We start from the raw sequence: 56,281 nt of genomic DNA, 5'->3' as shown, positions 1-56,281 counted from the left end.
CTGGGGGGCGGAGCGCAAGTTCTGGCAATTGCCGCAAGGCATCCACGTCACGGCGGTGGGCTATGCCGGGGGCTACACCCCGAACCCGACCTACGAGGAGGTCTGCACCGGGCGCACCGGGCATAACGAGGTGGTGCTCGTTGCCTTCGATCCCGCCGTGCTGCCGCTGGAGGCCGTGCTCAAGACGTTCTTCGAGAGCCACGACCCGACGCAGGGCTATCGCCAGGGCAACGATGTCGGCACGCAGTACCGCTCCGGGATCTACACCACGAGCGAGGCCCAGGCGCAGACGGCAAGGGCCGTGCGCGACACCTATGCGCGGGCGCTCGACGCCAAGGGATACGGGCCGGTGACGACGGAGATCGTGCCACTCGAGACCTTCTTCTTCGCGGAAGAGTACCATCAGCAATACCTCGCCAAGAATCCCGGCGGCTATTGTGGGCTCGGCGGCACCGGCGTGTCATGCCCGGTCGGGGTCGGTGTCGCGGCGGAGTGAGGGCGGGCCCGAGCTTGACCGTCTTGCGGCTCCGCCGCCCCCGTGCCAAATCCCGGCCGCTTTCGGAGGACCGGGATTGATGACGAGGTTGGAACACGCCTTCGAGCGCTTTCTGTTCGCGTGCCGCTGGCTGCTGGCGCCGTTCTACGCGGCGCTGACGGTCGCCCTCGTCGTCCTGCTGGTCCGGCTGCTGCTGGAACTCGGGCACGTGGTCACGCACGCGCTGGAATCGACCGAGTCCCAGACCATCCTCGGCGTGCTCGCTCTGGTCGACCTGACCTTCACGGCCTCGCTGCTGATCATCGTGATCTTCTCGGGCTACGAAAACTTCGTCTCGAAGTTCGACCATACCGACCACAAGGACTGGCCCACCTGGATGGGCACCATCGACTTCAGCGGCCTCAAGCTGAAGCTGATCTCCTCCATCGTGGCGATCTCGGCGATCCAGCTGCTGAAGTCGTTCCTCGACGTGAAGAACTACAGCGACCGCGACCTCGGCTGGCTGGTGGGCATCCACATGGTCTTCGTGATCTCCGGCCTGCTGATGGCCCTGACCGACCGGCTTTCCGCCGGCCATCACGAGAAGTAACGGCCCCCGCCCCGAAAGCCGGCGGCCGGCTTTCGGGAACGGGCGATGACACCCCGGCGGCTAGCGCGCGTGCAGCACGGCCCGGCAGGCATCGGGCAATCCCGCCAGCGTCATCGGCGGGCGCGGCTTCGGCGGCTTCTTGGGCTTGGGCGGGTGCAGCACCGCATCGCTGAACCAGTAATCGAGCTCCGAGCCGCAGCCATCGCCGGGGGGCGGAGGCGCTTGGTCGTCGCAGGACCCCTCGCCGGCGGGGCAGGCGAGGCGGATATGGTAATGGTAATTGTGCCCGTACATCGGGCGCACCTTGGTGAGCCAGCCGCGATCCCCGCCCGCCTCGCGGCACAGGGCCTTCTTGATCGCCGCGTTGACGAAGATGCGCGCCACCTCCGGCTGCTTGGCCGTCAGGCGGATCAGGGCGGTGTGCTGGCGGGTCCAGACATCGGGGTCGATGTCGAGCCGGTCGGAGCGCACCATGTCGGTGGCGGAGGTCTCCTCGCGCTCCTGCCGGCTCATGCGGTGATCGGGCATCGGGGTCAGCCAGACATCCACGTCGAGGCCGAGCTGGTGCGAGGCGTGGCCGGTGAGCATCGGCCCGCCCCGGGGCTGGGACATGTCGCCGACGAGCAGCCCCGGCCATCCGGCCTGCGGTGCCCGCGCGGCCAGGCGCTCGATGAAATCCACGAGATGGGGCGTGCCCCACATCCGGTTGCGCGAGGGGCGCATCACCTGCCAGGTCGCGCCGTCGAGGGGCAGCGCCTCACCGCCGGAGAAGCAGCCCTTGGCATAGGAGCCGAAGGGGCGGGCCGGTCCGCTGGACGGCGCGGTGACGCGGCCGAACAACGCCTTGGCCGGGGTCGAGGGGTCGTTCGGGTTGGCGAGCGGGGGCAGCGGCTTCGGGTTGACGCTGCCACGGTCCTGCGCCGCGGCCGAGCCGAGCAGCGCTGGAAGGGCAAGCACGGCGCAGGAAGAGCAGAGGGTCAGGCGGGTCAGCGGCATGCGCGGCGGCTCGTCCGAGAGGAAAACGGGGTGACCGGAACGTGCCCGGCGGCGTGGGCGTTTTTTATGGCAAGCTGTAACAACGTTGCAGGGTGATCGCCATGGATCCCGTTTCTCCCGTTGCGGCAGCCGATGCCGCAGCCTCGCCCCGCAGCCTGATCGCCAGCGACCGTGTGATCGGCACGGAGGTGCGCCGGCCGGATGGCGACAAGGTCGGCCGCATCGAGCGGCTGATGCTCGACAAGCGCTCGGGCCGCGTCGCCTATGCGGTGATGAGCTTCGGCGGCTTCCTCGGCATGGGCGAGGAATACTACACGCTGCCCTGGGCCGTGCTGCGCTACGATACCGACCTCGACGCCTATGTCGTCGACATCACCGAGGAACAGCTGCGCGATGCCCCCGCCCGCTCGCCGGAGGGCGGCGACCCGGAGGACGATCGCGCCTGGGAGGAGCATGTCCACCGCTACTACAACGCGGCGCCATATTGGGGGATCTAGGGCGCTCTCCGCCGAAGTGGCCGCCGGTTCGGCGAAAGAGAGCGCGTCAAGGCAAGGGCTTAGAGCCGCGCCCGATGGCAACGTGATCGGGCACGGCTCCAAGCGCAGACATGCTGTGCGTCACGGCCGCGTCAAAAAGCCAATCGGCTCCCGCGGCGGCTGGCCGAGCCAGATCAGGAGGGCGCCCAGGCCGAGCCCGAACACGGCGGCCGGGACGAGGCCGAGCGGCATCAGCACCACCGTGTCGGCCCAGGGCGCCGTCTGGCGGATGGTCTTGGCCAGCGCCGAGAGCCGCTCCTGGGGCAGGGCCTGGATCAATTCGGCCAAGCTGGTGAAGCGAAAGCCGTTATTGGCGATGGAGCGGGCGCCGTCATAGCAGAGCTGGACGAAGCCCGCCGCCATCACCACGAGCCCGAGCGCCCGGCTGAAGAACGGCAGTCCGAGAAAACGGGAGACGGTTCGCAGCATGTTCGCCCTCGCGCGGGAGCGGATCACTCCGCCACCGCGACGCCTACTTGCTCCCCGTGACTAGGCCGTAGCCGGAAGCCAGGCAAGGCGGCCCCGGTCACGTCGCCCGCCCCCGGCCCGACGCGCGCGCGAGCAGCACGGCGCCGAACAGTCCCGAGAGCAGCGAACCGCCGAGAACGCCGAGCTTGGTCTCGGTGCCGTGCAGCCCGTCGGCGAAGGCGAGGGCGCCGATGAACAGGCTCATGGTGAAGCCGATGCCGCAGAGCAGGGCGACGCCGTAGATCTGGGGCCAGCTCGCCCCCGCCGGCCGCGCGGCGAAACCGGCGGCGACGGCGAGGCGGACGCTGAGGAAAATGCCGGCCTGCTTGCCGAGGAACAGGCCGAGCACCACGCCGAGGGTCACCGGATCGACGAGCGCGGAGGGCGGCAGGCCGACCAGCGTCACCCCCGCATTGGCGAAGCCGAAGACCGGCACGATCAGGAACGCCACCCAGGGGTGCAGCGCGTGTTCGAGCCGATGCAGCGGCGAGGTTTCATCCTCCGGTCGGCCCGGGCTCGGACGGATCGGCACGAACAGGGCGAGCAGCACACCGGCCACGGTGGCGTGGATGCCGGAGCGCAGCACGACAAACCAGAGGACGAGCCCGGCCAGAAGATACGGCATCAGCGCCCGCACGCCGAGGCGGTTGAGGGCGAAGAGCAGGGCGAGCAGGCCGGCGGCGGAGCCGAGCATCACCGCGTCGATCTGCCCGGCATAGAACAGCGCGATCACGACCACCGCGCCGAGATCGTCGACGATGGCCACCGCCGAGAGGAAGATCTTGAGCGAGACCGGCACCCGCGGGCCGAGAAGGGCCAGAACGCCGAGGGCGAAGGCGATGTCGGTGGCGGTGGGGATCGCCCAGCCTCTCGCGGTGACCTGCCCGGCATTGAAGGCGAGATAGACCAGGGCCGGCAGGGCCATGCCGGCTCCGGCGGCAAGGCCGGGCAGCACCCGCGCCGGCCATGTCCGCAACTGCCCGTCGAGGGCCTCGCGCTTGATCTCGAGGCCGACCAGCAAGAAGAACACCACCATCAGGCCGTCATTGACCCAATGCAGCAGGCTCATCGGCCCGATGGGAATGTGGAGCAGGTGGTCATAGGCCTCGGCCAGCGGCGAGTTCGCCACCGCGAGCGCGGCGGCGGCCGCCGCCATCAGCACGAGGCCGCCGGCGGATTCGCTGGCGATCAGGCCGCGGAACGCCGAGAGCGGGCGTCGCAGGACGGGACGGGGCGAGGCATCCATGGGCCAACCGACTGCCCCGCCGGCTTCACGGATGCAAGCCGACCCCGCAGGGTCAGGCGCCGTTGCTCAGAGCGGCGCGAATCAGCGTCTTGCCGTCCTCGCTCGACCACTCGGCCGGCCCCTTCATCACGCCCAGGGTGCAGCCCTTGCCGTCGATCAGCATCGTGGTGGGCAATCCGGTGGAGCCGACCGCGGATTGGACGGCCGGCAGCACCTTGCCCTCCGGATCGCCGTAATAGGCCAGATGCGCGATGCCGTTGGCCTTGAACCAGGCCGGCGGCTTGTCGAGATTGCGGGTCTCGACATTGATCGCCACCACCCGGAAGCCCTCGCCGCCGAGTTCCGCCTGCAGCCGGTCGAGGGCCGGCATCTCGGCCTTGCAGGGGGCGCACCACGTCGCCCACAGATTCACCAGCAGCAGTTTGCCGCCCATGGCCGCGAGATCGGTGGACGCCCCGTCCGGCCCCCGGAAGGTGACCGCCGGGGCCGGGCGCGGGGCCGCCGACGCGTCGAAAGCGGCGACATCGCCGTGGGCCAGGGGCGCGAGGCGAGCCGCCACGGGAGCGGCCTCGGCGCAGGGACCGGAGGCGACGAGGTTGCCGAGGTTCGGACCCGTCCCGTATAGGGCGAGGCCGCCGACGAGGATGGCGGCGAGGGCGCCGCAGGCGGCGATGGTTTTCGGGGTCGCCTTCACGGTCGAGCCTCGTTTCGCGGGCGGAAGGTGGAATCAGCCATGAGCAACCGGATGTGGGGCGGCCGCTTCGCGAGCGGGCCGGCGGAGATCATGGAGGAGATCAACGCCTCCATCGGGTTCGACAGGCGACTGGCGTCCCAGGACATTCGCGGCTCGCTGGCGCATGTCGCGATGCTGGGCGCGCAGGGCATCCTGCCGGCCGAGGATGTGGCCGCGATTCAAGCCGGGCTCAAGTCCGTCGAGGCCGAGATCGCGCGCGGCGAATTCGTCTTCCGGCGCGAGCTGGAGGACATCCACATGGCGGTGGAGAGCCGCCTGACCGAGATCGTCGGCCCTGCCGCCGGGCGGCTGCACACCGCCCGCTCGCGCAACGATCAGGTCGCCACCGACATGCGGCTGTGGGTGCGCGACACCCTCGACGCCCTCGACGCGCAGGTCGCCGACCTGCAGCGGGCCCTGGCCGAGACGGCCGTGCAGCACGCCGCCACGGTGATGCCGGGCTTCACCCACCTGCAATCGGCCCAGCCCGTCACCTTCGGCCATCATTGCCTCGCCTATGTCGAGATGCTGGCCCGCGACCGCGGCCGGTTCCGCGATGCCCGCGCGCGCCTCAACGAATGCCCCCTCGGCGCGGCGGCCTTGGCCGGCACCTCCTTCCCCATCGACCGGCACGCCACCGCAGCGGCGCTCGGTTTCGACCGGCCGACGGCGAATTCGCTCGATTCCGTCGCCGACCGAGACTTCGCCCTCGAATCGCTCGCCGCCGCCTCGATCTGCGCCGTCCATCTCTCGCGCTTCGCCGAGGAGCTGGTGGTGTGGACCTCGGCGCAGTTCGGCTTCGTGAAGCTCTCGGATCGCTTCACCACCGGCTCGTCGATCATGCCGCAGAAGCGCAATCCCGACGCCGCCGAACTGGTGCGCGCCAAGGCCGGACGCATCGTCGGGGCGCTGACCGGCCTGCTCATCGTCATGAAAGGCCTGCCGCTCGCCTATTCGAAGGACATGCAGGAGGACAAGGAAGGCACCTTCGACGCGCTGCAATCGCTCTCCCTCTGCCTCGCCGCCATGGCCGGCATGGTGCGCGACCTGGAGCCGGTGGCCGAGACGCTGAAGCGCGCGGCGGGCTCCGGCTACGCCACCGCCACCGATCTGGCGGATTGGCTGGTGCGCGAGCTGAACATGCCGTTCCGACAGGCGCACCACGTCACCGGGCGGGTCGTGGCCGCAGCGGCCGAGCGCGGCATCGGCCTCGAAGAGCTGTCGCTCGAGGCGATGCAGGCGATCGAGCCCGGCATCACCGAGGCCGTGTTCGCGGTTCTCGGCGTCGAGAACTCGGTGGCGAGCCGCACCAGCTACGGCGGTACCGCACCGGACAACGTGCGCCGGCAGGCACAGGCTTGGCTGGAAAAGCTCGGCCCTGTGGAGAAGTAGGGAGAGCCCTGCGGGAACGGGCACGGAAAATGCCGCGTTCAGGATTCAGCTAACTGAGCTTAGCTATCCGACTGCCCGAACCTGCGGAGTGCCGTCGATGAACGTTGAGAGTTGGATCACCGTCGAGGAAACGCCTGTTCTGGCGGCTGAAGCGACGGCGGCCATCAATGCCCGTCTCGCCCGGCTGACGCCGGCGCAGCGCGACGCGTTCTGGTCCTCGATCCGGAAGGCCTACAACACGCCCTACAACGATCCGGTGAAGCCGGCGAAGCCGCAGCCGGTGGAGCCGGCCCCCGGCACGGCTCCGGCGGCGGTCGAGATCCGCATGCCTGCCATCGACCTGCCTGCGGCGGCCCTCGCCTCCGCCTCGTTGGCCGCCGAGATCCGCGCGGCCTGAGACGACCTCTCCCGCATCGTTGCGAGGCGACCGCGTAGCCATCCAGCGCACGCCGTGTGAGCCCGTCGGATCGAGCGTTCCCGCGGGCTCGGTCGGGCTCCAGTTCCGACGCAAGGCAGGATCGCCGAACGGTGCGGCGCATTGCCGTTTTCGGTTAACGACACCGGCCGGGGCTTTCCTGTTCCGCTTGCGCCGGTCATCCTTGGCGCGCGCGAAGACGGCCGGATCGTCCCGGCCGTCCGTACACCCGAGTTGAGATGCAGCGTCCACGCCTCCCGATCCTTCGCCCGACCTCCCATTCCGGCCGCCTCCTCGCGGCCATCGTCCTGATCGCGGCAGGCGCTTCTGCCGTGCCCGGCCCGTCCGGGCGGGCCTTTGCCCAGGACGCCGTGCAGGGCGGCGAGACGGTCGTCGCCCAGGCGGATAAGGGGGCTGGCCGGAAGGCGCGTGGCCGGCGCGGGTCAAAGAGCTCGGCCAAGAGTTCGTCCTTGCCGCCCGGCATGCAGCAGGCGGTGCCGCTCGCCGTGTTCGGCGACTGGAACGTCTTCACCAACGGCGCCCAGGCGCGGGACAAACTCTGCTACGTCATCGCCCAGCCGGCGGCGCGCAGCCCCAAGACCCTCGCCCGCGACACCGGCTACCTGTTCGTCACCTTTCCCAAGGGCGGCGGACAGGGCGAGATCGCGGTGATGCTCGGCTTCAAGCCGAAGCCTGCGGCGGCCCAGGCGAAGCCCGGCGCCGGCGCCGCCCCGAGCGATCCCTATCTGACCGTTGGCAGCACCCGCTACGGCCTCGTGGTGAAGGACGAGAACGCCTGGATCCAGAACCAGGGCGACGAGCCGCGCATCGTGACCGAGATGAGCCGGGCGCAATCCGTGACGGTCCGCACCACGTCCCAGCGCGGCAACCCGACCCAGGACGATTACGCCCTCGGCGGCTTCGCCGAGGCGCTCAAGCGCGCCCGCGAGGAATGCAAGTAGCGGCGGCTTCGGCCAGCATCCGTCCGGCGGGCCTGCCTCTGGCGCTGCTCCTCCATCGAGCAGGCTTCGGAGACGGCACCGATAAAAAGCCGGCGGCTCCTTTCGGAGTCGCCGGCCGAACGGATCGGCGCCTGCTTCAGCGCGCCATCACACCGCACGCAGGCGCGGCTGACGATTTTTTTCCCGCGCCGCACGGGCGGCCTGCTCCACGTTGCGGAACAGGGTGCCGTCGAGGCCATCGAAGCGGCGCTCGGAGGAGAAGAAGCGGACACCGCCGTGCTCGGGCACAGCGATGCCGGCAGTGATCTCGCCAACCTCAATGACGCGGGCCGGCGGCTCGTTGCTGGCGAAGAGGCTGCGCGCGTGATCGTCGAAGGCGGTCTGGACACGGGTCATGATCGGGTGAACTCCTGCGGCCATCGTCGGCCGGTGATCGGCAAGGCGTTCGCGGGCGCTCCTAGCCCACGGATGTGACTGCTTGCCGACAACACCCCTCCACCCGACCGAAAAGGGCGCCGGGCCCTTTCGAAATCTTCCAAAGAAAAAGACCAACCAAGGCAAGTCCTCCTCTGTCGCGAGGACCACGGCGCAAGTGCGCCGTGATGCATTAGCGTTTGATAACGCGGCGCAAGCGTGCCACTACAAATCACCGCGGCGCGAAGACGTTCGCACTCCATTAAGATGAGCAGGCGACCCGCTTTCGTCAACGGAATGTTCTTTCGAAGATCGGCTTGACTGAGAAAGATCGCGCCGGGTTAAGCGGCAACCCCGGCGAGTCTCGTCTTCCGCCGCAAGAGCTTGGCGTCCTTCACGGATTTCACCCACCAACAACGCGCCGTCTCGCGGCCGGCTTCGCCCGCTTCGCGGGCTCGGCTCGGACGAAGCGGAGGACCGCCCGGCCGAGGATCTCAGATCGGGGATGCCGCGCTCCGAGGGAGTCCGCTCTCTGCGACAATCCGCCCGAGCTCCGCATGGGCGGAGAAGACCGTCGCGGCGCCGGCCGCGCGGAGATCCCGCCCGGACCGGTCGTGGCCCCAATGGCCGCCGCCGGTGAAGCCGACGACCCGCATCCCGGCCGCCCGGGCCGCCTCCACCCCCGGCACGCTGTCCTCGATCACCAGGCACTGCTCGGGCGCCGTTCCCATCCGCTCCGCCGCGAACAGGAAGAGATCGGGGAACGGCTTTCCCCGTGCCACCTGTGCGGAGGAGAAGACGTGGCCCTGGAACAGCGGCAGCAGCCCGGTGAGCCCGAGGGAATGGCGCAGCCGGACCGGATCGCTGCTCGACGCCACGCAGAATGGCAGGTGCAGGAGCCCCAGCGCCTCGGCGATGCCGGCCATGGCCTTCAGCTCGGCCGCGAAGGCGTCGAGCGTCTGCGCCTTCACCCGCTCGACGAAGCCCGCCGGGGCCTCGATGCCGTCCTCGCGGGCGACGCGCTCCATGATCGAGGTCATGGAGGTGCCGGCGAAGCGCGCGCGGACGGCCTCGAGGTCGATGGCGAGGCCGATTTCGTTGAGGCCGCGCGTCAGGGTCGCGAGGCTGATCGGCTCGCTGTCGATCAGCACGCCGTCGCAGTCGAAGATCACGAGGGCGAGGGGAGGGGTGGCGGGGAAGGCCGGTGCGTCCGTCATCGGAAGCCGGTGTGGCATGGGGCGGGAGAGCGCCGCAACGCGGTTCTCCGCCCGGGCTCAAGCCGGTTGTCGCATCCGCCCCCGGCGTGTAGCCCGGCTTCATGCGGTACTATCTCGGCCTCGCCACGACCTTCCACGATCCGGCGCTCGCCCTCGTCGGGCCGGACGGCACCGTGCTCTTCGCCGAGGCGGCCGAGCGCTACCTGCAATACAAGCGCGCGCCGAATTGCGAGCCCGATCCCGGCACCCGCATGGCGGGTCTGCTGCGGCGCCATGTGCCGGAGGGCGCGGAGCTCGTCGTCAGCTCCTCCTGGGGCGAGCAATTCTCGGACTTCCTGAAGGGGCAGGCGGCCTCCGGGGCCTTCGACCTGCCGGCGCTGGCGGCCCACCCCTCCACCCTCAACCGCTCCTTCGTGCCGGAACGGGCCGAGCGGGTCTTCATCGCCGACCTCCATGCCATGCAGGCGCGGGCCGGCAACGGCACGATCCTCGCGCTCGACAACGAGACAAGAGGCTTCGGCGGGCGGCCCCGGGCGAGCATCGCCGGCCGGCGGCGCTATGCCCACCACCTCGCCCACGCGGCCTATGCCCTGTGGGGCAGCCCGTTCGAGGAGGCGACCGCGCTGATCGTCGACGGCATGGGCGAGACCGGCGCGGCGGCGATCTATCGCCTGAAGGAGGGCCGGATCGAGGAGGTGCGCCGCCATCGCGGGCGTGGCTCGGTCGGCTTCCTCTACGGGCTGGTGACGGATCTCGCCGGCTTCGACCAGATCAAGGGCGAGGAATGGAAGATCATGGGGCTCGCGCCCTATGGCCGGACCGACCCCGCCCTGATGGCCCTGCTGCGCCGCCTGTTCTCGGTCGAGGACGGGCGCCTGAAATTCGCCGACGAAGCCACCGTGCAGGCGGTCGCTACGGAGATCCTGGCCCGGCGCCCGGCGGATCTCGGCGAGCAGGGCTGGGCCGATCTCGCCCGCTGCGGCCAGGACATCTTTTCGGAATTGATGGACATCCTGGTGGCCGAGGCGTGGCGGCTGGCGCCGTCGGACAACCTCGTGATCGCCGGCGGCTGCGGGCTGAACTCGTCCTATAACGGGCGGGTGCTCGGCCGCTCCGGCTTCACGCGCCTGCACGTGCCCTCCGCCCCCGCCGACGACGGCAACGCCATCGGCGCGGCTTGGCTGGCGCTGGCCGAGGACGATCCCGCCTGGACCGGCCCGAAGCCGGAGGCACGCCCGCTCACCCCCTATCTCGGCTCCAGCGTCTCCACCGAGCCGCTGGAGCGGATGGCCGAGTGGGAGCCCCGCGCCCGCCGCCTCGGCCATGCGGGCGTGACCCGGGAAGCCGCGCGGATCCTCGCCGAGGGCGGCCTCGTCGGCTGGGTCCAGGGCAGGGCGGAGTTCGGCCCGAGATCGCTCGGCAACCGCTCGATCCTCGCCGATCCGCGCCCGGCCGATGCCAAGGCCTCGCTCAACGCCAAGGTGAAGTACCGCGAGGCGTTCCGCCCCTTCGCCCCCTCGATCCTGGCGGAAGCCGGCCCCGATTGGTTCGAGGATTATGCCGACAGCCCGTATATGGAGCGCACCCTGGTCTGGCGCGAAAGCGTGCGGGACAGGGTGCCGGCCGTGGTCCATGCCGACGGCACCGGGCGGCTGCAGAGCGTCACCCGCGCCCGCAATCCGGCCTATACGGCGCTGATCGAAGCCTTCGCGGAACTGACCGGCGTGCCGATCCTGCTCAACACCAGCTTCAACGTGATGGGCAAGCCGATCCTCCACACGGCGGAGGACGCGATCCTGATGTTCTATACCACCGGGCTCGATGCCATCGTGGTCGAGGACTGGATCCTGACGAAAAAGGCGCCCGCCTGAGACGGACGCCTTGCAATCTCACACGCCACGCAATGCGGCGACTTACTCGCAGACCTCGACGTTGCGGTAGGTGAACTCGACATCGTCGAGCCAGACCTTGCGGCGCTCGTAATGGCAGATCGGCCCGCGGCGGCGCGGCGGCGGAGGCGCGACATAGACCGGCTCCTCTTCGACATAGACCGGGCGCGGACGCGGGGGAGGGGGCGGCGGCGGAGCGGCGCCGTTCAGGAGCGCGCCGACGGCGAGGCCGCCGATGACGCCTGCGGCGGCGCCGCCGATCAGGGCGCCGTTGCGGCCGTCACGGGCGGAGGCCGGCGCGGCGGAGAGAAGAGCGGCGCCGACGAGCACCGCGCAGACGCCCTTGCGGGCGACGACGGAGAAGGACGAGGCGGGCACGGGAACCGATTCCTTTGGACGACCCAGGTTTCAGGCACGTGAGCCGAACCTAGGCCGATCAAGCTTAAGGATTGGCGAACGGTCGGTTGCCGGAGGTTCAGCTCACCGCATCGAGAGACGTCACCACCGCGCGGGGCGCGAGGTCCGGGTACTCGTCGGGCTGGCCCTTGCGGTTCACCCACACGGCATCGAAGCCGAAGGCGGTCGCGCCCGCGATGTCCCAGCGGTTGGAGGAGAAGAACAGCACCTCCGGCCGCGCCACGCCGAGACGGTCGAGGACCAGCCGGTAGGCGGCCGGCGCGGTCTTGAAGGTCTGGACGGGATCGACCGAGAGCACCGCATCGAGGCGATCCGCGAGGTCGGCGGAGGTCACCGCCCGCTCCAGCATCGCGGCATTGCCGTTGGAGAAGAGCGCGGTCTTCACGCCGCGTTTCCGCAGCCGCTCCAGCACGCCCGGCACCTCACCGTAGGCGTCGAGGGCGCGATAGGCGTCGAGCAGGCTTTCCCGGTGCGACCGGTCGATGTCGGGATGCTTGGCCAGGGCGAAGTCGAGGGCGCGCTCGGTCAGCTCCCAGAAGCCGACATAACGGCCCATCAGGCCGTGGACCCAGGAATATTCGAGCTGCTTGGTGCGCCACAGCTCGGACAGGCTGTCCGCCTGCGCCCCGAGCCTGTCTGCATGGCGCGCGACCGCCGAGTGCACGTCGAACAGGGTGCCGTAGGCGTCGAACACGGCGTGGGTTTTGCCGGCGAGGAGATCGGGATCGGTCATGCAGGCTCAGATGAGGCGCCCGCATCGTCCGGAAAGCTACCTGCGGCGCAATCGCACGCCGAAGGCTCCCATCATCGCGAGCAGGGCGCCGGCGTAAGCAAGCGCCCCGGCGAGCCCCAGCAGCGCCAGCACCGCGATCTCGCGGAAATGGGGGAGGGCGGGCACCATCCGCTCGGCGAAGGGCAGGCCGTACACGGCGAAGCCCGCCAGCACCACGCTCGCGACGATCACCGCCGCGACCGTGACGCCGAGCACCCGGCCGGGCGCAGTCCAGCCCCGGCGCAGGGCCAAACCGTAGAGCAGGGCGAGGTTGATCCATTGCCCGATGGCGGTGGCGAGCGCGAGGCCGGCGACGCCGTAGGGACCGGTGAGCACGAGCTTGAGCCCGACATTGACGGCGATGGCGGTCAGCGAGGCGTAGAGGGGCGTCGTGGTGTCCTGCCGGGCGTTGAAGCTCGCCACGGCGGAGCGCACCAGCACCACCGCCGGCAGAGCCAGACCGTAGGCGGCGAGCACGGAGGCGGCGCGGGCGGCATCCTCGGCGGTGAAGGCGCCGCGCTGGAACAGGGCCGCCACGATCGGCCCCGGCAGGGTCAGGAAGGCGACCATGAACGGAGCCGAGAGGGCCAGCGAGAAGCCGGCGGCCCGGTTCTGCGCCGCATGCGCCCCGGCCACGTCGCCCGAGGCGATGCGCCGGCTCATCTCGGGCAGGAGCACGGTGCCGGCGGCGATGGCGATGACGCCGAAGGGCAGTTGGTAGAGCCGGTCGGCATAGTAGAGCGCCGAGACCGCGCCGGTCGGCAGGAAGCTCGCGATAATGGTGTCGGCGAAGGCCGCGATCTGGAACCCGGCCGAGCCGATCACCGCCGGCCCCAGGATCTTGAAGAAGCGGATCAGGTCGGGATCGCGTAAGGTCGGCTTCGTCAACCGGGGGGCGTAGGCGCGGGCCCTGGCATCCCACCAGACCAGCGCGAATTGCAGCACCCCGGAGACCGAGACGCCCCAGGCCGCCGCAGTGGCCGCGTTCGGGAACAGGAAGGCGAGCGCCAGGGCCGCCAGCATGGCGAGGTTGAGCAGAACCGGCGCCCCGGCGGCGGCAGCGAAGCGGCGATGGGCGTTGAGGATGCCGGAGAACAACGTCACCAGCGTCATGAACAGCAGATAGGGGAAGGTGATCCGGGTCAGGCTCACCGCCAGGGCGAAGCGCTCGCCATCCTCGGAGAAGCCCGGCGCCAGCGCCCGCACCACCCACGGCATCGCCGGCAGGGCAAGCGCCAACAGCGCCACCTGCACGACGAGCATCAGGGTGAAGACGCGGTCGGCGAAGCGCGCGGCGGCGGCCTCGGCACCGGCCTGTTCCAGATGGGTATAGGCCGGCACGAAGGCGGTGTTGAACGCCCCCTCGCCGAAGATCGCACGGAAATGGTTCGGCAGGCGGAAGGCGACGACGAAGGCATCCGCCATCGGCCCGGCGCCCATCACGGCCGCCGTCACCACGTCGCGGGCAAAGCCCGTGACCCGCGAGACCAGCGTCCAGCCGCCGACGGAGAGGATCGAGCGGATCATGTCTTTGGCAGATGGCCCCGTGGGTTCGGTGGAGGATCCCATCCGGCACCTCAGATGAGGGCGGGTGGGGGATCGCCCCATCAGGCCAGTAGGCCTCCGAGACGAGGCGCGACTAGGGCCGCAGGGTCACGACGCGCATGAAAAAACCGCCCCGTCGGAAACGGGGCGGCTCTCTCGCAATCGCGAAGCGGATCAGGCCTTGGCTTCGCCGTACAGCTTCTCGACATACTCCCAGTTCACGAGGTTCTCGATGAACGCCTTGAGGTAGTCGGGGCGGCGGTTGCGGTAGTCGATGTAGTAGGAGTGCTCCCACACATCGACGCCGAGGATCGGGGTCGCGCCGTGGACCAGCGGGTTCTCGCCGTTCGGGGTCTTCAGGATCGCGAGCTTGCCGTCCTTGACCGCGAGCCAGGCCCAGCCCGAGCCGAACTGGCCGACGCCGGCCTGGATGAAGTCGGCCTTGAACTTCTCGTAGCCGCCGAGATCCTCGTCGATCTTCTTGGCGAGCTCGGCCGGGGGCTGGCCGCCACCGTTGGGCTTCATCCAGTTCCAGAAGTGGAGGTGGTTGTAGTGCTGGCCGGCGTTGTTGAAGAGCGCCTGATTGGTGTTGTAGCTCGCCTTGACGATCTCCTCGACGCTCTTGCCCTGGAGATCTGTCCCCTCGAGCAGCTTGTTGCCGGTATCGACATAGGCCTTGTGGTGCTTGTCGTGGTGAAACTCGAGGGTTTCCTTCGACATATAGGGGCCCAGCGCGTCGTAGGCGTAGGGCAGCTCGGGCAGGGTGAACGTCATGCCTGTCTCCTGGGTTGTCCGGTCGGTAGGCCGGACCCGGCGGGCGTCCGGGGTCCGGGCGCGCGGACGAAAATCGGCGCGCGGCCGGCGGGGCGACGGCCGGGTAGGTAAGTCGATCGGCCTGGCTCGGCAACGCCGCAAGCTGTGCATGGAGCCGCCGAATCGCCGGATTCTTCGCGCAGGCTGATCGCGGAATTTTGCAATGTTCGTCCGGGGAGGTATCGTGCCAACTCCCACGACCCGTGACAGTTGAGTTGAGAGTATCATGGTCGTCGCGCTGCTCGCGCTCAGTCTCGTCATGATCCTCGGCGGCTTCGCCGCCGTGGTCCAGGGCTTTCCCTATGTGCGCCTGGAGAGCGGGCTCGCCATGGTGATCGGCGGCTCGACCGCCGCCTCCGCCGGGGTGATCCTGCTCGGGCTGACGGCGGTCCTCGACCGTCTGCGCCGGCTCCAGGGCAGCCTTGCGCAGTTGAACGCGGCGCCCCTCCCGGCCGCCGGCGAGTCCCGCTCCGTCGCCGAGGCGCCGCCGTGGCAGGCCACCTCACCGGCACCGTCCCAACCGATTCCCGAGGTCGAACCGCCCCAGCGCCCCTCGCTCACAGGCTTGGGCGCCGCCGGTCTCGGTGCCGCCGGGCTCGCGGGCCTGTCGCTGGGTGCGCTGCGACCGGGCGGACGCGGCTCCGAGCCGGTCTTCGACGATCCGACGCCGCCGGCGGAACCGCACGCCGATGCCGCCGAGCCGCTGCTGCCCGATCTGCTCGACGAGCCATCGCCCGAAACGCAGGCTGAGCACAAAGCCGACCCGGATGCCGACCTGTTCGGCGAAGCCGAGCCGCACCTGTCGGTTTTTTCGGAGCCGGAACCGGCTGCCGCAGCCGAGCCCCCCGAGCACGAGACGACCGAAGAGGCCACGCCCGCGCCGGAAACGCTCGGCCTGCGCTCTTCCCTGGACGAGCCGGCCCCCGCTGCGGTGCCGGAGCGGTCCGAGGCGGTCTTCACCGAACCGCCGCCCGCCGAAGCCGTCGCGGACGAACCCGCCGCGCCGGAAGCCGAGGAAAGCGAGCCGGCCCCGGAGGAGGAGCGGCACGCGGTCGGCTCCTACTCGTCGGGCGCCAACACCTACGTGATGTTCTCGGACGGTTCGATCGAGGCGGATACGCCGCGCGGACGCTTCACCTTCGCCTCGCTCGACGAGCTGAAGAGCTTCGTCAATGCCGGGGGCGAGGAGGCGAGGGGCGCCGCCTGAGAAGGCGCGCCGGCCCTCCGATGGGGAGGAAACGCGCCCTCCGTTAAAACCTAGGCCAGCGGGTTGAGCGCCGGATTGCGCGCCGGCAGGGGGGCGGCCAGCGTCAGGTGGAAACCGTCCCGGGCGTAATCGGTGCGGATCTGCGCCTGGACCTGAGTGGTCAGCACCCGCTGCAGCAGGCGCGAGCCGAAGCCCTGACGGGTCGGCGGCTCCACCGGCGGGCCACCGCTCTCGCGCCAATCGAGATGCAGGATGCCGTCCTCGACCCTCCAGGCGATCGCCACCCGGCCATGCCCCGTCGAGAGGGCACCGTATTTGGCGGCGTTGGTGGTCAGCTCGTGGATCGCCATGCCGATCGGCACGGCGATGTCCGACGGCAGATCGACCGGCGGTCCGTCGAGGGCGATGCGCAGGTCCGGCGAGGTTTCGGTCTCGCTCTCGGCATAGGGCATCAGCTCGGCGGTGAGCAGATCGTGCAGGCTCGCCGTCTGCCACGTCGCCTCGGTCAGCACGCTGTGGGTATGGGCGAGGGACTTGATCCGCCCCACGAACGCCTCGTGGAAGCTGTCGATGCTGGTGGCGGTGCGCGCCGTCGAGCCGACGATGGCCTGGACGGTGGCGAGCGTGTTCTTCACCCGGTGGTGCAGTTCGCGGATCAGCAGGCTGCGGCGCTCCTCGGAGAGGTGGCGGTCGGTCACGTCGGCGACGACGCCGATCAGCCGGCGCGGCAGGCCGCCGGATCCGCTGCGCTCGAAGCGCCCGGCCATGTCGATGGTGCGCCAAGTGCCGTCGTCGTGGCGGCGGATGCGGCCGGTGGCGTGCAGGATCGTGTTCTCGCGCAGGGCCCGCAGGATCGCCTGCCGGAAGATCGGCCGGTCCTCCGGGTGCAGGATCTGCTTGAGAAAGGTGGCCTTGCCGATGCTGCCTTCCTCCGGCCGGCGGCCGAAGATCGCGAACATCCGCTCGTTCTCCCAGGTCGCCCGGTCGTCGAGGACATGCCACTCGAAGATGCCGAGATCGGCCACTGTGGTGGCGACCCGCAGGCGCTCCTCGCGCTCGGCCAGGGCCGCCCGGGCCTCGACCTGGGTGGTGATGTCCTGCACCACGCCGACGACGCCGATGGGGGCACCGTCCGAGGCCAGCAGGGCTTCGCCGCGCGCCCCGATCCAGATCTCGGCGCCGTCCGTGGCGCGGCGGAACTTGGTCTGGAAGGCGTAGGGCCGGCCGGCGGCGAGGGCCTCGGCGACCGAGGCCTGAAGGCGCTCGGCCTCCGCCGGCTCGATCTGCCCGCGCATGGCCGCCCAGGTCACGGAGCGTCCCGGGGCATAGCCGAGGATCTGCGCGGCGCGGCGGGAGAAGACCATCTGCCCGGTGGTGAGATCCCAGCGCCACTCGCCGAGGCCCGCCGCCGTGAGGGCGTCCCGGTTCTGCTCGGCGCGCACCAGCTCGTCGGCATCGACCAGATCGAGGACGGCGACGGTCTCACCGAACGGATCGGACGCGGCCTCGTCGGAGAGGGTGAGGCGCAGATCGAGACTGCTGCCATCGGCCCGCAGGCAGCGGCGGATTCCGGATTTGAGCCCGAACGCGTCTCCGCCGAACTCGTCCCGGCCGATCACCCGGTCGCTGGAGGTGCCGTCGAGGTCGCCCGGAGCGTAGCCGAGCCAGCGGCACAGGCGCGGATTGGCCGCACGGATCGTGCCGCCATCGGGTGAGAGGACGACGAGACCCACCGGCGCGCCGTCGAAGGCCGCACGGTAGAGGCCGAGCGACGCGTCCGCCGGTCGAGAGCCCTGTTCCGCTCTGTCGCGCACTCTACTCCCCGTTCAGCCGCCCGCTCGCGGAGACAAGCGGGACCGTCCGGAGGACGGCACCATGACGGAGGCCGCCTCGGACGACAAGACCGCCCGGTGCATCGTTTCTGAAAACTGGATCCAGGACGATGCGCCAAGTCTCTGTTCGCACACCGCCCTTTCGGGAACGACCGGAGGCAGCCCACCGGAGCGATGATCGGACGCCTCCTCGGAGATCGCCGCTAGGGCATAAGGAGGCGCCGGGACCGAGGCAAGCCTCATCGGACGCCGCGGGTCAACAGGCCCGGCAGGGCTCCGGCCAGCATCCGGCCCGCGCGAATGACCGCACCCGCCTCCTGAGCCGAGCCGCGCAGGGCGGCCCGGCCGAAGCGGACGGGCAGGTTGACGGCGAAGGCAGCGGCCAGCACCGCGAGGAAAGCGGCCCGTCCGTGATGCTTGTCGGCGTAGAGCGCCTGCGCCCGCAGGAAGTAGAACAGGCGCCGGTCCTTGACCGCCTCGGTGGTGCCCTGGCCGCGATGCCGGATCTCGGCCGCCGCCGCGTGGCACACGGCAAAGCCCGCCGCGCCGGCGCGGGCGCAGAGGTCGGCATCCTCCCAATAGACGAAGAAGCGCTCGTCGAAGCCGCCGAGCCGTTCGAAGAGCGGGCGCCGGATCATCAGGAACGCGCCCATCACCGCATCGACAGGGCGTGTTTCGGCGTGATCCCAATCGAGCAGGAAATGCGGCGGCACGCGGCCGGGCAGCAGCCTGTCGAGGAACAGGGTGTGGGCGACGAGACGCGCTCCGGTCGGGTGGCGGGCGCAGGTGCGGTGCGTCCGCCCCTCGTCATCGACGAGCCGGGCCCCGACGATGCCGGTGCGGGGATCCGCTTCCAGGGCGGCGCGGGCGGCCGCGATGCCGTCGCGGCTCACCTGCGTATCGGGATTGAGGAACAGGATGGCCTCGGCCCGGCCCAGGGCCGCGCCCTGGTTGCAGGCCCGGGCGAAGCCGCGATTCTCGGCGTTGCGCAGCACGGTCAGCGCCAAGCCCGGCCGGTCGAGGCCGTCGGCCGAGCCGTCGGTCGAGGCGTTGTCGACGACGACGACGCGCAGAGCCGCGGCGTCGGCACTCACGGCGAGGCTCGCGAGGCAGGCCCGGAGCTGCTCCCCGGCATTCCAGTTGACGATGACGATGTCGAGGGGCGCCCTCACGGCGGGGCATCCGCCGGGCGCCCGAGCCGTCCGGCGAGCCCCTGGGCCAGCGCCGTGAGCAGGCGGCCGAGCACCCGCGGCGAGAAGCGGTGCCGGGCCCAGTAGAGGCCGATCTGGAGCGGCAGGTAGGCGATCTGCCGACGCTTCCAGCGGGCGGGCACGTGGGGCAGGCGCCAGCCATAGGCGGTGTTGCGGACATAGACCGCCATGCGGAACAACGGCTGGTCCGGCATCGCCACCGGCAGGAAGCGGGCACGGATGGTGCCGCGGCCGACGCTGTGCGGGATCGCCGTGCCGGGATCCATCCAGCAGCTCCATCCCCGCGCCCAGGCGCGGAAGCACCATTCGAGATCGACCGCGTCGATGAAGAAATCCTCGCGGAACGGTCCGACCTGCGCGAAGGCGGCGAGATCGACGAGGGAGCCGGAGGTCGCCAGGAACTCCACCGGCATCAGGCCCCCCCGGGGCCCCACGTCGGGACGCGCCGGATAGCGCGGCGCCTTGTGGCCGGGATTGGGGGCGGGCGCCGGCCCGACCACGGCCGGGGGCGGCTCGGCTCCGGCGGCGCGGTCCAGGGCGAGGCTCAAGGCCCGCACCGTCTCGATGCCGGCATCGGCATCCTGGTCGAGCAGGAACAGGCGCGGGAAACCGGCCGCGGCCGCCGCTTCGGCCAGGGCGTTGAGGGCGGCGGCGATGCCGCCGTTGCGGCCCTCGCCGAGGAGGGTCAGCCCCTGCGCCTGCCTCAGCCGAACCAGCGCCTCCGGCGGGATGCCGCCATTGTCATAGACGAAGACCGGCATCCGTCCGGCGAAGCGGGCGACGATCCGCGCCACCTGCTCCGACGAAGGGCGGAAGAACACCACCGCCACAGCGGTACGTGGGAGATCCGGGAAGAGATCGGGGGGCTTCACGCCGGCTTCGCAGCCTCACTCCACGACAAGCTTGTAGCTCTGCCCCGGCTTGAGGGCTGCGCCCCGCACCAGACCATTGAGCACGAGGAAGCGGTCGACCGCGCGGTCGGGCACGCTCATGCGCCGGGCCAGCGCCTCCACGGTGTCGCCGGGGGCAGCGGTCACGATCTGGAGATGGGCCGGTTTGAGGGCGGCGGCCTCCTCCGGCTCGATCGGGCGCAAGCTCTCCAGCCAGCGGCGGAAGGCCGGCTCGGGGTCGGTCGCGCCCTTGGCCGCCATGATCATGCGGTAGGTGCTCTCGCCGACACGGATCGCCGCCAGACGGAAGGTCCAGTCCTTGCCCCGCGAGATCGCGGTGACGGCGGGGCGCCCGCCGATGATGCGGTTCTCCACCGATCCCGCCTCGATGCCGTCGTTCCAGGTGGCGCGCAGCACCTCCTCCAGGCTGCGGTCGCCGCTCGCCTCGACCTGATCGAACAGCAGGCGGCGGCTGCCCTCGGGCGTGGTGCCGAGCACCGCGTTGCGTGTGTTCTCGATGGCGAAGGCCTCAGGCACCTCGAAGGCGATGTGCAAGCCCGGATGCAGGAAGAGGCGGCCCCGCACCAGCCCGTCACCGGGATTGTCGCCATAGGCCAGCCCATCGATCGCCGCGAGGTAGCGCGCGCGGTCGTCGGCGCCGAGGCCGGGAGCGCCGATGCGCCGGGCGGCGCGGGTGACGAGGGCGATGCGCTCGGTGGTGGCCGGGTGGGTCGCCAGCATGTCCGGCTCGGCGGCGCTGCCGCTGCCGGCCTTCAGCGCCATGGTGCGGTTGAGCGCTTCGAGGAAGCGTCCGGCGCCGAAGGGATCGTAGCCCGCCTGGGCCAGCACCCGCACGCCGGTGGTGTCGGCCTCGAATTCCTGCTCGCGGGAGAAGCGGGCCAGGGTGAACTTGGATTGGTTCTCGAGCTGGGCCCCGGTGACGGGATCGTTCAGCACATCGGCCACCACGCGGCTGACCAGCTGCGAGCGCAGGGCCATCTCGGTGCGGGCGGTGGCGTGGCGCAGGGTGACGTGGGCGATCTCGTGGGCGAGCACCGCCGCCACCTCCGAACTGTCGGAGGCGAGGCCGAGCAGGCCACGGGTCACGTAGAGCCGGCCGCTCGGCAGGGCGAAGGCGTTGACCACCGGCGAATCGAGGAGCGTGACCGCGTAGGTCTCCTCGGGATGGTCGCTGACGCGGACCAGCCGATCGGTGATCTCGGTGAGCAGGCGATGGGCGGCGGGCGAACGGTACTCGCCGCCGAAGGAGGCCACGAGCTTGGCATGGTCCGCCTCGTCTCCGGCGCGGGTGCGGCCCGTGGTCCTGGGTGCCTGCTCGGGCACCTTGATGACGGCGGGTGTGAGCACGCTGCCGGTCTGGTCGCCGGCGCAGGCCGCCAGCAGGGCCGCGAGCCCGAACGCGCCGAGCCGCGCGCCAGCACGCGCGAGCCGCTTCCGGCGGTGCCCGGATGCGCTCCGCCGACCCGATTGATGCTGCCGATCCCCCGTCATGCCGTTCTAGCGCCGCAGCGCCCGCTCCCCCTCGACGACCTCGATGTCCTCCGCGCCGACAAGGTCGATGACCGGTCCCCGCCCGGTTTCGATCATGCCGCGGATCCTGACGAGGCGGCCCCTCAGCGTGGCCGCAGACAAACCATGTTCGGCAAGACTCCGCCAAGTGCGTTTCTGCACGGTTACGGTCAATCCTTGTTCACCCCTTCGGACGAAATCCAGATAGGTCCGCGCCGGCCGCTCGCCGATGGCGAGGATCCGCCCCTCCACCACGGCGAAGCGCCCGGAACGCCGGGCCAGCCTCGCCACGTCGGTTGCAGCGATCGTCCCCTCCGCCCAGACCCCGCGCCCCGCCGCCCGCGGTGCCTCCTCGAGGCCGCGCAGGGCGGACCGGCACAGGCCGTCGGCCTCGCCGGCATCGGCATAGGCGAGGCCGGCTGCGATCAGCCCGCCCGCAAGGTCGACGGGCTCCGCTTCCCCGACGAGGGCATCGATGCGGCGGCGGCCCCAGCGATCCTCCGGTCCGCGCTCCCGCAGGAGGAGGGGCGCGCCGCGGAAGGATTCAAGCCAGGACCGGGCCTGCGCCTCGATCATGGGCTCGTCGGACCAGCGCAGGTCCGAGAGGACGGCCCGGCGCCCGGAGGACAGGATCAGTTCGCCCCGCACCCCGATCCCGGCGAGGCTGTCCTCCCGGAATTCGCCGGCGCGGCACGAAGCGCCCATTCCAGCCGCTGCGGCGCGATCCTGCGGGAGGATGGCCCCGATCAAGGCGGCCAGCAGAGCAGGGAACGGGTGAAGGAAAGCCGAAGCGGCCAAGCAGGCCGCCCCTCGTCCACCTGAAGCCGGATCCTGAGCCTGACCGGGCATCACCGTCACCGCTCGCCTTCGCCTCTGCGTGCCACGTTGACGTGACCCGCCAAAAGCGCCCGGATCGCGACGATGGGCGTCGGGCGGGAAAGCGGGCCCGCGGATTGTCGGACCCTGAGGCTGATCGGCCACAGGAGGGGCGATCCGGACCATGCAGCCTTGCTCCTACCGAGCGACGTGAGAAGACCGACGGGAACGGTTGGCGGGATAGCGGGATGATGCTACGCTTAGCCCGTCGTCTCCGTAGCTCAGCTGGACAGAGCACAGGTTTCCTAAACTTCACAATTGGGCGTCGCGAAGGGAAACCGCGCGGCGGATCCGCTCAAATTCGGGGAAAGCTCCCGGCGCCTCGGCGCCCTGCCGATCCCGAGCCAAGCCCGAGACCGCCACGGTCACGGGAAGGTGTAGAGACTAGACGGGCGGCACCTAAGGGTTCCTCACGGAGCCTAAGGTGAAGGGATAGTCCAGGCCACGAACGTGCGGTCAGCACGGCGGCGAAAGCCGAAGTGGCACGAAACCTGGGGTCGCAGGTTCGAGCCCTGCCGGGGACACCATTTTCACCTCGATCTTTAGATTGAGGCTTAGCGGTTTCGACAGCCGTCACTACACATGCGACACCCTGTCGCGGTTTTAACAAAAGATAATTTTGGTGGATGCCCGTTTTGACCGGATCCACCCCCTTGCACCGTGCCACATTTCGTTCGAAGCATCCGCCGAAAGGGGGCTCAACGGAATAAACATGGCAGGCCAAAAGACTGATGAACGCGATGTCCTCCTCGGACGCCGCATCGCCGAGCACCGCAAACGTTCGAAGCTGACTCAGCGCGCCGTCGCTGACAGCTTCGGCATGTCCGCTGCTCAGCTTCAAAAATACGAGAAGGGCGTGAATCAGATCAGCGCGATCCATCTCGCAATCCTCAGTCGTCTCACCAATACGCCGGTTTCCGACTTCCTCGACGGTATTCCTCATCCGGACCCGATGATGGAACGCGGTTTTTGTGAGAGCGGGCAACAGGCCTACTCCGCCGAGCCCTGGTCCGATCTCGCCCGCGCCTTCGCGAAGCAGTGCGTCGAGACCTTCACCGAGAGCCAGCGCCGGGAACTCTCCGCCGCCGTCGAGGCGCTGAGCCGCGAGTTGAAGAGCTGAGCCAGCGGCGCGGCCGACCGGTGTCAGGCCGCAGCAAAACAGAGTCCCGCAGCTTAGCGTTCTTTATAACGGACGATTTCGCCATTCCGGCTTGACCGTCCGAAATGCCGATGCGACAAGCCGCGCCTCTGGAGACCGGGTCAAGCGCCGTTGGCAGACGAGGCGCGCCCGACAATCGGGGGTGCATGCGATGCCTCGTTCCGACTACCTCTTCACCAGTGAGTCCGTTTCCGAGGGCCACCCCGACAAGGTGAGCGACCGGATCTCGGATACCGTGGTCGATGCCTATCTTGCCGCGATGCCGGAGGCCCGCCTCGGCGTCGAGACGCTGACGACGACGAACCGCGTCGTGATCGCGGGCGAGGTGCGCGGCCCCGATTCCGTGACCTTCAAGGATCTGGAAGAGCTGACCCGCGAGGCCGTGCGCGACATCGGCTACGAGCAGTCCGGCTTCCACTGGAAGAACAACGACGTCGCCATCCACCTGCATGCCCAGTCGGCCGACATCGCCCAGGGCGTGGACGCCGCCGGCAACAAGGACGAGGGCGCGGGCGACCAGGGCATCATGTTCGGCTACGCCGCCGACGAGACCCCGGCCCTGATGCCGGCCCCGATCTTCTACGCCCACAAAATCCTCAAGGACCTCGCCGACGCGCGCAAGGCCAAGCAGGGCGATGCCGCCAAGCTCGGACCCGACGCCAAGAGCCAGGTCACGGTGCGCTACGCCAACGGCCGCCCGGTCGAGGTGACGCAGATCGTGCTCTCGACCCAGCATCTCGACGAGTCGCTCGACTCGGCCGACGTGCGCGCCATCGTCGAGCCCTATATCCTCAAGGCCCTGCCGGAGGGCTGGGTCAACGAAGGCACCGTCTGGCACGTCAACCCGACCGGCAAGTTCGTGATCGGCGGCCCGGATGGGGACGCCGGCCTCACCGGCCGCAAGATCATCGTCGACACCTATGGCGGCGCGGCGCCCCATGGCGGCGGCGCCTTCTCCGGCAAGGATCCGACCAAGGTCGACCGCTCGGCTGCTTATGCCGCCCGCTATCTGGCCAAGAACGTCGTGGCTGCCGGCCTCGCCCGCCGGGCCACGATCCAGCTCTCCTACGCCATCGGCGTGGCCAAGCCCCTGTCGATCTACGTCGATCTGCACGGCACCGGCACCGTGGACGAGGCCAAGCTCGAGACGGTCCTGATGGACGCCCTCGATCTCTCGCCCCGCGGCATCCGTACGGCGCTCCAGCTCAACAAGCCGATCTACGCCCGCACCTCGGCCTACGGCCATTTCGGGCGCGAGCCCGATGCCGATGGCGGCTTCTCCTGGGAGAAGACGGATCTGGCCGACAAGCTGAAGTCGGCGTTCTGAGCCCGAACCATGATGGGGAGGGATGACAGCGTCCCTCCCGAAACGGGCGGGACCGGCGACGCCGAGCGGGCCTTCTACGGGCGCCGCAAGGGCAAGAGGCTCAGGCCGGGCCAGGAGCAGCGCCTCGAAGGGCTGCTCCCGACCCTGCGCGTCGCGTTGCCCGAGCGCGGCGCGTTCCTGAATCCGCCGGACCTGTTCCCGGTGCCGGTCGGTGAGGTCTGGCTGGAGATCGGCTTCGGCGGCGGCGAGCATCTCGCGGCCCAGGCCGAGGCGAATCCTCGGGTCGGCATCATCGGCTGCGAGCCCTTCGTCAACGGCGTGGTCAAGCTGCTGCGCGCGGTGGACGAGCGCTCCCTGCGCAACGTGCGCGTCTGGGACGAGGACGCTACCGCTCTGCTCGCCGCCCTGCCGGATGCGAGCCTCGCCCGGGTCTACCTGCTCTATCCGGACCCGTGGCCGAAGCGCCGCCAGCGCAAGCGCCGGTTCGTCTCGGATGCCTCGCTCGCCGAGATCGCCCGCGTGCTGCGTCCTGGAGGCCTGTTCCGCTTCGCCAGCGACATCGACGATTATGCCGGCTGGACCCTGGTGCGGGCCGCCCGCTGTCCGCAGCTCCGCTGGACCGCCGAGCGGGCCGACGATTGGCGCCGCCCGTTCCCCGGTTGGCCCGGCACCCGCTACGAGGCCAAGGCGCTGGCCGCCGGGCGCCTGCCGAGCTACCTGACGTTCGAGCGCGTCAGCGCGGGCTGAACTTCAACCGGCCGCCGTCACGGCGTGGCGATCCACGGCGCCACGCGGTGCGTGACCGAACGCGCCCCTGACCTTTTTAGCATCCACGACGCTCCTCATGCCGAGGTGCTGCGTCAGCAGCCTCGAAGCACGCCGCGCCGCTTCTTCCAAGGGAGACGGGCCAAGGGATCGACCCTTCCGTGGTGCTTCGAGGCCGGGCCTTCGCCCGGCACCTCAGCATGAGGAGCGAAGACGGGCCAACTCCACTCGATCAGACAGGCTCTGAGGCACCCCTCTCCCGCAGAGGGGAGAGGGGTGCCTCAGCTCGCCTTCGTCTTCGCCGCCGCTTTCTTCGCAGCCGCAGGCTTGGCGGCAGCCTTCGTCGCCGTCTTGCGGGCCGCCGGCTTCTTCGCCGCCGTCTCGCCGGCCTCCGCCTTCTTCGTCGTGGTGCGGGCACGGGCCGCCGTCTTGCGGACCGGCTTCTTGCCGCCCCCGGAGGCGCGCTTGGCGTTGATGAGGTCGATCGCCTGTTCCAGCGTCAGGCTCTCGGCGGCCATCGTCTTCGGCAGCGTCGCGTTGACCGAACCGTCGGTGACGTAGGGGCCGTAGCGCCCGGATTTCACGGTCAGGTCGAGGCCGCCGGCATCCTTGCCGAGCACGCGGCCGGGATCGGAAGCCGGGCGACCGCGCCCGCCGCCCTGTTCCTTGGCCACGATGAGATCGATGGCGCGGTTGGCGCCGATCTCCAGCACGTCGTCGTCCTTGCCGAGATTGGCATAGGTCTTCCCGTGCTGCACGTAGGGACCGAAGCGGCCGAGATTGGCCAGGATCGGCTCGCCGGTCTCGGGATGCTTGGCCACCTCGCGGGGCAGCGAGAGCAGCCGCAGGGCGATCTCCAGCGTCACGCTGCTCGGCGTCATGCCCTTGGGCAGCGACGAGCGCTTGGGCTTCTCCGCTCCCTTCTCGGACGAGGCCTCGCCGAGCTGCACGAAGGGACCGAAGCGGCCGTCGCGCAGGGTCACCGGCAGGCCGGTGGCGGGGTCGTCGCCGAGCACCCGCACGCCGGGCTGGCCGCCCTCGGCCGAGGAGCCGTCGCCCTCACCCTCGACGCCGGAGGCCGAGAGCTGGCGGGTATATTTGCACTCGGGATAGTTCGAGCAGCCGATGAAGGCGCCGAACTTGCCGAGCTTGAGCGAGAGCTGGCCCGAGCCGCAGGTCGGGCAGGCGCGGGGATCGCCCCCATCCGCCTTCTCGGGGAAGATGTGGGGCCCGAGCAGGCCGTTGAGCGCCTCCAGCACCTCGGCGACGCGCAGCTCCTTGGTGCCGCCGATGGCGGCGGAGAAGTCGCGCCAGAAATCGCGCAGCACGGTGCGCCAGTCGATCTCGGCATTGGAGACCCGGTCGAGCTGTTCTTCCAGGCTCGCGGTGAAATCGTACTCGACGTAGCGCTTGAAGAAGCTTTCGAGGAAGCCCGTGACGAGACGGCCCTTATCCTCCGGCTGGAGGCGCTTCTTCTCGATCCGGACATATTCCCGGTCGCGCAGGGTCTGGAGCACGGCGGCATAGGTCGAGGGCCGGCCGATGCCGAGTTCCTCCATCCGCTTGACGAGGCTCGCCTCCGAGTAGCGCGGAGGCGGCTCGGTGAAGTGCTGGGTCGAGGTGATGCGCTCGCGGTTGAGCGGATCGCCCGCCTTCATCGCCGGCAGGCGCTTCGAATCCTCGTCCTCCTCGTCGTCCTTGCCCTCCTGATAGAGGGCGAGGAAACCGTCGAACTTCACGACCTGGCCGGTGGCGCGCAGATCGATCCGGCGCGGGCCGACAGTCGCGGTCACGTCGACGGTGGTACGCTCCAGCTCGGCCGATTCCATCTGACTCGCCACGGTGCGGGTCCAGATCAGGTCGTAGAGCTTGGCCTGCTCCGGTTCGAGATAGCGGGCGATCTGCTTCGGCAGCCGGCCCATATCGGTCGGGCGCACGGCCTCGTGGGCCTCCTGCGCGTTCTTGGCCTTCACCGTGTACTTGCGCGGGACATGCGGCACGTAATCGTCGCCGAACTCGCGGCCGATCACCCGGCGGGCATCGGCGATCGCCTCCGGCGCCATGTCGACGCCGTCGGTCCGCATATAGGTGATGATGCCGACGGTCTCGCCGCCGACATCGACGCCCTCGTAGAGTTTCTGGGCGACGCGCATGGTCTGGGCCGGCGCCATCCCGAGCTTGCGGGACGCCTCCTGCTGCAGCGTCGAGGTGGTGAAGGGCGGCTGCGGGTGACGCTTGGCCGGCTTCGCCTCGACCGAGGCCACTTGGAAGGTCGCGAGTTCGAGGTCGCGCTTGAAGGCCGCCGCCTCCTCGGCATTGCCGACATCGAGCCGCTGGATGCGCTTGCCGTCGGCACCGACCAACCGCGCCTCGAACACGCCGCCCGCCTCGGTGACGAGCGTCGCCACGATCGACCAGTACTCGCGGGGGCGGAACCGCTCGATCTCCATCTCGCGCTCGACCACGAGGCGCAGGGCCACCGACTGCACGCGGCCGGCGGAGCGGGCGCCCGGCAGCTTGCGCCACAGCACCGGCGAGAGGTTGAAGCCGACGAGGTAATCCAGCGCCCGGCGCGCGAGATAGGCATCGACCAGGGCCTGATCGATCTCGCGCGGCTTCTTCATCGCCGCATCGACCGAGGCCTTGGTGATGGCGTTGAAGGTCACCCGCTCGACCGGGATGCCCTTCAGCGCCTTGCGGGCCGTGAGCGCCTCGATCACGTGCCAGGAGATCGCCTCGCCCTCACGATCCGGGTCGGTCGCCAGGATGAGCTTCTCGGCTCCCTTCACCGCGCGGGCGATTTCGGACACGCGTTTGGCGCCGCGATCCTCCACCTCCCAGACCATGGCGAAATCGGCCTCCGGATCGACCGAGCCGTCCTTGGCCGGCAGATCGCGGATATGCCCGAAGGAGGCCAGGACCTCGTAGTCGCGCCCCAGATATTTATTGATCGTCTTGGCCTTGGCCGGCGACTCGACGACGACGACTTTCATGAACCTCTGCCTCTCGCCAGAGCCTCACCGCGGGTACGGTTTTGGGGTAGGCGCGGTTGGGGCCGGTCGAAGGCCGGCTCTCGCGCCGCGCAGAAGTGGGTGAGCGGCGCGGCGTTGTCAAATTGGTGAACGGGCCGATCCGGCCCGCCATCCCGGCGGCGAGGTCCCCGGAAGCGGCACCAAGCCGTTGTTCCGATACACTCTCTGACGGAAGCGTCAGGCCCCCGGGCGCCGAAAAGATCGCTGCTTAAATTCCCGCGTACCACTCGTAGCCGCGGTCCTCCCAGTAGCCGCCCTTGCCGTCGCCGATGCCGTTCAGGCTCTCGGTCACCTCGATGCGCATGACGTATTTGGCCTGCTTATAGCCGAGCTGGCGCTCCACTCTCAGCCGCAAGGGGGCCCCGTTCGAGACCGGCAGGGCCTTGCCGTTGAGGTCGTAGGCGAGGATCGTCTGCGGGTGAAAGGCGTCGGTCAGATCGATGCTCTCGTAGTAGCGCACCGGCGTGCCCTGCGCCTCGTCGCCCTCGTCGTCCCCCCCTTGGGCCGGGGCCTCCGCTCCGGCGGCCTGCGAATCGCTGGCTTGGCTCTCCGCGCCCTCGGGCCGCGATTCCATGCCGGGATTGGCGGTCGTCTTCTCCTCGGTCTCATCCCCGCCGCCCGTGGCATATTCCATCGTGTCGGCGCAATGGAACACGACGTAGCGGGCCTGAGGCTTCAGGCCGGCGCGCTGCAGCACCTCCGAGAGCGGCACGCCGGTCCATTTGCCGATGGCGCTCCAGCCCTCGACGCAATCGTGGCGGGTCGTCTGGGTGCGGGCGGGCAGGGCCCTGAGATCGGCAAGGCTCAGATCCTGCGGCCGCTCCACCAGCCCGTCGACGCGCAGGCGGAAGCCCTCGAAGTTCTTGGCGGCCAGCGCCTTGTAGGTCTTGTCCGGCGGCTCGATCGTGCCGTTGGGCTTGAACCAGGGGGAGATCTCCGAGTCGGGGAATTCCTTGGCCAGGGAGGCCGGCGTCAGCAGCAGGCGCTGGACGAACAGGTTGGCATCCTCGCCGAGCTTCAGGGTGCGTTGTCCAGCCGGACTCGCCGCCCAGCGGTCGCAGCCGCCCAGGGCCGAGACGCCGAACAGGCCGGCCGCCGCCGTCAGGAAGCCGCGGCGATGGGGTTTCGGGATCGACAGGCGGGGCTTCATCGGACCTTCGATCATCGGACCTCTCCCGATCCGGCGGGAAGCTTCTGCCGCTCGATCACGAACCAGCCGGTGATCATGCTGCGCATGTTGTTGACCACGCCGGAGAGCAGGACGAGCAGGACGTGGACGATCACGAACAGCACCAGCAGGTTCGTGACGATGAAGTGGACGGTGCGGGCCGATTGGCGGCCGCCGAACAGCTCGGGCAGCGGCACCACGGCGTTCACCCCCGGCGACATCGACAGGCCGGTCAGCAGCATCAGCGGCAGCAGCACGGCGACGACGATGAGGTAGGTGAGCTTCTGCAGCACGTTGTAGCGCTTCGCCTCCTCGCCCTCGGGGAAATGAAGGGTCAAGTGCTCGCGGATCGAGGAACCGAAGCCGCGCATCTGGTCGCCATCCGGGATCAGGCGGCGGCGAAGCTGGCCGGTGCCGAGCCCGTAGATCAGGTAGATCAGCCCGTTGATGACGAAGGCCCAGGCGAACAGGAAGTGCCAGCGCCGACCGGTGGCGAGATCCTGATGCGCCGGCAGCGTCGCCCAGGAGGGAAAGGCGCGTCCCGCCGGCTGGCCGTTGAGGTTCGACAGGCCGAGCACGCCGGTGGTGTCGAAGGTATGGCCCGCCACGTAGACGATGCCGCGGGGCGTGCCGTCATCCTTCTGGTCGTCGGTGATGGCAACGAAGGGTTTGTCGAAGGTCGAGGCGGCGCCCCAGTAGAGCGCCGGATGCGCGTTGAAGATCTGCAGGCCGCTCATCAGCAGGATGGCGAGGCAGACCACGTTGAGCCAATGCGCCAGCCGGATCGCCAGCGGATGGCGGAACATCCAGCGCCGCCGCACCGTCTCGACGATGTCCGGCCCCGAAAGCGTCGATCCTGCGGCCACGGCGCCCGATTCCCCTGATGCGCCCCCGGCCGGCGGCCTCTCCGGCACCGATCACGGGAGCGTGAAAGCCTTGACCCACAACGATAAAGGCCCGCCCGGTTTAACCGGACGGGCCAAGGCTTGCCTATCAGGGCGAGCGGAGAAAAACGTCACATCCCGCCGGCGCCGGAATTCATGCCGCCGGAATTCATCGAGCCGGAATTCATGCGCTTCGAGCGCATCATCTTCTTGCTCTTCATGGGCTTCTTCATCTTCTTGGAGCTGCGCTTCATCGGGCGCTGCTCCTGCCCCATGTCGTTACCCATCGCCCCCTGCTGCATCTGGCCGCCCATCTGGCCGCCCATGCCGGGCTCCATTCCGCCGCCCGGCTGCATGCCCTGGGCATAAGCACCCGAGGACAGGGCGAGACCGAGCGAGAGGGCGCCGGCGGTGAGAAGAAGTCGCGCGTTCATGGGCTTCCTTTCGGTTTCTCCGGGCAGGTGCCGAGCGCGAGGACGCGCCCGGTAAGCTCAAGCCCCACGGATGTGCTTCCAAACGGATCCCGCAGGGGATCGTTCAAAATTTTCTCGATCACGGGCTCGCGAGGACGAAATCATTCTCTTGGCCGCGACAGGATCGGCCCCTTCCTCCCCTTCCCCGGCCGTCACCGCGACCGTCAGGGCGCGACGCGAGGGGCGATGCTGGGCCGGAGGCTCCTTGCCGGGCCGGCCGCGGGCACCTATAGCCCTGGCACGCCGCCAGAACCGCCGCATGACCGCTCAGACCGCACCTGCCTTCCCGCACCGGCACCTGCTCGGCATCGAGGGCCTGAGCCGGCCCGACATCGAATCGCTGCTGGCGCGCGCCGACGCGGCGGTCGCCCTGTCCCGGCAGGTCGAGAAGAAGCGCACCACCCTGCGCGGCCGGACGCAGATCAACCTGTTCTTCGAGCCCTCGACCCGGACGCAATCCTCGTTCGAGCTGGCGGGCAAGCGCCTCGGCGCCGACGTGATGAACATGTCGGTGGCCTCGTCTTCGGTGAAGAAGGGCGAGACGCTGATCGACACCGCCGCGACCCTCAACGCCATGCGGCCCGACATCATCGTGGTGCGCCATCACGCGGCGGGCGCGGTGCATCTCCTGGCGCGCAAGGTCGATTGCGCCGTGGTCAATGCCGGCGACGGCGCCCACGAGCACCCGACCCAGGCGCTGCTCGACGCCCTGACCATCCTGCGCAACAAGGGCGGCATCGAGGGGTTGCAGGTGGCGATCTGCGGCGACGTCCTGCATTCGCGGGTCGCCCGCTCCAACATCATCCTGCTCCAGGCGCTGGGCGCCCGAGTGCGGGTGATCGGCCCCTCCACGCTGCTCCCCACCGGGATCGAGCGCTTCGGCGTCGAGGTGTTCACCAACATGCGCGAGGGCCTGAAGGGCAGCGACATCGTGATGATGCTGCGGCTCCAGCGCGAGCGCATGAACGGCTCCTTCGTGCCGAGCGTGAAGGAGTATTTCCGCTATTACGGCCTCGACGGCGACAAGCTGGCGCTCGCCAAGCCCGACGCGCTGGTGATGCATCCGGGCCCGATGAATCGCGGCGTCGAGATCTCCTCGGAGATCGCCGACGGGGCGCAATCGCTGATCCGTGAGCAGGTCGAGATGGGCGTCGCCGTGCGCATGGCCGTGCTGGAAGCGCTGGCGACCCACCTGCCGAACGGTTAGCCTTCCGGTGCTTGCATCCGTACCGAGAGCCGAGCCGATCGCGATGGCGCAACATGAGTCGAAACGGGCCCGGCGCCGTCGCGATCTCATCCGCATGAAGGCGAAGGCGCGGCGCCTCAACGTCTCCGGCGGGGTCGACCGCGCGCGGCACGCGGACCACCTCGCTGTCTGCTCCTGCTGGATGTGCGGCAATCCCCGGCGCTTCTTCGGTGAAACGACCATCCAGGAGAAGAGGGCCTTCTCCGCCGACGCCTGCGAGAGACTTTCGTGAGCCTTCTTCTCTCCAACGCCCACCTTCTCGACTCGGCCTCCGGCCGCGAAGGCCCCGGCGCCGTGCTGGTGCGCCACGGCCGCATCGCCGATCTCGCCTGGGGCGCTGCTCCGGCCGCCCCGGAGGGATGCGAGACCGTGGATTGTGGCGGGCTCACTCTCGCCCCCGGCCTGATCGACCTGCGCGCCTTCGTCGGCGAGCCGGGCGCCGAGCACCGGGAGACCCTGGCCTCGGCCAGTGCAGCGGCGGCGGCGGGCGGCGTGACCACCCTGGTCTGCATGCCCGACACCAACCCGGTGATCGACGGGCCGGCCATCGTCGATTTCGTCCTGCGCCGTGCCCGCGACACCGCGAGCGTCAACGTGCTGCCGGCCGCCGCCATCACCAAGGGCCTCGCCGGCCGCGAGATGACCGAGTTCGGCCTGCTCACCGAGGCCGGGGCGGTCGCCTTCACCGACGGGCTCAAGGCCGTCACCAATGCCCAGGTGATGCGCCGGGCGCTCACCTATGCCCGCGATTTCGGCGCGCTGCTGATGCAGCATGTCGAGGAGCCGGAGCTGGCGGCGGAAGGGGTGATGAACGAGGGCGAGATGGCCTCCCGCCTCGGGCTGATGGGCATTCCCCGCGAGGCCGAGACGATCATGCTGGAGCGCGACATCCGCCTCGTGCGCCTCACCGGCGGGCGCTACCACGCGGCCATGATCTCCACCGCCGATTCCGTCGAGATCGTGCGCCGGGCCAAGGAGGCGGGCCTGCCCGTCACCTGCGGCGTCTCGGTGAACAACCTCGTGCTCAACGAGGGCGACATCGGCCACTACCGCACCTTCTGCAAGCTCTCCCCGCCGCTGCGCCGCGAGGATGACCGACAGGCGGTGATCGCCGCGCTGAACGACGGCGTGATCGACGTCATCGTCTCCGACCACAACCCGCAGGATGTCGAGACCAAGCGCCTGCCCTTCGCCGAGGCGGCGGACGGGGCCCTCGGCATCGAGACCCTGCTCGGCGCCAGCCTTCGCCTGCTGCATACCGGCGACGTGACCCTCACGACCCTGCTGAAGGCCCTCTCCGCCAACCCCGCACGGCTGCTCGGCCGCGAGGCGGGCCGCCTGGAGAAGGGGGCGCCGGCCGATCTCGTCCTGATCGACCTCGATCTGCCCTACCTGCTCGACAAGCGTCAGCTGAAGTCGCGCTCCAAGAACTCGCCCTTCGACGAGGCGCGGCTGCAGGGCGCGGCGGTGCTGACGCTGGTGGCCGGCCGGGTCGTCCACCGCTCGGACCTGTTCGCGGCCGCCGCATGACCTCGCTTCTCGATGCCGGCTGGCCGGTGCTGATCACCGCCCTCGTCCTCGGCTATGCCAGCGGCGCGATCCCGTTCGGGCTGATCCTCACCCGCTTCGCCGGCCTCGGCGACGTGCGGGCGATCGGATCGGGCAACATTGGCGCGACCAACGTCCTGCGCACCGGCCGCAAGGGGTTGGCCGCCGCCACCCTGCTCTGCGACGCGCTCAAGGGCACGCTCCCGGTGCTGGTTGCCGGACATTGGGGGGAGGGGCCGGCGCTGACCGCCGGACTCGGTGCCTTCCTCGGCCACCTCTTTCCGGTCTGGCTCGGCTTCAAGGGCGGCAAGGGCGTGGCGACCTTCATCGGCGTGCTGCTGGCCCTGAGCCCGCTCACGCTGCTGGCCTTCGCCGCGATCTGGCTCGGGCTCGCCTTCGCGCTGAAATATTCCTCCCTCGCCGCGCTGGCGGCCTCCGCCGCGACGCCCGTCGTGCTGTGGGCGCTGGGACACGGCCACGTTGCAGTGCTGTTCCTCGTGCTCGCGGCGCTGCTATGGTGGAAGCACGCTCCGAACATCCGCCGACTCGCCGCCGGCACCGAGGGGCGGATCGGGCAGAAGGGCTGAGAGCGGCCCCCGCCCGAGCGGAGGGGGATCCATGCAACTCACCGACGCGCAGCGCCTCGACTGGCTGCGCCTGATCCGGACGGAGGGCGTCGGCCCCCGCACCTTCCGCGGCCTCATCAACCGCTTCGGCAGCGCGGCCGCCGCGCTCGATGCCCTGCCGGATCTGACGAAGCGGGCGGGCAAGCGCGCGCTGCCGCCCACGGCGGCTGAGGCCGAGCGCGAGATCGCCGCCGCCGCCCGTCTCGGCGTGCGCTTCCTCGCCATGGGCGAGGCGGCCTACCCGAAGGCGCTGCATGCCACCGACACGGCACCGCCGCTGATCGCCGTGCGCGGCGATCCGGCCCTCCTCCTCAAGCCGTCGGTGGCGATGGTCGGCTCGCGCAATGCCTCGACGGCGGGCCTCGCCTTCACCGAGCGGCTGACCCGCGGCCTCGGCGAGGCCGGGCTGGTCGTCGTCTCGGGCCTCGCCCGCGGCATCGATGCCCGCGCCCACAAGGCCTCCCTCGCCACCGGCACGGTGGCGGTGCTCGCGGGCGGGCAGGATCGCATCTATCCCGAGAGCCATGCCGGCCTCGTCGAGGAGATCGTCGGCGCAGGCGGGGCGGTGGTCGCCGAGATGCCGATGGGCTGGGTTCCGCGCGGGCGCGACTTCCCCCGGCGCAACCGCATCATCTCAGGCCTCAGCCTCGGTACGGTGGTGATCGAAGCGGCGCGCCGCTCCGGCTCGCTCATCACCGCGCGCTTCGCCCTCGAACAGGGCCGCGAGGTCTTCGCCGTGCCGGGCTCGCCCCTCGATCCGCGGGCGGAGGGCACCAACGACCTGATCCGCCAGGGCGCGACGCTGGTGTCCGACGTCGCGCACATCCTCTCCGTGCTCGATCCCCTGATCGAGCACGGCGGGTCATCGATGGGCGGAATGAGCGACCGGCCGGAGCGGGCCGGGACGTCCGACTACTGGGACGAGATCGACTTCGACGGGACGACACCGGCCGCGCCGGCTCCCCTCTTCGAGGCGTTCGAGCGGGACGATGCAGGGGAGGACGATGCGGCCAAGGCTCAGGACGACCGCGCCCGGTTGATCGCGGCTCTGAGTCCGACGCCGGTGCGGACCGACGAGCTCGCCCGCTCCACGGGTCTTCCGGTGCGGATCGTCCAGACCACGCTGCTCGAACTCGAACTCGACGGCTGTATCGAGCGCCACGGCAGCGGGACGGTTTCACTGATCCGTTCGCCGTGACCTGCTCTCTCCCGACCGAACCACTGGCCGGACCTTCTCCTCCCGCTGTCGATGTCATTAAGGTTCAATCAAGCAATCTCCATTGCGAGAGCTGCGAATCACGATTATGGGGCCGCCATTCGGCATCGACTTCGATAAAGTGGGTCGATGCTGGCAATGCCGCGATCAGCTTCAAGACAGGCGGCGCGGGCGGGGGCACGGAAACAGTGGCGCGGCTTCTCCATCTTGCTCGGGCGCGGGCGCTGTTCAGGGGAAGTCCGCGGCGCTGGGCCGGCGCTTTCGGGCTGATCCTGGGTCTCAGCCTGACCTCCACCGCCGTGCTGGCCTATGCCGACCTGCTGCCGCGCAGCCTCGACATCGACTTCGATCTCGGCCTGTTCGAGGATGCGGCACCGGCCGGCCTCCCGCATGTCGCGCAGAAGATCGCCCTCGGCGGGCCGTTGCGGATCGTCGCCTTCGGCTCCTCCTCAACGGAGGGGATCGGCGCCAGCGCGCCGGCCGCCAGCTATCCCGCCCGCCTCGAAGCCAATCTGCGGCGCGCCCTGCCGCGCCTCGCCGGCCGGATCACGGTGGCCAATCGCGGCATCGGCGGCGAGGCGGTCGACGAGATGCTGGCCCGTCTCGACCGGGACGTGATCGCTCCCGGCCCCGACCTCGTGATCTGGCAGACCGGCAGCAACGACGCCCTGCGCGGCGTCTCCCTCGACCATTTCCGCGAGGCGACCGAGGCGGCCCTGGAGCGCATCCGGGCGGCGGGCATCGACGTGGTGCTGATGGAGCCGCAATGGTGCCCGGCCCTCGACGCCACGCCCGGCGCCGAACGGTTCCGCGACGCGGTGCGCAGCCTCGGCGCCGATCTCGGGGTCGCGGTGATCCGCCGCTCCGACCTGATGCGCGACTGGATCGGGCAGGGGCGGCTGACCCACACCGAATTGTTCGCGAGCGACGGCCTGCACATGGCCGATGGCGGCTACGCCCTGCTCGCCGAGGCCGCCCAGGAGACCGTGCTCGACGGGGCCGCCGCCGCGCCGGTCACCGTGGCGGAGGCGAGCGCCGACTAAGGCGTCCGTTTAAGGGGGTTCATCCCCCTCGCGTCCTCATCCTGAGATGCCGCGTGGGTGGCTTCGACGGAGGGATCCAGATCTCTCGTGCTTCCTCGAGCCCTCCTTCGAGGCTCCCTTCGGTCACACCTCAGGACGAGGGCGCAGGGGGAGAGAAGGGGTCTCCGCGAGATTGTTCTTGTCGATTATGTCTTCTGGTCGACGCGTGCAGGATCAGACGCCCATGACCATCGAGATCGGCTTTCTCGTCTTCCCGCAGGTCCAGCAGCTCGACCTGACCGGCCCCTACGAGGTGCTGGCCATGGTGCCGGGCGCCCGCGTCCATCTCGTCGCGAAAACGCTCGCGCCGGTCGCGAGCACCACCGGCCTCGTGCTCACGCCGACGATCACCTTCACCGCGTGTCCGGCGCTCGACGTGATCTGCGTGCCGGGCGGCTCGGGCGTGAATCCGCTGCTGGAGGATGCCGAGACCCTCGACTTCCTCCGCCGGCAGGCGGCGGGCGCCCGCTACGTCACCTCCGTCTGCACCGGCGCCCTGGTGCTCGGCGCTGCGGGGTTGCTGCGGGGCCGGCGCGCCACGACGCATTGGGCCGCGCACGACCTGCTTGCCGCCTTCGGCGCCGTGCCGGTGCAGGAGCGCGTGGTGCGCGACGGCAACCTGATCACCGGGGGCGGCGTGACCGCAGGCATCGATTTCGGCCTGACCCTCGCCGCCGAACTCGCCGACGAGGCGACCGCCCGAACGATCCAGCTGCAGCAGGAATATGCCCCGACCCCGCCCTTCTCGGCCGGGCGCCCGGACACCGCCGGCCCCGCCATCACGGCAGCGGCCCGCGAGCGCCTGTCGGCGGCCCGCCGGGAGCGCGAGGCCATCGTGGCGCGGCTCACCCCCTCGACCGGGGAAGCCTAAAGCTCGTCCGCCTCCGCCGCCTCGTCGTAGAGGCCGCCCATCACGTCGAGGCAGCTCTGCAGGATGTAGGCGGCGGCGAGCTTGTCCACGAGTTCGCCACGCCTTGCCCGCGAGGCATCCGCCTCCAGCAGGGTCCGGGTGACGGCGGCGGTGGAGAGGCGCTCGTCGAAGAACAGCACCGGCAGGGGCAGCAGCGGCTTGAGGTTGCGGGCGAAGCTGCGGCTCGATTGTGCCCGCGGCCCTTCCGAGCCGTCCATGTTGAGGGGCAGGCCGATGACGAGGCCGCCGACGGCATGGGCGGCGCAGAGGGTGACGATCCGCTGGGCGTCGGGCGTGAACTTCACCCGGCGGATCGTCTCCAGGGGGGAGGCGATCTGACGGCCGACATCGGACAGGGCGAGCCCGATGGTCTTGGTGCCGAGATCGAGCCCGATCAGGCGCGGCGCCCCGCGCGACGCTTCGGCGAAGGCCGCGATCTCGTCCCGGTTCACGATGCGGTCGCTCCCAGTCGCTCCAGGGCGGCCGCGTCGTCGCCTTCGAAAGTGGCGGGCAGGGGGCCTTCGCCCTCGCCGAGGATGTGGAGGATCTCCAGACCCTGGACGCCGCGCAAGAAGGCGGGCAGGTCGGCCCCGCCGAAATGCACCGTCTCCAGATCGGCGCAGAGCACCCAGATGTCGTATTCGGGAAATCCCGGCGTGACGTCGAAGAACAGGAAATCGCCGCGCTCGGTCTGCCCAAAGAAGCAGGCGCGCTCCATCAGGCCGGCATCGGCGTCGCCCTCGATGGTGAAGCGGTGCGGCTCGTCGCTGTTCTCGTCCCGCAGCCCGTCCAGGGCCAGGGCGATGCCGTGGGCGATCAGATGGGCGCGGGGGCTCAGATCCGCCGCCTCCACCGGAACAGGCGTGAAGATGCGCAGATGCCCGCCGATCCGCCCGGCGCCGCAGCTCTGGGCGAAGCTGCGATAGCTGGCCGGAAGGGCGAAGCCGAGTTCGGCCTCGGCGCGAGCGAGGTCGGCCTCGCTCGATGCGAGACCCGGGCGCAGTTCCCGGAAGACGCTCTCCCACATGGCCTGTCCTCCGATTGTCGTCCGTCGAGCGGGGCTTACGCCCGCCCGCGCGGGCTTGTCCACCGTGGAGATTAACCACGGTGCACGGATCCGGTGCCGGAGGGGGAGCCGAAGGCGGAAAGCGGTGTTAAGCTTTCATTAACCAAGCCGGAGCCGCCCCGTGCCCCCCATGCCGACGCCGCATCCTGCCACCCGTGAGCCGTCCCGACGCTTCTCGACGCGGCACATGCTGATGCTGGCGCTCGCCCTGGAGATCCTGATCGCCGGCTCGGTCAACGCCGACCGCTATCGCCGGCCGGGCGTTACGGTGAACACGCCGGCGGTCGACGGGCACGTCATCACTTAAGCCTGCCGCAGTCCCGGCGTTGCCCCTGCGGGAAAGCGGGTGCTATAGCCCGGCCGATGACCGGGCGGGGCCTTTTCCGCTCGAGCTTGGCAGGACGACACCAGCGGCATGTCGGTCGACGAGAAGACGGTACGGCGCATCGCGCATCTGGCCCGCATTGCGGTGACCGACGAGGAGGTCGGCCCGCTGCAGGGCGAACTCAACGCGATCCTCGCCTTCGTGGAACAACTCGGTGCGGTCGATGTCGACGGCGTCGAGCCGATGACCTCGGTCATGCCGATGCGGATGAAGAAGCGCGCCGACGTGGTGAACGACGGTGGCCGGGCGCGCGACGTGGTCGCCAACGCGCCCGAGACCGAGGACAATTATTTTCTCGTGCCGAAGGTCGTCGAGTAGGTTTTCGGCATCGGCGGAGCGGCATTTCCGGCCCCTCGCGGAGCCTTCGAGCTCGCGGGGCCGGCGCGTAGGTCTGGAACGGGCATGACGGCACTCAACGAACTCACCCTGGCCGAAGCGCGCGACGGGCTGGCCTCCAAGCAATTCTCGGCGCGGGAGATCGCGCAGGCGCATCTCGACGCCATCGAGAAGGCTCGCGCCCTCAACGCCTATATCGTGGCGACGCCCGACCGCGCGCTGAAGATGGCGGAGGTCTCCGACGCGAAGATCGCCAAGGGCGAGGCGCGGCCGCTCGAAGGCCTGCCGCTCGGCATCAAGGATCTGTTCGCCACGCAGGGCGTGCACACCACGGCCGGCTCCAAGATCCTCGAAGGGTTCGAGCCGCATTACGAGTCGAACGTCTCGGCCCAACTCTGGCGCGACGGCGCGGTGATGCTCGGCAAGCTCAACCTCGACGAGTTCGCCATGGGCTCGTCCAACGAGACCAGCGCCTACGGCAAGACGATCTCGCCCTGGCGGCGCCAGGGTTCGGACACGCCGCTGGTGCCCGGCGGCTCCTCCGGCGGGTCGGCGGCGGCGGTCGCGGCCCATCTCTGCCTCGGCGCCACCGCGACCGATACCGGCGGCTCGATCCGCCAGCCGGCAGCCTTCACCGGCACGGTCGGCATCAAGCCGACCTACGGCCGCTGCTCGCGCTGGGGCATCATCGCCTACGCCTCGTCGCTGGATCAGGCCGGGCCGATCGCCCGCACGGTGCAGGATTGCGCGATCCTGCTCGGCTCCATGGCCGGGCACGACCCGCGCGACACCACCTCCGTCGATCTGCCGGTGCCGGATTTCGAGGCGGCGATCTCCCGCGGCGTGAAGGGCCTGACCATCGGCATTCCGAAGGAGTACCGGGTCGAGGGCATGCCCGACGAGATCCAGCGCCTCTGGGACCAGGGCGCGGAATGGCTGAAGGAGGCCGGCGCGACGATCAAGGAGATCTCGCTGCCGCACACCCCATACGCCCTGCCGGCCTATTACATCGTCGCCCCGGCCGAAGCCTCCTCGAACCTCGCCCGCTATGACGGCGTGCGCTACGGCCTGCGGGTGCCCGGCAAGGACATCGCCGGGATGTACGAGAACACCCGCGCCGCCGGTTTCGGCCGCGAGGTGAAGCGGCGCATCATGATCGGCACCTACGTGCTCTCGGCGGGCTATTACGACGCCTATTACGTCCGGGCGCAGAAGATCCGCACCCTGATCAAGCGCGACTTCGAGGCGGCCTACGCCTCCGGCGTCGATGCGATCCTCACCCCTGCGACCCCGTCCGCCGCTTTCGGCATTGGCGAGATGGCGAGCGCCGACCCGGTCGAGATGTATCTCAACGACGTCTTCACCGTGACCGTGAACATGGCCGGCCTGCCGGGCATCGCGGTGCCCGCCGGCCTCGACGCGCAGGGCCTGCCCCTCGGCCTCCAGCTGATCGGGCGTCCCTTCGACGAGGAGACTTTGTTCGCCGCCGCGCAGACCATCGAGAACGCGGCCGGCCGGATCAGCCTGCCGAAGGCGTGGTGGGCGTGAACGCTCCCCCCGTCGTCCCGGTCTATCCGGTCTCGGTCTGGATCCTCGCCGGATTCGACCCCGTGCTGATCGCGGTCGCCGTCTTCCTCGGCTGGAAGGCAGACCAGTTCGGCAAGGTGTTCATCGCCGCCATCGCGGCGCTCGCGGTGTCGGTGCTGGTGGCATGGCTCGTGACCCGGATCGGCCTGCCCTGGCCGGCCCCCGTCGCCGCCGACCTGCCGACCTTCTTCCCGGTGCGGACGGTCGCGGCCTTTTTGTGGGCGGCGGCGGGCTATGGGGCACGGCGGGCGCTGAAGCGCTGAGGCGTCGGGTTCCCGTTCGGTCACACCTTCCGAAAACATCCGGGTTCGAAGGGCAAGCCCTTCGCAGGTCCAGGGCGGAGCCCTGGAAGAAGTCGGGCTCTGCCCGACACCCGCCGAAGGGATGATCCCTTCGGGATCCCAGCCCAAGGAAGATAGGCGGCACGTGCGCCTCGAAGCACGCGCGCCGCCTCTCCCATCCTCTACTCCGCCGGCACCGAATGCCCATGATGGGGCGAGCCCGGCACGGCCTCCGCGTCCTCCCCGGCGGCGACTTCCTTGCGCTTGAACAGGCGCATCACCACCACGAAGAACACCGGCACGAAGAACACCGCCAGCACGGTGGCCGAGATCATGCCGCCCATCACGCCGGTGCCGATGGCCTGCTGGCTCTTCGAGGCGGCACCGGTCGCGATGGCCAGCGGCACCACGCCGAAGATGAAGGCCAGTGAGGTCATCACGATCGGGCGGAAGCGCAGGGTCGCCGCCTGGATCGTCGCCGCGACGATGTTGGTGCCGGGCTTCCAGAGATCGCGGGCGAATTCCACGATCAGGATCGCGTTCTTGGCCGACAGGCCGATGATCGTGATCAGCCCGATCTTGAAATAGACGTCGTTGGGCATGCCGCGCAGATACACCGCCGCCACCGAGCCGATCACCCCGAGCGGGATGACGAGCAGCACCGAAATCGGGATCGACCAGCTCTCGTAGAGCGCGGCGAGACACAGGAACACGATCAGCACCGAGAGCGCCAGCAGCAGCGAGGCTTGGCTGCCCGCCTCCTTTTCCTGCAGCGACTGGCCGGTCCAGGCATAGCCGAAGCCCTTCGGCAGGAAGGTCATCAGCCGTTCCATCTCCTTGATCGTGTCGCCGGTGGTGTAGCCGGGGGCCGGATCGCCGGTGATGCGCACCGACTGGTAGCCGTTGAAGCCGATGATCTGAGCCGGGCCGACGCTCCATTTCAGGTCGGCGAAGGAGGACATCGGCACCATCGTCCCCTGCTGGTTCTTGACCGCGTAGTTGAGGAGATCGGCCGCGTGCAGGCGCTGGAGATCGTCGGATTGCACGATCACCCGCTGCATCTTGCCCCGGTTCGGGAAGTCGTTGACGTAGACCGAGCCGAGATTGACCTGGATCGTCTCGTTGATGTCCTCGAAGCCGACGCCGAGGGCGGCGGCCTTCTCGCGGTCGATGATCAGCTCCGCCTCGGGGGCCGGGGGCAGGCCCTCGACATAGACCTTGGTGAGGACCGGGCTCTTGCGCGCGAGCGAGAGCAATTGCTCCTGCGCCGCCATCAGGGCCGAGTAGCCCTTCTGCGCCCGGTCCTGGAGGCGGAACGAGAAGCCGGAGGCATTGCCGAGATTGTCGATCGGCGGCGGTTCCAGCGCCTGAATCACCGCATCCTTGTATCCGCTGAGCGCCTTGTTGGTGCCCTCGACCAGCTTGGCGGCGGAATTGGCCGCGTCGCGCTCGCCCCAGGGCTTGAGCGTGACGAAGGCCTGGCTCGTCATCTGGCCCTGGCCGGAGAAGGAGAAGCCGTTGATGACGGTCACCGTGCCCACTCCCGGCTGGGCCAGGAGATGCTCCTCCACCTTCCTCACCGCGGCCTGGGTGCGGTTGAAGGAGGAGCCCGGCGGGGTCTGGATATCGACGGTGAAGAAGCCCTGATCCTCGAGCGGCAGGAAGCCCTCGGGCAGGCGCAGGAAGGCGAAGGCCACACCCGCCACCAGCGCGAGGTAGATCAGCATCACCCGGCCGGACTTCTTGATGAACCATGCGACGCCCCGGCCGTAGCGGGCGGTCTCCCGGTCCACGAAGCGGTTGAACAGGCCGAAGACGCCGCCCTTGGCGTGGCCGTGCCCCTGCGGGATCGGCTTCAGCATCGTGGCGCAGAGCGCCGGGGTCAGCGACAGGGCCAGCAGCGCCGAGAAGGCGATGGAGGTCACCATCGCGATCGAGAACTGCCGGTAGATGATGCCGACCGAGCCGGGGAAGAAGGCCATCGGGATGAACACTGCCACCAGCACCAGGGTGATGCCGATGATCGCGCCCGTGATCTGGCCCATGGCCTTGCGGGTCGCCTCCTTGGGCGGCAGCCCCTCCTCGTTCATGATGCGCTCGACATTCTCGACCACGACGATGGCGTCGTCGACGAGGATGCCGATGGCCAGCACCATGCCGAACATGGTCAGCACGTTCACGGAGAAGCCCGCGAGCAGCATCACCGTGCAGGTGCCGAACAGGGCGATGGGCACGACGATGGTCGGGATCAGGGTGTAGCGGATGTTCTGGAGGAAGACGAACATCACGACGAAGACCAGCACCACCGCCTCGACCAGGGTGTGCAGCACCTTCTCGATGGAGGCATCGACGGCGGGGGTGATGTCGTAGGGGATGTCCCACTTCACCGTGTCGGGGAAGAACTGGGACAATTCCACCATCTTGGCGCGAATCGCCTTGGCCGTCTCGATGGCGTTGCCGTCGGGGGCGAGCGTCACCGAGATGCCGGCCGCCGGGCCGCCGTTGAGGCGGGTGGTGAACTTGTAATCGTCGCCGCCGAGCTCGATCCGGGCGACGTCGCGCAGGCGCACGTTGGAGCCGTCGGGATTGGCCCGCAGCACGATGGCGCCGAAGGCCTCCGGCTCGGTCATCTGTCCCTTGACGATGATCGGGAAGTTGACCGCGTGGCGCTCAGGCGACGGCTGGGCACCGACGGCGCCGGAGGCGATCTGGACGTTCTGCTTGCCGATGGCCTTGGTCACGTCGGCGGCGTTGAGGGAGAGGCCGCGCAGCTTGTCCGGGTCGATCCAGATGCGCAGGGCCCGCTCGGTCGAGTAGAGGGTGGCGCGGCCGACGCCGGGGATGCGGCGGATCTCGTTGATGACGTTGCGGATCAGGAAGTCGCCGAGGCCGACCTCGTCGGTCTTCCCGTCGGTCGAGACGAGGGTGATGATGTTCAGCGTCGCGGCCGAGGCCTCCTCGACGAGGATGCCCTGCTGGCGCACCTCGGCCGGGAGCCGCGCCTCGACGCGCTTCAGGCGGTTCTGCACCTCGACGCCGGCATAGCCGGGATCGGTGCCGGGCCGGAAGCTCGCGGTGATCTCGATCACGCCGAAGGAATCGGAAGCCGATTCGAAGCTGAGGATGTTGGCGGCCCCGTTCAGCTCGTCCTCGATGAGGCGGGTGGTGCCGGTATAGAGGTTCTCGACCGAGGCGCCGGGATAGGAGGTCGAGAGCGCGATCGCGGGGGGCGCGATGATCGGGTACTGCGCGATCGGCAGCATCGGGATCGAGAGCGCGCCGCCCAGAAGGATGAACAGGGCGACGACCCAGGCGAAGACCGGCCGGTCGATGAAGAAGCGGGCCATGAGGCGCGGTTACGTCCTATTCCATCGGGCCGGCGAGGGCGTGTCGACGCCCGCCGGCCGCGCGAGGATCCAAGGAAATCAGTCGGCGAACTGGGCGACGGGCTGGGCGGACGGATCGGCCGCATTCGCGCCCTTTCCGCCATTCTCCTTGCCGTCGGTGTCGTGGCTGTCGGTATCGACCGGCTTGCCCTCGTCGGCGGCGGCCTCCGTCTTCCAGGGGACGGTCTTCACCTCGATGCCGGCGGTGATCTTCTGGAAGCCCTCGACCACCACCTTCTCGCCGCCCTCCAGGCCCTCGCGGATCAGCCAGTGGCCGCCGACGACGGGGCCGACCTCGACCGGCTGGAGCATGACCTTGCCGTCGGGCTTGACCACCCAGACCTCGGGCTTGCCGTCATTGGTGCGCTGGATCGCCTGCTGCGGCACGGCGATGGCGTCCGCGTCGATGCCCTGCTTGATCCGCGCCCGGACATACATGCCGGGGAACAGCTCGTTATGCGGGTTGGGGAACTGGACGCGCAGGGTCACCTGCCCGGTGCTCGGATCGGCGGTGACGTCGGAGAACAGCAGGCGCCCGGCCGAACCGTAGAGCGTGCCGTCATCCATGATGAGGTGGACGTTGGCGGCATCGGCGGCGAGCTTCGACAACTCGCCCGAGGCGATGTCCCGGCGCAGCTTGTTCAGCTCGCCGACCGACTGGGTGATGTCGACATAGATCGGGTCGAGCTGCTGGATCGTGGCGAGCACGCCGGTGGAGCCGGATTCGATCAGCGTGCCTTCGGTCAACAGCGCCCGGCCGATACGGCCGGAGATCGGCGCCCGCACATCGGTCCAGGACAGGTTGAGCTTGGCCCGGTCGCGGGCCGCCTTGGCGCCGGCCACCTCGGCCTCGGCCTGCTTCTTGGCGGCGAAGGCCGTATCGTACTGCGCCTGGCTCGCGGTGTTGCGGGCGAGCAGGGTTTCGAGGCGCTCGGCCTGCTGGTTGGCGAGCACCAGGGCCGCCTCCCGGTTGGCCAGCGTCGCCTCGGCGCTCGCGAGGTCCACCTGATAGGGCGCCGGGTCGATCTTGTAGAGGACATCGCCCTCGTTGACGTGACTGCCCTGCTCGAACAGCCGCCGGATCACCAGACCCGAGACACGGGAGCGCACCTCGGCGATGCGCATCGGCGCGACCCGGCCGGGGAGATCGCGGACATAGGGAATCGGCTGCGGACGGACGCTGACGACGCTGACCTCCGGCGGCGGCAGCGGCACGGGGGCGGCTGCCTTCTGCTCGTTGCAGGCCGAGGCGGTGACGAGCACGGCACCGACGAGGAGGGAGGCCGGCAAGGTCCAGCGGGAACGGCTCCAGCGGGAATTGCTGCGGCCGGCCTTCGCGGTGCCGGGCACGCGGCCGGGCGACGGGGGGGACGGCATCACGATCGGGTCGCTCCTACGATGCTCTCGGGTTTCGCTCCGGCATGGTCCGAAGCTTCTGGCGCTCAAGCCTTTGGCCGTCTCGCAGCGCCCGTTCCGGCCCCGGCCGGTGGGCCTCCCGGGAGGAGGCCGGCCCCGCGTCGCGGACCGGCGCCCGGAACGGATTCCCGCCGTGAAGCGACGGGTCGGAAGGTGCTGCACGAAGGATGCCGGACAGCATCGGGAGACCGACCGCGGAAAGCGGCCTGTCACGCGTGCGGCATCCTGAAGGGCAAGTTTGGCGATCCGACGACAGCGCCGGACAGCCGCCCGCTCACGCCCTGGGCGGGCGCTCCGGCCGGCTGCGATGGGCGGCAACGGGAATCCGGTCGGAGGTCGGGCGGGCCTGCGCGGCGGCATCCGCGCGAAGGGGAGCCGGGATCGCGGCCGTGATGCGCCCGTGACTGGCGGAATCGTCGAGATCGAGCATGAGCGCCGCGCTCCGCACGCTGGCGAGGGGATCGATATCGGGGCGCTGCTCGAAGCTGACCTCGCCACGCACCTGCGGAACCCCGCCGAGAGCCGAGCCGTCGGCGGCAAGGCCGACAACGACGAGCAGGCTCATCAGTCCGACCAGAGCGGACAGGACGATGCGGGTCGGGAGGCCGGCAGACGCGCGGCCTGACGAGACAGGGCGGGGCATGAGTGTCACGGTAGGATCATTGTGGTGGACGACGCGTTCCCATGCAATCGACTGCGACATTCCGGCAGGCTTGGCCGACGAACCTGGCCGACGAACCTGGCGGCAGATGCCGGCTTTCATCCCTGCGGAGCACGAATCGTCCGCCGGACGATGTGCCGCGCCGCACCCTGATCCGCAGGTGCGGGATCGATTCGGGTTTACCGTTGCAGCAAACCCACAGACCTGCCTTCCTCCTGCCGCGACGGGCGGCCCTAAAGCTCCCGATCGGCCCGGCTGAGCGAGGCTCGCGGGGCCGGACCTTTCGAGGAGGACCTCCGTCTTGCCGAACCGTTCTGCGCTGTCGCGCCTCGCTTTCACGATCGTTCTGGGCGGAGCCCTCGCGGCTCCGGCGCTCGCCCCGGCCCGGGCCAACCCGCTCGACAGCGGGCCGCTCGCCGATTTCATCAACGTCTTCAAGACGCAGGCCATCCCCCGCGAGACGGTGGCCTATGCCGGCAAGGAGAAGCCCGGCACGATCGTCGTCTCGACGAGCCAGCGCCGGCTCTACTACGTGCTCGGCGGCGGCGAGGCGATCCGCTACGGCGTCGGCGTCGGCCGCCAAGGCTTCTCGTGGTCGGGCACCAAGACGATCACGGGCAAGAAGGAATGGCCGGCCTGGCGCCCGCCGGCGCAGATGCTCGCCCGCCGCCCGGACCTGCCGCGCTACATGGCCGGCGGCCAGGACAACCCGCTCGGCGCGCGGGCGATGTATCTCGGCTCGTCGCTCTACCGCATCCACGGCTCCAACGAGCCGGAGACGATGGGCGCCGCCGTGTCCTCGGGCTGCATCCGCATGACCAACAAGGACGTGGTCGATCTCTACGACCGGGTGAAGGTCGGCACCAAGGTGATCGTCAAGGATTGAGGCTGTGCGCAAGCGGGAAGTTTGTCGGTAATCGGCTCCGAGAGGCCGCTCCAAAGAGGCCGCGCAGGAGCTCATCGAACCGAGGACGTCGCCTTTGACGGGGGCAATGGGATCGCCCAACCCAGGGGTTCCCTTGCCTGCAACTTCGTGTCCAAGGCGGCCCGGACGCACGGCAGGATCGGCTTCGCCAGCCTCGGCGCGGCCGGTGCCCTTCCCACCGCGAATGGAGGAGCAAGATCGAGACGTGGCGGCGGAAGAGGCGCAGGGCGTTGAAGAGGAACGCAAGGCAGGGGCCGCGCCGCTCGTTCGGGTCTCGCTCCCGGAGCAGGCCAGCCGGGAATGATCGTCGACGGCCCCGTGCGGCTACCCTGGGATTGCCCCGTGTCCCCCGGAGCGGATCGCTCAGGCCAAGCCCAGATGATCCCTGAGTGTCGAGCCCTGGTATTTCCGGCGGAACAGGCCCCGCTCGGCGAGCACCGGCACCAGAACGTCCAGGAACAGCCGCAGGGAGTTGGCGGAGCCGCCGGGCAAGGCGATGAAGCCGTCCATCGCTCCGGCCTGAAACCAGCGCTCGATGTCGGACGCGACGTCCTCCACCGTGCCCACGCAGACCCAGTGCGCCGAGCCGACGACCTCGGGCCGTGTCAGCAGGTCCGCAACGCTCGGTGCGTGCGTTTCGATGAAGCGACGCAGGAGGTCGGCATGGGTGCGACTGCGGACGGGTCTATCGCGGGACGGCAGCATGTCAGGCGTCACGCGGGCATCGGGGGCGAGCGAGCCAAGATCGAGCCCGAGCACCGACATCACGCAGGCGCGGCGCTGCTGGTCCGTGAGATGGGCATGGGCACGCCGATGCATCTCCCACGCATCCTCGCGCGTCTCGGCAAGGAAGAAATGGAGACCGGGCAGAACGCGCACGTCGTCGGGATTCCGGCCATGCCGTCCGGCACGGCGGCGGAGATCCGTGCGCAGCGCGACCCCCGCCTCCATATCCGGCGCGGCCGCGAAGGTGGCGTCGGCGATGGCTGCAGCGAAGTCGCGGCCGGTCTCGGAGGCACCGGCCTGAAACAGGGCAGGCGGGCCGGCCGCATGGCCGGGAACATTGAGCGGCCCCCTGACGCTGAAGAATTCTCCCTTGTGATCGATCGGTGAGCACATCGCGGCACCGTCGAGGGCGGCCTCGGGATAGCTCCGCCACAGAGCCCGCAACACATCCGTGAACTCTGCCGCCTTCCGGTAGCGGATGTCCGGCGGCGGCATCCCGGCCTCACCGAAATTCTCCGCCCCTTCGATCGACGTGACGACGTTAACGCCCGCCCTGCCGTCGCTCACCCATTGCAGCGACTGAATCTGCCGCGCTGCGGCGTAGGGCGCATTGAAACTCGTCGAGATCGTCGTGACGAGCCCGATCCTCTCGGTGCCCCGAGCGATGGCCGAGAGCAGGATGGTGGGGTCGAGGCCCGCCAGTGCCCGCGGCACGGCCGCCCTTGGCGGATAGAGCAGAAGGGCATCCGGCTTGAAGACGAAGTCGAGCTTCGCCCGCTCGGCCGCGCGGGCAAGGTCGAGATGGAACGCGACCGGATCGCCGCCCGTGCCCGGATCGCCCGGCACCGCATTCCCCCCCTTCAGCCAAGTCGGTGTGAGGCTCAAGCCGATGTGCAGCTGTCTTGTGCCGGTCATGGGCGGATCGCCTTTCGGCCGCGCGGGACGACCAGTGGAGTGCCTGCGATCGGATCGGGGATCACGATACAGGGCAGGCCGAAGACCTCCTCGACCAGTGACGGTGTCACGATCGTGGATGGGCTGCCCTCGGCGACGATGGCGCCGCCCTTCATTGCTACGAGATGCGACGCGTAGCGGCAGGCCTGATTGAGATCGTGCAGCACCGCCACGACCGTCCGGCCCTGGGTGTTGAGGTCGGCGAGCAGGTCGAGCAGGTCGATCTGGTGGGCGATGTCGAGGAAGGTCGTCGGTTCGTCGAGCAGAAGGATCGGCGTCTCCTGGGCGAGGACCATCGCGATCCAGACGCGTTGGCGCTGGCCGCCGGAGAGTTCGTCGACGAGCCGCTCGCTGAGATCGGTCACGCCCGTCGCGGCCAGGGCCGCCGCGACGGCCTGGGCATCGCCGATGGACCATTGCCGCAGAAACGACTGATGCGGGTAGCGCCCCCGGGCGACGAGATCGGCGACGGTGATGCCATCGGGAGCGGTCGCCGTCTGGGGGAGGAGGCCGAGTCGCCGCGCCACGTCTTTGGCGGGCTGGTCGGCAATGTGCCGTCCATCGAGAACGACGTGCCCGGAGCTCGGGATCAGGAGACGCGACAGGGCCCGTAACAAGGTCGACTTGCCGCAGGCGTTGGAGCCGACGATCACCGTGAACGAGCCGTCGGCGATGGCGATCGACAGGTCTGTCGAGATCGTGCGCGCTTCATAGCGAAGCGTGACGCGGTCGGCCTGCAAGCGATGCGTCCGGGGGGGCGTCCCGGGCGGCGGCTTCGGGGGGGCGCCGACACTCGGCGAGATCGCCGTGTGCCGCGCTGCGCACGGCTTCTCCCTCATCTCAGCCGGACCACAGACGGCATCCGAGTCCTTTCAACTATTTCCAAAAGTCTGGCCCGACGATGAACCTGCAAGACCTGGATGGTCTCCGGGTCCGAGTTGCTGCCGTGAGAGTGTCTCGGCCGCGCGACCTTGCTCGCACCGGCATTACACGACAACAGGTTCTTCTCGCAATGCGGGATGCAATCCGCCATAAGGAGCGCCGCCTGTGGCGCGCTCGGTCACGTCCGAGGCCTGAAGCAAAGCGACGATGCCGTTCCTCAGATTGCTCCTTGTCCTCCTCGTGCTTGGCGCCGCCGGCATCGATGCCGGTCCGGTTCGCGCTCAAGCCGGCGGCTGGCCTCGCACGATCACGGACGCCGCCGGCCGGACGACATTGGCGGCACAGCCGAAGCGGATCGTCTCGACGACGCCGAGCGTCACGGGAATCCTGCTGGCGATCGACGCGCCGCTGATCGCCACGGCCGCCACCACGCCGGGCCCGCTCACCGATGCCAAAGGCTTTTTTTCGCAATGGGCTCGGGAGGCTGACCGCAAGGGCGTCAAGATCCTCTATCCGAATGTGAACTTCGACATCGAGGCGGTGATCGGCGCCAAGCCGGACTTGGTGATCCTGTCCTCCACCGGGCGGGACAGCGTCCTGTCGCACCGGCCCGAACTCGAGGCGCTGGGCATTCCATCCGTCGTCGTCGATTACTCCACCCATTCCTGGCAGGAAATCGCCACCGAACTGGGCAGGGCCCTGGGCCTCGAAGCCGAGGCGAACGTCGCGGTCGGGCAATTCGAGGCCGAACTTGCGCAGGCGGCGCGCGCCATCGACCCGCGCGGGGCCAAAGTCAGCATCGTCGGCTACAACATCGCCGGCAGCTACTCGGTGGCACGCCCCACGAGTCCGGTCTCGCTGCTTCTCAAGGCGCTTGGCTTCGAGATCGCGACCGTGCCGCCGGAGCTGAAGCCGAACACGGCGCGTGCCTCGGATTTCGCGTTCTTCTCCCGCGAGAATCTCTCGGCCGCGATCACGGGCGACACGGTCTTCCTCCTGCGTGCCACGGACAGGGACGTGGATGCATTCCTGGCGGAGCCGGTGCTCGCGAACCACCCAGCGGTGCTCGGGAAGCGGGTCCACCCGCTCGGCCTGACCTCCTTCCGGATCGACCCGTATTCCGCCCGTCAGGTCATCGAGACGGTTCGCGCCACCTTCGCCAAGCCGTGAGCGTCGGCGTGACATCGATGGAGGCCGATCGACGGGCGGTCCGGCGCCAGCGCCAACGCCGGCGCCGAGGGTGGCTCGGCACCGGAGGGGCCGCCCTCGCGTGTCTGGCCATGGCGAGTCTGGCGATCGGCTCCCGGCCGGTGCCCCCACGGATCGTGCTCGATGCCCTCCTCGCCTACGACCCTGGCAACGACCTGCACTTGGTGGTGCGGGAGGTTCGCCTGCCGCGCATGCTCACCGCCCTTCTCAGCGGTGCCGGGCTCGGATATGCGGGGGCGCTCATGCAGGCCCTGACGCGCAATCCCCTGGCCGAGCCCGGATTGCTCGGCATCAACTGGGGGGCGGCGACGGCCGTCATCCTCGCCGTCGCCCTGTTCGGCCTGACCGGCGTCGCCGATACCATGGTGTTCGCTGCCCTCGGGGCCGGGTTCGCAGGCATGGCCGTGTTCCTCCTCGGTCGCGCCCACGAGACCGGCGTCGATCCCGTTCGGCTGCTTCTGGCGGGCGCCGGGATCTCGGTGACCCTGGGGGCCTTGACCGGCATCATCATCCTCAATGCGTCGCCCACGGTCTTCGACGACTTCCGGATCTGGATGGCGGGATCGCTGGAACGCGCCAGCTTCGAGGCCGTCGTGGTGCTGGCCGTTTCGCTGGCGGCGGGGATCGCCACGTCCGTGGCGAGCGTCGACAGCCTGAATGCCATGGCGCTGGGCAAGGATCTCGGCCAAGCTCTCGGCGCCGATCCTCGCCGGACCTGGCTGGTGTCCTGCCTCGCCGTGATGGTGCTGACCGGCGCGGCCACCGCAGCGACCGGCCCCATCGGGTTCGTCGGCCTGATCGCGCCGCACCTCGCCCGGGCGGTCGCCGGGCCCGATCATCGCTGGATCCTTCCCTTCTCCGGCCTCTTCGCCGCGATCCTGCTGCTCGCGGCCGATAGCGCCGGCCGTGTGATCGTAGCGCCGTCCGAAATTCCGGCCGGCATCGTGACGGCACTTCTCGGAGGACCGTTCTTCATCGTCACCGTCCGCCGGTTTCGCATGAGCAGACGATGAGCGCATCCGTCTCCGTGCTTCGGCTCGGCCCCTATTCGGTGCGGTGGCGGCCGCGCGTCGCCCTGCTCTGCGTGGCGTTGTCGGGCATCTGTCTGACGCTGGCGGCGGCCCTCCTGGGGAGCGGCACCCTCGTCTTCACCCCGGGAGAGATTCTGAAGGTCCTGGTCGGAGGCGATGCCGGCCCGATCGCCGGGCGCGTGATCCTGGGCCTCAGGCTCCCGCGGGTGCTGACCGCCCTCTTCGTCGGATCGTCGCTCGGAATGGCCGGGTCGATCTTCCAGTCGATTTCGCGCAACCCGCTCGGATCGCCCGACATCATCGGCTTCACCACCGGCGCGGCCACCGGTGCGATCATCCAGATCATCCTGTTCGATGCCGGCCCTCTGGCCGTTTCGGTCGCGGCCGTGGTGTCCGGCATGACGACGGCGACCCTCGTGTTCCTGCTGGCGATGAGGGGACACACCACCGGCGGCTACAGGCTGGTGCTGGTGGGAATCGGTGTCGGGACAACGCTGACCGGCGTCAACACGGTGCTGCTGGTATTCGGCGACCTCGACAGAGCCATCTCGGCACAGGTCTGGCTCGCCGGATCCTTGACGGCGCGAAGCTGGTCGCATGCCGTGCCCGCGGCCGCCGCGCTGGTGCTGATCGTTCCCGTCGCCCTCCGCTACGGCCGGCGGCTCTCCCTGCTCGAGATGGGCGACGACGCGGCGAGCCAGCTCGGCGTCCCCGTGGAACGAACACGGCTGGTGATGGTGATGACGGCCGTGGCGCTGACCGCGACGGCCACGGCCGCGGCCGGCCCGATCGCCTTCATCGCCCTGGCGGCTCCCCAACTCGCCAAGCGGCTCGGCCGGTCGCCGGACGTGCCGCTTGTCGCGGCGGCGGCGATGGGGGCCGCCCTGCTTCTGCTGGCGGATCTGATCGGCCAGCGATCACCGTTTCACATCAGCATGCCGATCGGGCTGACGACCGGCCTGGTCGGCGGGCTGTATTTGCTCTGGTTGCTTGCGAGCAGCAGGAAGGTCTGACCCGACCACGGGCCGGCGGTATCAGGGGGGGCCGGCGTCCGACGTGCTGTGCCGCGCCGCGTCGAGCAGCGCAGCCCGATGGCCCTCCGCCTCCGCCACATCGACATGCGAGACGGTCGTCACCACGCAGGCGATGTCGCCCAGCGCATTGAAGACCGGCGCCGCCTTGCCGGTCAGTTGCCGGAACAGGCGCTCGTCGAGTTCCGCGATTCCGGCCTCGCGGACGGCGGCCAGCTCGGCGCGTGCGGGCTGCGTGCCTCGGAACGCCGCCGGCTGGCGTCGGCGTGCCGCCGTGATCACCTCGCCCGGAAGGTGGGCCTGAAAGACCATTCCGCAGGCGGTGCTGTCCAGGGGGAGCACGTCGCCGAGGCTGACCGTGCTGATCGTGAATCCCGCGCTCCGGTACCATCGCACGATCGTCGGGCCGCGCTCCGTCCAGATCGCGACCCCACAGCTCGCGGCCAAGCGTGCCGAGAGCAGCCGCATCGCTCGCGCCGCGATCTCGACAGGCTCGATCCGGCGCAGGGCCAGGACGCCGATGCTGAGCGCGGCAGGACCGAGATCGTAGCGGCCCAGTTCGTCCTGGGCGGCGAGACGCTCCTGCACGAGGCTGCGCATGTAGCGGTGGGCGGTGGAGGTTCCGGTGCGCCCGCGGCGGGCGATTTCGCCCAGCACCAGCGGCCCTTCGGCACGGGCGAGCAGATCGAGAAACCGAAACGCGATGGAGACCGATTGGATGGTCGCGGAACGCTTGGCCGCCGGCTGGCCGTCATCGCTGATCTGACGACGCACGTTCATGCCTTCCCCGGCCTCCCAAGTTCCCGAAGCCAGCGGCCGATCGGCGCCGATCCGACGGACCTGGAACGGCTCGCCGGGGATGTAGCATCCGGCGCGTCGAAAGAAAGCGCGTCACAACAAGACCTGGAACCGTATCCGGCCCGGGGCGACCCGACCGGATACGGCTCTCCGACGATTCCGGTCGGCGTGAACAGCGCTGCCGATCAGATGCCGCGTCGGGCGGCCATCCAGCATCGGCTGGCTAATCTTGCTCCACGAATAGGGGCAATTGCAGTTTTGAAAGATTATCAAAAAGACAAACCAAGTGATTAATCCGCCACACCTGCAGCGAAGAAGGCCTCACCTCCCGTCCACGTGTTGACCTGCGGAATGCATCATGGATTGTGGAACGGCGGCGTCAGGAGATGGCGAGCGATCGTTCCGCCCCATTCCGCCCAAAGTGCTTCCCCGGTCACGAGACTTCCCATGCCGACCCACTCCGTCGATCATCTGCTGCGCGGCGTCAGCGCCGCGGCGCTTCTCTGCATGTTCGGAACTCCGGGCATCGCTCAGGATGCCGGCGGAGCGGCGACTCAGACAGCGATGCAGCTCGAAGAGATCTCCGTCAGCGGCGAGAAGATCACCCGTCCGCTCCAACAAACGGCCTCGTCCGTGAGCGTCCTGACCCGAGAAGACATTGAGCGGGACGTGAACCGCAACTCGGTCTCCGACGCCCTGCTCGGCACGCCGAACGTCAATTTTTCCGCCTCGGGAGGATTGGGAGGCGCCCCGACCATTCGCGGCCAGGACAGCGAAGGCCCGAATTCCGGCGCGACCGCATTCTTCGGCGGCACCGTTCCGCGGACCGTCGTCAATATCGATGGGCACAACCTGACCTATAACGAACTCGTCTTCGGAAACGTGCCGATCTGGGACGTCAATTCAATCGAAGTCTTCCGCGGGCCACAAACGATCTCTCAAGGTGCCAACAGCATCGCCGGCGCGATCATCATCCGTACGAACGATCCGACTTTCGTTCCGGAATCCAGGTTCCAGGCGGTCTACGGGACGCGCGATCTGATGCGTGCCGCCGCGATGCTCAACGTGCCGATTTCCGAAGAGGTCGCCGCAAGGCTGGCGCTCGACTATTACGCACGTGACAATGTCATCCACTACGTCAACCCGGCCTTCGACGGGACCGGCACCGACCGCGACCTCGAGACCCGCAACCTTCGCTTCAAGCTCCTGTACCGGCCAGCCGCGCTTCCCGGGCTGGAGGCGAAGCTCACCTATTCACGCACGTTCAACAATCGCCCGACCTTCGAAGCGTCGACGCGTCCCTTCTCGAGCCTGAACAGCATCGTGACGTCGGCGCCGACCTATACCAACGCGGCCCATGTCGGCATCTTCGATCTCAGCTATGATTTCGGGAACGGCATCAAACTGGCCAATCAGTTCCAATATTCCGACGTGTATACCAAGCGCTATACCGCACCTGCGAGCAATGGTTCGGCGACGATCCATCCCAAAAACATCTCAAATGAAACCCGGCTGACTTTCGGCGATCCGACCGTGAATGGCTTCAGCGGCATGGCCGGATATTATTTCTTCTCGACAGATTCAATCGATACGCTGACTTTGGCTTACCCCGGCCGCGGAAACTTGACTCGATATACCGATCTGCGTGACAGCCTGGGCGTGTTCGGGGAACTCAACTATCGCTTCCTCGACCGATGGACGCTCTCAGGGTGAGAATCGGCGTGG

Annotated in this window: 54 protein-coding genes (1 of these 54 cut by a window edge); 27 read left to right on the top strand and 27 right to left on the bottom strand. The window is 69.4% G+C overall.

Going from position 1 to position 56,281, the window contains the following annotated elements:
• Positions 1-496, top strand: partial view of a peptide-methionine (S)-S-oxide reductase MsrA gene (gene msrA / locus MZTS_RS01685; protein WP_009866660.1) — the 3' portion only. The gene continues 164 nt to the left of window position 1, outside the view; 496 of the gene's 660 nt are visible here — the last part of the coding sequence; its start codon lies off the left edge, out of view; the stop codon is at positions 494-496.
• Between the two features lie 79 nt (positions 497-575).
• Positions 576-1,085 (top strand): TIGR00645 family protein, encoded by a 510-nt coding sequence (locus MZTS_RS01680; protein WP_192280781.1) that lies wholly within the window; start codon positions 576-578, stop codon positions 1,083-1,085.
• Between the two features lie 60 nt (positions 1,086-1,145).
• On the opposite strand, the gene mepA is transcribed toward MZTS_RS01680, so the two are convergent.
• Complete coding sequence (gene mepA, locus MZTS_RS01675; protein ID WP_009866353.1) at positions 1,146-2,081, bottom strand: penicillin-insensitive murein endopeptidase; 936 nt, start codon at positions 2,079-2,081, stop codon at positions 1,146-1,148.
• 101 nt (positions 2,082-2,182) lie between these two features.
• Here mepA and MZTS_RS01670 point away from each other — a divergent pair, with 101 nt between their 5' ends.
• Positions 2,183-2,578 carry a PRC-barrel domain-containing protein gene (locus MZTS_RS01670; protein ID WP_192280778.1) on the top strand — a complete coding sequence of 132 codons (396 nt, stop codon included), beginning with the start codon at positions 2,183-2,185 and terminating at the stop codon, positions 2,576-2,578.
• Positions 2,579-2,698: 120 nt separating this feature from the next.
• Here MZTS_RS01670 and MZTS_RS01665 read toward each other — a convergent pair whose 3' ends face one another.
• The 3 genes from MZTS_RS01665 to tlpA form a co-directional block, all read right to left on the bottom strand.
• Positions 2,699-3,046, bottom strand: coding sequence for a hypothetical protein (locus MZTS_RS01665; RefSeq protein WP_009866355.1), 348 nt, complete (start codon positions 3,044-3,046; stop codon positions 2,699-2,701).
• 97 nt (positions 3,047-3,143) lie between these two features.
• On the bottom strand, positions 3,144-4,331 hold the full coding sequence (gene nhaA, locus MZTS_RS01660; RefSeq protein ID WP_192280775.1) for a Na+/H+ antiporter NhaA: 1,188 nt from the start codon (positions 4,329-4,331) through the stop codon (positions 3,144-3,146).
• Positions 4,332-4,383: 52 nt separating this feature from the next.
• Entirely contained in the window at positions 4,384-5,025 is a 642-nt protein-coding gene (gene tlpA, locus MZTS_RS01655; protein WP_009866209.1) for a thiol:disulfide interchange protein TlpA, read from the bottom strand.
• Between the two features lie 39 nt (positions 5,026-5,064).
• Here tlpA and argH point away from each other — a divergent pair, with 39 nt between their 5' ends.
• From argH to MZTS_RS01640, 3 genes are all read left to right on the top strand, one after another.
• Positions 5,065-6,456, top strand: a complete 1,392-nt coding sequence (gene argH / locus MZTS_RS01650; protein ID WP_192280772.1) for an argininosuccinate lyase — start codon at positions 5,065-5,067, stop codon at positions 6,454-6,456.
• A gap of 97 nt (positions 6,457-6,553) precedes the next feature.
• Positions 6,554-6,853, top strand: a complete 300-nt coding sequence (locus tag MZTS_RS01645; protein ID WP_192280769.1) for a hypothetical protein — start codon at positions 6,554-6,556, stop codon at positions 6,851-6,853.
• Between the two features lie 257 nt (positions 6,854-7,110).
• Positions 7,111-7,833, top strand: coding sequence for an invasion associated locus B family protein (locus MZTS_RS01640; RefSeq protein ID WP_009865867.1), 723 nt, complete (start codon positions 7,111-7,113; stop codon positions 7,831-7,833).
• Positions 7,834-7,980: 147 nt separating this feature from the next.
• Here the strand turns inward: MZTS_RS01640 and MZTS_RS01635 are convergent, their stop codons facing one another.
• The gene (locus MZTS_RS01635) at positions 7,981-8,229 is read right to left on the bottom strand and encodes a hypothetical protein (protein ID WP_009865868.1); all 249 of its coding nucleotides are present in this window, start codon (positions 8,227-8,229) and stop codon (positions 7,981-7,983) included.
• Positions 8,230-8,741: 512 nt separating this feature from the next.
• On the bottom strand, positions 8,742-9,464 hold the full coding sequence (locus MZTS_RS01630; RefSeq protein ID WP_192280766.1) for an HAD family hydrolase: 723 nt from the start codon (positions 9,462-9,464) through the stop codon (positions 8,742-8,744).
• A gap of 101 nt (positions 9,465-9,565) precedes the next feature.
• Here MZTS_RS01630 and MZTS_RS01625 point away from each other — a divergent pair, with 101 nt between their 5' ends.
• A complete protein-coding gene (locus MZTS_RS01625; RefSeq protein ID WP_192280763.1) occupies positions 9,566-11,335 on the top strand; it encodes a carbamoyltransferase family protein in 1,770 nt (589 codons plus the stop codon).
• A 42-nt stretch (positions 11,336-11,377) separates the two neighbouring features.
• On the opposite strand, the gene MZTS_RS01620 is transcribed toward MZTS_RS01625, so the two are convergent.
• The 4 genes from MZTS_RS01620 to MZTS_RS01605 form a co-directional block, all read right to left on the bottom strand.
• Entirely contained in the window at positions 11,378-11,731 is a 354-nt protein-coding gene (locus MZTS_RS01620) for a hypothetical protein (protein WP_192280760.1), read from the bottom strand.
• Positions 11,732-11,828: 97 nt separating this feature from the next.
• Entirely contained in the window at positions 11,829-12,503 is a 675-nt protein-coding gene (locus tag MZTS_RS01615; RefSeq protein ID WP_192280757.1) for a haloacid dehalogenase type II, read from the bottom strand.
• A 36-nt stretch (positions 12,504-12,539) separates the two neighbouring features.
• Complete coding sequence (gene murJ, locus MZTS_RS01610) at positions 12,540-14,069, bottom strand: murein biosynthesis integral membrane protein MurJ (RefSeq protein ID WP_192280754.1); 1,530 nt, start codon at positions 14,067-14,069, stop codon at positions 12,540-12,542.
• A gap of 192 nt (positions 14,070-14,261) precedes the next feature.
• Positions 14,262-14,861, bottom strand: coding sequence for a superoxide dismutase (locus tag MZTS_RS01605; RefSeq protein ID WP_192280751.1), 600 nt, complete (start codon positions 14,859-14,861; stop codon positions 14,262-14,264).
• Between the two features lie 265 nt (positions 14,862-15,126).
• Here MZTS_RS01605 and MZTS_RS01600 point away from each other — a divergent pair, with 265 nt between their 5' ends.
• Complete coding sequence (locus MZTS_RS01600; protein ID WP_009865506.1) at positions 15,127-16,107, top strand: hypothetical protein; 981 nt, start codon at positions 15,127-15,129, stop codon at positions 16,105-16,107.
• Between the two features lie 50 nt (positions 16,108-16,157).
• On the opposite strand, the gene MZTS_RS01595 is transcribed toward MZTS_RS01600, so the two are convergent.
• The 5 genes from MZTS_RS01595 to MZTS_RS01575 form a co-directional block, all read right to left on the bottom strand.
• Positions 16,158-17,921: a PAS domain-containing protein gene (locus tag MZTS_RS01595; RefSeq protein WP_192280747.1), complete on the bottom strand. Its 1,764-nt coding sequence runs from the start codon at positions 17,919-17,921 to the stop codon at positions 16,158-16,160.
• A gap of 257 nt (positions 17,922-18,178) precedes the next feature.
• Positions 18,179-19,111, bottom strand: coding sequence for a glycosyltransferase (locus MZTS_RS01590; RefSeq protein WP_192280744.1), 933 nt, complete (start codon positions 19,109-19,111; stop codon positions 18,179-18,181).
• Positions 19,108-20,022, bottom strand: a complete 915-nt coding sequence (locus MZTS_RS25575; protein ID WP_192280741.1) for a glycosyltransferase family protein — start codon at positions 20,020-20,022, stop codon at positions 19,108-19,110. Before MZTS_RS25575 ends, MZTS_RS01590 begins: the two co-directional genes overlap by 4 nt.
• Positions 20,023-20,037: 15 nt before the next feature.
• A complete protein-coding gene (locus MZTS_RS01580) occupies positions 20,038-21,552 on the bottom strand; it encodes a M48 family metalloprotease (protein WP_192280738.1) in 1,515 nt (504 codons plus the stop codon).
• A 6-nt stretch (positions 21,553-21,558) separates the two neighbouring features.
• On the bottom strand, positions 21,559-22,419 hold the full coding sequence (locus MZTS_RS01575; RefSeq protein ID WP_378738478.1) for a DNA-binding protein: 861 nt from the start codon (positions 22,417-22,419) through the stop codon (positions 21,559-21,561).
• Positions 22,420-23,158: 739 nt separating this feature from the next.
• Here MZTS_RS01575 and MZTS_RS01570 point away from each other — a divergent pair.
• The 3 genes from MZTS_RS01570 (at position 23,159) to trmB (ending at position 25,679) form a co-directional block, all read left to right on the top strand.
• Positions 23,159-23,566: a helix-turn-helix domain-containing protein gene (locus tag MZTS_RS01570; RefSeq protein WP_192280735.1), complete on the top strand. Its 408-nt coding sequence runs from the start codon at positions 23,159-23,161 to the stop codon at positions 23,564-23,566.
• Between the two features lie 190 nt (positions 23,567-23,756).
• Complete coding sequence (metK, locus tag MZTS_RS01565) at positions 23,757-24,932, top strand: methionine adenosyltransferase (protein WP_192280732.1); 1,176 nt, start codon at positions 23,757-23,759, stop codon at positions 24,930-24,932.
• A 9-nt stretch (positions 24,933-24,941) separates the two neighbouring features.
• Positions 24,942-25,679 (top strand): tRNA (guanine(46)-N(7))-methyltransferase TrmB, encoded by a 738-nt coding sequence (trmB, locus tag MZTS_RS01560; RefSeq protein ID WP_192280729.1) that lies wholly within the window; start codon positions 24,942-24,944, stop codon positions 25,677-25,679.
• 299 nt (positions 25,680-25,978) lie between these two features.
• Here the strand turns inward: trmB and topA are convergent, their stop codons facing one another.
• From topA to MZTS_RS01540, 4 genes are all read right to left on the bottom strand, one after another.
• The gene (gene topA, locus MZTS_RS01555; RefSeq protein ID WP_192280726.1) at positions 25,979-28,690 is read right to left on the bottom strand and encodes a type I DNA topoisomerase; all 2,712 of its coding nucleotides are present in this window, start codon (positions 28,688-28,690) and stop codon (positions 25,979-25,981) included.
• Between the two features lie 247 nt (positions 28,691-28,937).
• Positions 28,938-29,879 carry a molybdopterin-binding protein gene (locus MZTS_RS01550; protein WP_192280863.1) on the bottom strand — a complete coding sequence of 314 codons (942 nt, stop codon included), beginning with the start codon at positions 29,877-29,879 and terminating at the stop codon, positions 28,938-28,940.
• An 11-nt stretch (positions 29,880-29,890) separates the two neighbouring features.
• Entirely contained in the window at positions 29,891-30,763 is an 873-nt protein-coding gene (locus tag MZTS_RS01545; protein ID WP_192280724.1) for a cytochrome b/b6 domain-containing protein, read from the bottom strand.
• Positions 30,764-30,912: 149 nt separating this feature from the next.
• Positions 30,913-31,215, bottom strand: coding sequence for a hypothetical protein (locus MZTS_RS01540; protein WP_192280721.1), 303 nt, complete (start codon positions 31,213-31,215; stop codon positions 30,913-30,915).
• Between the two features lie 298 nt (positions 31,216-31,513).
• Between MZTS_RS01540 and MZTS_RS01535 the strand changes: the two genes are divergently transcribed.
• The 7 genes from MZTS_RS01535 (at position 31,514) to MZTS_RS01505 (ending at position 37,843) form a co-directional block, all read left to right on the top strand.
• Positions 31,514-32,461: an aspartate carbamoyltransferase catalytic subunit gene (locus tag MZTS_RS01535; protein WP_192280718.1), complete on the top strand. Its 948-nt coding sequence runs from the start codon at positions 31,514-31,516 to the stop codon at positions 32,459-32,461.
• Positions 32,462-32,555: 94 nt separating this feature from the next.
• A complete protein-coding gene (locus MZTS_RS01530) occupies positions 32,556-32,732 on the top strand; it encodes a hypothetical protein (RefSeq protein WP_192280715.1) in 177 nt (58 codons plus the stop codon).
• Complete coding sequence (locus MZTS_RS01525; protein WP_192280712.1) at positions 32,729-34,030, top strand: dihydroorotase; 1,302 nt, start codon at positions 32,729-32,731, stop codon at positions 34,028-34,030. The genes MZTS_RS01530 and MZTS_RS01525 overlap by 4 nt, the downstream gene beginning before the upstream one ends.
• Positions 34,027-34,635 carry a glycerol-3-phosphate 1-O-acyltransferase PlsY gene (gene plsY, locus MZTS_RS01520; RefSeq protein ID WP_009864481.1) on the top strand — a complete coding sequence of 203 codons (609 nt, stop codon included), beginning with the start codon at positions 34,027-34,029 and terminating at the stop codon, positions 34,633-34,635. The genes MZTS_RS01525 and plsY overlap by 4 nt, the downstream gene beginning before the upstream one ends.
• Positions 34,636-34,666: 31 nt before the next feature.
• On the top strand, positions 34,667-35,872 hold the full coding sequence (gene dprA / locus MZTS_RS01515; RefSeq protein ID WP_192280709.1) for a DNA-processing protein DprA: 1,206 nt from the start codon (positions 34,667-34,669) through the stop codon (positions 35,870-35,872).
• A 206-nt stretch (positions 35,873-36,078) separates the two neighbouring features.
• A complete protein-coding gene (locus MZTS_RS01510) occupies positions 36,079-36,933 on the top strand; it encodes an SGNH/GDSL hydrolase family protein (RefSeq protein WP_192280706.1) in 855 nt (284 codons plus the stop codon).
• A 223-nt stretch (positions 36,934-37,156) separates the two neighbouring features.
• Positions 37,157-37,843 carry a DJ-1/PfpI family protein gene (locus tag MZTS_RS01505; protein ID WP_192280703.1) on the top strand — a complete coding sequence of 229 codons (687 nt, stop codon included), beginning with the start codon at positions 37,157-37,159 and terminating at the stop codon, positions 37,841-37,843.
• Here MZTS_RS01505 and ruvX read toward each other — a convergent pair.
• On the bottom strand, positions 37,840-38,334 hold the full coding sequence (ruvX, locus tag MZTS_RS01500) for a Holliday junction resolvase RuvX (RefSeq protein ID WP_192280700.1): 495 nt from the start codon (positions 38,332-38,334) through the stop codon (positions 37,840-37,842). The genes MZTS_RS01505 and ruvX overlap by 4 nt on opposite strands.
• Complete coding sequence (locus tag MZTS_RS01495; RefSeq protein WP_192280697.1) at positions 38,331-38,909, bottom strand: SMI1/KNR4 family protein; 579 nt, start codon at positions 38,907-38,909, stop codon at positions 38,331-38,333. Before MZTS_RS01495 ends, ruvX begins: the two co-directional genes overlap by 4 nt.
• A 160-nt stretch (positions 38,910-39,069) precedes the next feature.
• Between MZTS_RS01495 and MZTS_RS01490 the strand changes: the two genes are divergently transcribed.
• The 4 genes from MZTS_RS01490 to MZTS_RS01475 all read left to right on the top strand — a co-directional run bounded on the left by MZTS_RS01490 (position 39,070) and on the right by MZTS_RS01475 (position 41,519).
• A complete protein-coding gene (locus MZTS_RS01490) occupies positions 39,070-39,255 on the top strand; it encodes a hypothetical protein (protein ID WP_192280869.1) in 186 nt (61 codons plus the stop codon).
• A gap of 108 nt (positions 39,256-39,363) precedes the next feature.
• Positions 39,364-39,651: an Asp-tRNA(Asn)/Glu-tRNA(Gln) amidotransferase subunit GatC gene (gatC, locus tag MZTS_RS01485; protein ID WP_009865760.1), complete on the top strand. Its 288-nt coding sequence runs from the start codon at positions 39,364-39,366 to the stop codon at positions 39,649-39,651.
• A gap of 84 nt (positions 39,652-39,735) precedes the next feature.
• Complete coding sequence (gene gatA, locus MZTS_RS01480) at positions 39,736-41,217, top strand: Asp-tRNA(Asn)/Glu-tRNA(Gln) amidotransferase subunit GatA (RefSeq protein WP_192280694.1); 1,482 nt, start codon at positions 39,736-39,738, stop codon at positions 41,215-41,217.
• Complete coding sequence (locus MZTS_RS01475; RefSeq protein ID WP_192280691.1) at positions 41,214-41,519, top strand: hypothetical protein; 306 nt, start codon at positions 41,214-41,216, stop codon at positions 41,517-41,519. The genes gatA and MZTS_RS01475 overlap by 4 nt, the downstream gene beginning before the upstream one ends.
• Positions 41,520-41,719: 200 nt before the next feature.
• On the opposite strand, the gene MZTS_RS01470 is transcribed toward MZTS_RS01475, so the two are convergent.
• The 3 genes from MZTS_RS01470 to MZTS_RS01460 all read right to left on the bottom strand — a co-directional run bounded on the left by MZTS_RS01470 (position 41,720) and on the right by MZTS_RS01460 (position 46,982).
• On the bottom strand, positions 41,720-44,884 hold the full coding sequence (locus MZTS_RS01470; protein ID WP_192280689.1) for a multidrug efflux RND transporter permease subunit: 3,165 nt from the start codon (positions 44,882-44,884) through the stop codon (positions 41,720-41,722).
• Between the two features lie 78 nt (positions 44,885-44,962).
• Positions 44,963-46,303, bottom strand: a complete 1,341-nt coding sequence (locus MZTS_RS01465) for an efflux RND transporter periplasmic adaptor subunit (RefSeq protein ID WP_192280686.1) — start codon at positions 46,301-46,303, stop codon at positions 44,963-44,965.
• A 310-nt stretch (positions 46,304-46,613) separates the two neighbouring features.
• Positions 46,614-46,982: a hypothetical protein gene (locus MZTS_RS01460; RefSeq protein ID WP_246481942.1), complete on the bottom strand. Its 369-nt coding sequence runs from the start codon at positions 46,980-46,982 to the stop codon at positions 46,614-46,616.
• A 358-nt stretch (positions 46,983-47,340) separates the two neighbouring features.
• Between MZTS_RS01460 and MZTS_RS01455 the strand changes: the two genes are divergently transcribed.
• Positions 47,341-47,886, top strand: coding sequence for a L,D-transpeptidase (locus tag MZTS_RS01455; RefSeq protein WP_343068681.1), 546 nt, complete (start codon positions 47,341-47,343; stop codon positions 47,884-47,886).
• A 402-nt stretch (positions 47,887-48,288) separates the two neighbouring features.
• On the opposite strand, the gene MZTS_RS01450 is transcribed toward MZTS_RS01455, so the two are convergent.
• Together MZTS_RS01450 and MZTS_RS01445 are read right to left on the bottom strand one after the other, a co-directional pair.
• Positions 48,289-49,566 (bottom strand): NtaA/DmoA family FMN-dependent monooxygenase, encoded by a 1,278-nt coding sequence (locus MZTS_RS01450; RefSeq protein WP_192280682.1) that lies wholly within the window; start codon positions 49,564-49,566, stop codon positions 48,289-48,291.
• On the bottom strand, positions 49,563-50,345 hold the full coding sequence (locus MZTS_RS01445) for an ABC transporter ATP-binding protein (RefSeq protein ID WP_246481941.1): 783 nt from the start codon (positions 50,343-50,345) through the stop codon (positions 49,563-49,565). The genes MZTS_RS01450 and MZTS_RS01445 overlap by 4 nt, the downstream gene beginning before the upstream one ends.
• A gap of 364 nt (positions 50,346-50,709) precedes the next feature.
• On the opposite strand from MZTS_RS01445, the gene fepB reads away from it, so the two are divergent.
• Genes fepB through MZTS_RS01430 form a run of 3 tightly spaced genes read left to right on the top strand, consistent with a single transcriptional unit; the run spans position 50,710 to position 53,740 of the window.
• Positions 50,710-51,657, top strand: coding sequence for a Fe2+-enterobactin ABC transporter substrate-binding protein (gene fepB / locus MZTS_RS01440; protein WP_210329052.1), 948 nt, complete (start codon positions 50,710-50,712; stop codon positions 51,655-51,657).
• 17 nt (positions 51,658-51,674) lie between these two features.
• Positions 51,675-52,709 (top strand): FecCD family ABC transporter permease, encoded by a 1,035-nt coding sequence (locus MZTS_RS01435; protein WP_192280674.1) that lies wholly within the window; start codon positions 51,675-51,677, stop codon positions 52,707-52,709.
• The gene (locus MZTS_RS01430) at positions 52,706-53,740 is read left to right on the top strand and encodes a FecCD family ABC transporter permease (RefSeq protein ID WP_192280671.1); all 1,035 of its coding nucleotides are present in this window, start codon (positions 52,706-52,708) and stop codon (positions 53,738-53,740) included. The genes MZTS_RS01435 and MZTS_RS01430 overlap by 4 nt, the downstream gene beginning before the upstream one ends.
• 21 nt (positions 53,741-53,761) lie before the next feature.
• Here the strand turns inward: MZTS_RS01430 and MZTS_RS01425 are convergent, their stop codons facing one another.
• Positions 53,762-54,538 carry an IclR family transcriptional regulator gene (locus MZTS_RS01425; RefSeq protein ID WP_009866912.1) on the bottom strand — a complete coding sequence of 259 codons (777 nt, stop codon included), beginning with the start codon at positions 54,536-54,538 and terminating at the stop codon, positions 53,762-53,764.
• Between the two features lie 465 nt (positions 54,539-55,003).
• Between MZTS_RS01425 and MZTS_RS01420 the strand changes: the two genes are divergently transcribed.
• Positions 55,004-56,269 (top strand): TonB-dependent receptor, encoded by a 1,266-nt coding sequence (locus MZTS_RS01420; RefSeq protein ID WP_192280668.1) that lies wholly within the window; start codon positions 55,004-55,006, stop codon positions 56,267-56,269.
• The last annotated feature ends 12 nt before the right edge of the window (positions 56,270-56,281 follow it).

Source organism: Methylorubrum zatmanii, assembly GCF_014845115.1.
Taxonomy (GTDB): domain Bacteria; phylum Pseudomonadota; class Alphaproteobacteria; order Rhizobiales; family Beijerinckiaceae; genus Methylobacterium; species Methylobacterium zatmanii.
The sequence above is the reverse complement of the archived record's forward strand: the minus strand, read 5'-3'. Positions and strand labels throughout refer to the sequence as shown.

Bases quoted from the DNA above. Each gene is read 5' to 3' on its own strand.
- MZTS_RS01680 (WP_192280781.1), top strand. From the start codon at position 576: ATGACGAGGTTGGAACACGCCTTCGAGCGCTTTCTGTTCGCGTGCCGC.
- mepA (WP_009866353.1), bottom strand. From the start codon at position 2,081: ATGCCGCTGACCCGCCTGACCCTCTGCTCTTCCTGCGCCGTGCTTGCC.
- MZTS_RS01670 (WP_192280778.1), top strand. From the start codon at position 2,183: ATGGATCCCGTTTCTCCCGTTGCGGCAGCCGATGCCGCAGCCTCGCCC.
- MZTS_RS01665 (WP_009866355.1), bottom strand. From the start codon at position 3,046: ATGCTGCGAACCGTCTCCCGTTTTCTCGGACTGCCGTTCTTCAGCCGG.
- nhaA (WP_192280775.1), bottom strand. From the start codon at position 4,331: ATGGATGCCTCGCCCCGTCCCGTCCTGCGACGCCCGCTCTCGGCGTTC.
- argH (WP_192280772.1), top strand. From the start codon at position 5,065: ATGAGCAACCGGATGTGGGGCGGCCGCTTCGCGAGCGGGCCGGCGGAG.
- MZTS_RS01645 (WP_192280769.1), top strand. From the start codon at position 6,554: ATGAACGTTGAGAGTTGGATCACCGTCGAGGAAACGCCTGTTCTGGCG.
- MZTS_RS01640 (WP_009865867.1), top strand. From the start codon at position 7,111: ATGCAGCGTCCACGCCTCCCGATCCTTCGCCCGACCTCCCATTCCGGC.
- MZTS_RS01635 (WP_009865868.1), bottom strand. From the start codon at position 8,229: ATGACCCGTGTCCAGACCGCCTTCGACGATCACGCGCGCAGCCTCTTC.
- MZTS_RS01630 (WP_192280766.1), bottom strand. From the start codon at position 9,464: ATGACGGACGCACCGGCCTTCCCCGCCACCCCTCCCCTCGCCCTCGTG.
- MZTS_RS01625 (WP_192280763.1), top strand. From the start codon at position 9,566: ATGCGGTACTATCTCGGCCTCGCCACGACCTTCCACGATCCGGCGCTC.
- MZTS_RS01615 (WP_192280757.1), bottom strand. From the start codon at position 12,503: ATGACCGATCCCGATCTCCTCGCCGGCAAAACCCACGCCGTGTTCGAC.
- murJ (WP_192280754.1), bottom strand. From the start codon at position 14,069: ATGATCCGCTCGATCCTCTCCGTCGGCGGCTGGACGCTGGTCTCGCGG.
- MZTS_RS01605 (WP_192280751.1), bottom strand. From the start codon at position 14,861: ATGACGTTCACCCTGCCCGAGCTGCCCTACGCCTACGACGCGCTGGGC.
- MZTS_RS01600 (WP_009865506.1), top strand. From the start codon at position 15,127: ATGGTCGTCGCGCTGCTCGCGCTCAGTCTCGTCATGATCCTCGGCGGC.
- MZTS_RS01580 (WP_192280738.1), bottom strand. From the start codon at position 21,552: ATGACGGGGGATCGGCAGCATCAATCGGGTCGGCGGAGCGCATCCGGG.
- MZTS_RS01575 (WP_378738478.1), bottom strand. From the start codon at position 22,419: ATGCCCGGTCAGGCTCAGGATCCGGCTTCAGGTGGACGAGGGGCGGCC.
- MZTS_RS01570 (WP_192280735.1), top strand. From the start codon at position 23,159: ATGGCAGGCCAAAAGACTGATGAACGCGATGTCCTCCTCGGACGCCGC.
- metK (WP_192280732.1), top strand. From the start codon at position 23,757: ATGCCTCGTTCCGACTACCTCTTCACCAGTGAGTCCGTTTCCGAGGGC.
- trmB (WP_192280729.1), top strand. From the start codon at position 24,942: ATGATGGGGAGGGATGACAGCGTCCCTCCCGAAACGGGCGGGACCGGC.
- topA (WP_192280726.1), bottom strand. From the start codon at position 28,690: ATGAAAGTCGTCGTCGTCGAGTCGCCGGCCAAGGCCAAGACGATCAAT.
- MZTS_RS01550 (WP_192280863.1), bottom strand. From the start codon at position 29,879: ATGAAGCCCCGCCTGTCGATCCCGAAACCCCATCGCCGCGGCTTCCTG.
- MZTS_RS01540 (WP_192280721.1), bottom strand. From the start codon at position 31,215: ATGAACGCGCGACTTCTTCTCACCGCCGGCGCCCTCTCGCTCGGTCTC.
- MZTS_RS01535 (WP_192280718.1), top strand. From the start codon at position 31,514: ATGACCGCTCAGACCGCACCTGCCTTCCCGCACCGGCACCTGCTCGGC.
- MZTS_RS01530 (WP_192280715.1), top strand. From the start codon at position 32,556: ATGAAGGCGAAGGCGCGGCGCCTCAACGTCTCCGGCGGGGTCGACCGC.
- plsY (WP_009864481.1), top strand. From the start codon at position 34,027: ATGACCTCGCTTCTCGATGCCGGCTGGCCGGTGCTGATCACCGCCCTC.
- dprA (WP_192280709.1), top strand. From the start codon at position 34,667: ATGCAACTCACCGACGCGCAGCGCCTCGACTGGCTGCGCCTGATCCGG.
- MZTS_RS01505 (WP_192280703.1), top strand. From the start codon at position 37,157: ATGACCATCGAGATCGGCTTTCTCGTCTTCCCGCAGGTCCAGCAGCTC.
- MZTS_RS01495 (WP_192280697.1), bottom strand. From the start codon at position 38,909: ATGTGGGAGAGCGTCTTCCGGGAACTGCGCCCGGGTCTCGCATCGAGC.
- gatC (WP_009865760.1), top strand. From the start codon at position 39,364: ATGTCGGTCGACGAGAAGACGGTACGGCGCATCGCGCATCTGGCCCGC.
- gatA (WP_192280694.1), top strand. From the start codon at position 39,736: ATGACGGCACTCAACGAACTCACCCTGGCCGAAGCGCGCGACGGGCTG.
- MZTS_RS01470 (WP_192280689.1), bottom strand. From the start codon at position 44,884: ATGGCCCGCTTCTTCATCGACCGGCCGGTCTTCGCCTGGGTCGTCGCC.
- MZTS_RS01460 (WP_246481942.1), bottom strand. From the start codon at position 46,982: ATGCCCCGCCCTGTCTCGTCAGGCCGCGCGTCTGCCGGCCTCCCGACC.
- MZTS_RS01450 (WP_192280682.1), bottom strand. From the start codon at position 49,566: ATGACCGGCACAAGACAGCTGCACATCGGCTTGAGCCTCACACCGACT.
- MZTS_RS01435 (WP_192280674.1), top strand. From the start codon at position 51,675: ATGGAGGCCGATCGACGGGCGGTCCGGCGCCAGCGCCAACGCCGGCGC.
- MZTS_RS01430 (WP_192280671.1), top strand. From the start codon at position 52,706: ATGAGCGCATCCGTCTCCGTGCTTCGGCTCGGCCCCTATTCGGTGCGG.
- MZTS_RS01425 (WP_009866912.1), bottom strand. From the start codon at position 54,538: ATGAACGTGCGTCGTCAGATCAGCGATGACGGCCAGCCGGCGGCCAAG.
- MZTS_RS01420 (WP_192280668.1), top strand. From the start codon at position 55,004: ATGCCGACCCACTCCGTCGATCATCTGCTGCGCGGCGTCAGCGCCGCG.